This window comes from Salinibaculum sp. SYNS191, from assembly GCF_037338445.1.
Classification (GTDB): Archaea; Halobacteriota; Halobacteria; order Halobacteriales; family Haloarculaceae; genus Salinibaculum; species Salinibaculum marinum.
In genome coordinates this window covers 3,688,655-3,744,881 of the sequence record NZ_CP147838.1, presented here as the reverse complement: position 1 = coordinate 3,744,881, position 56,227 = coordinate 3,688,655, and the positions used below count along the sequence as shown (strand labels likewise).

Genomic DNA, 56,227 nt, shown 5'->3' with positions numbered 1-56,227 from the left:
TTCGGCAGGTCGTCGCCCTCCAGCAGGACGCCGCCCTCGACCGGTATCTCGCGGACGCCGCGGTCCTCGTGCTCGGGGTGGACCGGCACCTCCGCGGTGTCGGGCCCGCCCAGGACCTGGCGCTCGACGACTCCGCCGCCGTGGTCGGGGTCGTCGCGCACCAGGAACGCGCGGTCGGTCTCCTCGTCCACCAGGTCGCGGTTGTGCGAGTAGATAGACGAGAGCGCGAGGTCGACGTTCGACGTCGAGGTGCCGAGTTCGACCATCGACTGGACGATGGCCTCGCCGCGGATGCCCCGCCGGCGGAGGCTCGCGATGGTCGGTGCGCGCGGGTCGTCCCAGCCGTCGAGTTCGCCGGCCTCGATTTTCTCCAGTATCGTGGAGGTGCTCATCGCCACGTCGTACCCCTCGACCTGGACCTTCCCCCAGTGCATGACCTCGGGGTACTCCCAGTCGAAGTAGTCGTAGACGAACCGCTGGCGCTTCGCCGAGTCCTGCAGGTCGATGCCGCGGATGATGTGCGTGACGCCGGTGAGGTGGTCGTCGACCCCGCTCTGGAAGTCGAGCATCGGCCAGCAGCGGTACTCGCTGGCCGCCTCGCGCGGGTGGGGCGTGTCTATCATCCGGAACGCCACCCAGTCCCGCAGCGCGGGGTTCTTGTGCGTGATGTCGGTCTTGACGCGCAGCACCATCTCGCCGGCGTCGTACTCGCCGGCGACCATCGCGTCGAACTCCTCGTGGACCGTCTCGGCGTCCTTGTCGCGGTGGGGGCAGGCTTCGGCGTTGTTTTTCAGGTCGGAGAACTCGTCGCCGGGACAGGAGCAGGTGTAGGCCCCGCCAGCGTCGATGAGGTTCCGGGCGTGTTCGTAGTAGGTCTCCACGCGGTCGCTGGCCCGGATGACCTCGTCCGGTTCGAAGCCGAGGTAGTCGATGGCGTCGAGGATGGCGTCGTAGGCGTCCAGGTCCGGGCGCTTGGTCTCGGGGTCGGTGTCGTCGAACCGGCAGAGCATCCACCCGTCGTACCGCTCCTTGTAGGTCCCGATGACGGCCGGCATCCGCGCGTGACCGATGTGCCAGGGGCCGTTGGGGTTGGGCGCGACGCGCATGCGAATCTCGTCGTACTCGTCGGCGTTGGGCAGGTCGGGCAGGTCGTGTTCGTCCTCCTCGTCCTCCGCGTCGAGTTCCTCGACCTTCTCGGGAGCGAGTTCTCCCAGGCGCTCGCGTTTCTCGGCGGCGTCCATGCCGTTGACCCGTTCGACGACGGGGGCGATGACGCCCGCTATCTCGTCGCCGTACTCGCGGAACGCGGGGTTCTCGCCCATCAGCGGGCCCATGATGGCACCCACCTGGGCGTCGCTGTCGTGTTTCAGCGCGTTGAACAGCGCGTTCACCTCCGCGGCCTGTTCGGCCTGCTCGCGAATGTCGTCGTCCATTACCAGCGCATGCGGGACGGCGCGTGAAAACTGGGTCGGTCCCAACCTGGTTGCCCGCCTCGTTGAAGTGCGCCCCGGCCCACCTTCGAGTATGCGCCTCCACTGGCACCGCAGGGACCTCCGGGTCGCGGACAACCTCGCGCTGGCAGCCGTCGACGACGAGACGGTTCCGGTCTTCGTCTTCGACGGGGACGTCCTCGACAACGGGGCACCGCCCCGCGTCGCGTTCATGCTCGACGCGCTCCGGTCGCTCCGGGAGTCGTACCGCGAGCGCGGCAGCGACCTGGTAGTCGCTCACGGCGACCCCGTGTCCGTCATTCCCGACCTGGCCGACGATTTCGACGCCGACCTCGTGACCTGGGGCAAGGACTACTCGGGGCTGGCCCGCGAGCGCGACACAGCGGTCAGGCAAGCGCTCGCCGACGCCGGCGTCGACCGGGTGGCCGTCCACGACGCCGTCCACCACGAACCCGGGTCGATTACGACGAACGCCGGCGACCCGTACAAGGTGTTCACCTACTTCTCGAAGAAGTGGCACGACCGGCCGAAAGCGGACCCGACAGAGCCACCGGCCGCCGACGACCTGGCCGACGTCTCCGGCGACTCGCTGCCGACGCTGGCCGACCTGGGCTTCGACGACCCCGAAGCGGACGTTCCACCCGCGGGAACCGAGGTCGCACGCGGCCTGCTGACCGACTTCTGCGGCGGCGACATCTACCGCTACGGCGAGCGCCGGGACTACCCCGCCGACGATTGCACGAGCCACCTCTCGCCGCATCTGAAGTACGGGACAATCGGCATCCGCGAGGTCTACGAGGAGACCGAGGCCGCGAAACTCGACGCTGACGGCGAGGACGAGCGCGAGTCCGTCTTCGAGTTCCAGGACCAGCTCGCCTGGCGAGAGTTCTACACGCAGGTGCTGTGGGACAAGCCTGGGGTGGTCACGCAGAACTACAAGGAGTACGAGCACCCGATTCGGTGGAACGACGACCCCGAAGGGTTGCAGGCCTGGAAGGACGGCGAGACGGGTTATCCCATCGTCGACGCCGGGATGCGACAGCTCCGCGAGGAGGCGTACATGCACAACCGCGTCCGCATGATAGTCGCCTCGTTCCTGACGAAGGACCTGCTCGTCGACTGGCGGGCGGGCTACGACTGGTTCCGCGAGAAACTGGTCGACCACGACACCGCAAACGACAACGGCGGCTGGCAGTGGGCGGCGTCGACGGGGACCGACGCCCAGCCGTACTTCCGCATCTTCAACCCGATGACACAGGGCGAACGCTTCGACCCCGACGCCGAGTACATCAGGCGATACGTCCCGGAACTGGAGGGGGTGCCAGCCGAGACGATTCACTCGTGGCACGAACTCGACATCGGAACCCGCAACATGCACGCGCCGGACTATCCCGCCCCCATCGTCGATCACAGCGAGCGCCGCGAGGAGGCTATCGAAATGTTCGAGACAGCGAGGGGCGACGACTGAGCGACGCGAGGGAGTCGGCCCTCGTTGTGGAGCGGTGAGCGACGCGAGCCGCGGAACGTGCTGGCGACGACTGACAGCTAGCGGACCATTCGGGTGTGGGCTGGCTCACAGGTGTCCCCTTCCTCAACCTTTAACAGCGTGCCAGCCGTCATACAGGTCGGAGGGATATTCATATGCCTGAACATTCAGAACCCGAACTACCACCGCTCCCGTACGACTACGACGCCCTCGAACCGCACATCTCCGAGCAGGTCCTGACCTGGCACCACGACACGCACCACCAGGGCTACGTAAACGGCCTCGAAGCGGCCGAGGAGACACTGGCGGAGAACCGCGAGAGCGGCGACTTCGGCTCCAGCGCCGGCGCGATGGGCAACGTCACCCACAACGGCTGTGGGCACTATCTCCACACGCTGTTCTGGGAGAACATGGACCCCAACGGCGGCGGCGAACCCGAAGGTGACCTCCGCGACCGCATCGAGGAGGACTTCGGTTCCTACGAAGGCTGGAAGGGCGAGTTCGAGGCAGCAGCCTCGGCCGCCGGTGGCTGGGCGCTGCTCGTCTACGACCCGGTCGCCAAGCAGCTCCGCAACGTGCCGGTCGACAAGCACGACCAGGGCGCACTCTGGGGCTCGCACCCCGTCCTCGCGCTGGACGTCTGGGAACACTCCTACTACTACGACTACGGACCGGCCCGCGGCGACTTCATCGAGGCGTTCTTCGAGGTCGTCGACTGGGACAAGGCCGAAGCGGAGTACCAGAAGTCGGTCGAGCACTTCGAGTAAGCGACGAGTTCACGACCATCGACATTTTTTCGAGACTGGCCACGGAGCGACAGCGACAGAGCCCTGCCGCAAATCGCACTCGGGAGACAAGAAAGAGGGCTTTTAATCACCCGGCTCAGATTGCCACGCATGGGCATACAAGAAGGTGACACACCGATTCGACCGGCAGACCCACCGGGGACACCAGGAGACCACGCTCGCGACCCGGGCGCGACCGTCGCGGAGTACGTCGACCTCGCGTCGGACCTTCGGGGCGCAGTCGACGGCGACGTGCGCTTCGACGAGTACGCACAGATTCTCTACGCGACCGACGGGAGCATCTACCAGGCACGGCCGGCCGGCGTCGTGTATCCGAAAGACGTCGAGGACGTGCAGAACGCGGTGGAAGTGGCGACGGCCCACGAAGTCCCGCTCATGCCGCGGGGTGCCGGCTCCTCGCTGGGTGGACAGACCGTCGGTCCAGGCTGCGTCGTTCTGGACATGTCGCGGCACATGGACGGACTGCTCGACGTCGACCCGGACGCCCAGCGCGCCAGAATCCAGCCGGGTCTCGTCCAGGACGACCTCGACGACCGCCTGGCCGAGCACGGTCTGAAGTTCGCGCCGGACCCGGCATCGTCGAACCGCTCGACGGTCGGCGGCGGCATCGGGAACAACTCCACCGGCGCACACTCGGTGCGCTACGGTATCACCGACGCCTACACCGAGGAGGTCAAGGCGGTCCTCTCGGACGGGTCGATGCTGCACGCGCGGCCGGTCGTCCTCGACAGCGACGAGTACGAGGACATCGTCTCCAAGGACGACCGCGAGGCGGAAATCTACGAGACGGTCCGCGCACTCGTCGAGGAAAACGAGGAGGAAATCGAGGCGCGCTACCCCGAACTCAAACGCCGCGTCAGCGGCTACAACCTCGACCGCGTCGTCTACGAGAACGACGAGGGCGAGGAGGTCATCAACCTCGCGAAACTCTACGTCGGTTCGGAGGGTACTCTCGGCGTCATGGTCGAGGCCACCGTCGGCCTCGTGACCGTCCCCGAGAAGACGGCGCTCGCGCTGTACTGCTTCGACGACCTCGTGGACGCGATGGAGGCCGTTCCGGAGGCCCTGGAGTTCGACGTGAGTGCAGTCGAGTTGATGGACGACGAGGTGTTCCGCCTGGCGCTGGAGTCCGACGGCTACGCCGAGTACGCGGAACCGATTCCCGACGGCGCGGCTGCGGCGCTCATGCTGGAGTACGACTCCGAACTCCACGACGACTTCGAGGCGGCCATCGCCGAGACGAACGACTACTTCGTCGACAACGGCGACGCCTTCGACGTGCTCGAGGCCTACACCGAGGAGGATCAGGCCGACATGTGGAAGCTCCGGAAGGCCGCGATTCCGCTCCTGATGAGCCTGGAGGGCGACCCCAAGCCGTACCCGTTCATCGAGGACGCGACGGTGCCGCCGGAGGAACTGGCCGAGTACGTCATGGAGTTCGAGGAGGTCCTGGAGGACCACGACACCTCCGCCGCCTACTTCGCACACGCCGGCAGCGGAACGCTGCACATCCGACCCATCCTCAACCTCAAGACGGAGAACGACATCGAGAAGATGCACTCCATCACCGAGGACGTGACCGACCTCGTGCTGGACCACCACGGCGCGTTCTCCGGCGAGCACGGCGACGGGATGGCGCGGACGGAGTTCAACCCCAAGATGTACGGCGAGGACCTCTGGGGAGCGTTCAAGGAGATAAAGACGACCTTCGACCCCGAGTGGGACATGCACCCGGGTAACGTCGTCTATCGCGAGAGCCCCGAGGACATCGGGCCCGACAACGACCGCGGCGTCGGTGCCGACAACCGCGAGAACCTGCGCTACGGGGCCGACTACCAGTCGCTGGAGCCCCAGACGACGCTCGACTTCGACGACGAGGGCGGCTTCTCGCACCTCGTGGAACTGTGCAACGGCTGTGGCACCTGCCGGCAGCACGGTTCGGACACGATGTGTCCGACCTTCCGCGCCTCGCGTGAGGAGATTCAGGCCACCCGCGGCCGCGCGAACATGCTCCGGGCGGCCATCAGCGGCGAACTCCCCGAGGAGGAAATCTACTCCGACCGCTTCCAGGAGGAGGTGCTCGACCTGTGTGTCGGCTGCAAGGGCTGCAAGTCCGACTGCCCCACCGGCGTCGACATGGCGAAACTCAAGGCCGAGGTCAAGCACAAGTACCACCAGGAGGAGGGTACCAGCCTGCGCTCGCGGCTGTTCGCCAACATCGACCTGGTCTCGCGGGTCGGCAGCATGCTCGCACCCGTCTCCAACTGGGCGCAGGAACTCCCCGGCTCCGACGCCATCGCGGAGAAACTGGGCATCGCCCCCGAGCGCTCGCTGCCCCACTTCGCCAGCACGACGCTCGAAGACTGGTTCGACGACCGCCGCACGACGGTCTCGGCGGAGTCGGCCGAGGACAAGGTCGTCCTGTTCCCGGACACCTACACGAACTACAGCTACCCCGAGCCCGGGAAGGCGGCCGTCGAGGTGCTGGAAGCCGCCGGCATCCACGTCGAGATTCCCGAGGACGCGGTGCCGACCGGCCGCGCGGCGTTCTCGATGGGCAAACTCGACAGGGCCCACGACCGCGCGAAGCGCAACGTCCAGGTGCTGCTACCGTACATCGAGGACGGCTACTCGGTCGTGTTCGTCGAGCCATCCGACGCCGTGATGCTCCAGGACGAGTACCTCGACCTGCTCGACGGCAAGGCCGCAGAACGCGTCGGGGCCAACGCCTACGGCGTCAGCGAGTACCTGCACACCCACCGCGTGTACGACGAACTCACCTTCGCCGACACCGGCGAGTTCCTGACCTACCACGGCCACTGCAACCAGAAGGCCATCAACCGCGACCACCACGCCGCCGCACTGCTCCAGCAGGCGGGCTACCAGGTGGACGCGCTCGACTCCGGGTGCTGTGGCATGGCCGGCAGCTTCGGCTACGAGGAGGAACACTACGACCTCTCGAAGGCCATCGGCTCCATCCTCTTCGAACAGGTCGACGAGAGTCCGGGCGACCAGGTCGTCGCGCCCGGCGCGTCCTGTCGGACGCAACTCGGCGACCGCTACGAGAGCGGCGGTGAGCGGCCACCCCACCCAATCGAGAAGGTCCGCGACGCGCTCGCCTGAGCACGTCGTCGTTCTATTCTGCTTTTTCCCGTCCTGCGGTTTCGCTCAGTCCTGCGGTTCGACCAGTTCGACCACGTGCCCGTCCGGGTCCTCGATGAACGCGGTCCGCGCGCCCGCGGCCGGCTGGTCGGCCGGCTCCGAGACGACGCCGTGGTTGTCGATCTCCTCGAAGGCTGCGTCGACGTCGTCGACCTTCACGGCGAGGTGGTCCCATGCCGTGCCGTTCTCGAAGTCGTCCTCGCCCTCGGTGTCCGAGAGCTGGAGCTCGAAGCCGTTGCCGTCGGCGACGTAGACGTTGCGGGTCTCGCCGTCTTCGCTGGTGAACTCCCAGGAGTCCTCGAAGCCGAGTTCGTCCCTGTACCACTGTGCGATTTCGTCGGCGTCCGAGACGTTCAGACAGACGTGGATGACGTCCATACAGAGGGTCCGCCGCCCCGGCTCTTAAGCCGGACGGACTCCGGTCGTGGCCCGGACCGCCAGAGCGGGACCGTTCAATTCCGTTCGTAGGCGACTCTTACCCGCCGTCGCGACTGCTGAACGGTCAGAACGAACCTGCGGAGTTTATGCGATGGTCGCAGTAGCACGAGGTGCCGGGACCCCGGCGGTCCCGCATCCGCGCATTCGTGTGAGTGGAGTCGCGGTGTCGACCGGCGCGCGCCTACTGTTCGGGACGGGTGCCGTCGGTCGCGAGTTCCACGCCACGGAACTCGAACCTCGCACCGCCCGCCTCCGCTGTGGTGACCTCACTCTCCCAGCCGTGAGCGGCAGCGATGGACCGGACGATAGCGAGTCCCAGCCCCGTACCGCACCCGTCGCCGGAGACCCCGGCCTCGAAGACGCTGTTGGCGACGTCGTCCGGGACGCCCCTCCCGTCGTCCGCGACGTAGAACCCGTCGCCACCCGCCAGTTCGCCGACGGTCACCGTCACGCTCCCGGGTCGGTCTGGGTCCCCGTCGGGCTGTCCCCGACCGCTCGTGGCGGCGTGTTCCGCGCTGTTTCGAAACAGGTTCTCGAACACCTGTTCGAGCCGGGCCGGGTCGGCGCGGACGGTCGCATCCGCCCGGACAGACAGCGACGCGCCGGCGGTGTCGACGTGTGACCAGGCGGCTTCGGCGACGGCGGCGAGGTCGACAGCCGACGTCTCGTCGATGTTCCGGCCCTCCTGGGCCAGCGTGAGCACGTCGTGGATTATCTCCCGCATCCGCGTGTGGGCCGCTTCGAGTTCGGCAACGTGTTCCCGTGCCTCCTCGGAGTCGACGAGTTCGCCGAGCACCGTCGTCCGCCCGATGGCGACGTCGAGCGGGTTCCGGAGGTCGTGGGAGACGAGGCTGGCGAACCTGTCGAGCTGTTCGTTCTGGCGTTCGAGTTCGCGTCGCTGGCGCTGTTGCTCCGTGACGTCGTGACACAGAACGAGGTCCCCAAGGCGACGCCCCCGCTCGTCGCGAAGGTCCGACTTCTGGACGTCGAAGTGGCGCGTGCCGGCGCTGGTCTCGACGGTTACGAGGCCGGGGTCGCTCGCGGACACCTCCGCCAGGAGGTCGGGATAGTCCGCCAGCGCGTCCCCGAGGGAGGTCCCGGAGACGTCGTCGCCGGCCAGCGCGCGGCACTCCTCGTTGCAGACGAGGACGCGGTCACTCCCGTCCACGACGAAGGCCGGCTGGTCGATGGCGTCGACGACGGCTCTCCCGTCGATGTCCAGCGCCTCCATTGGGCTGTCTTCGCGCTTCGGACTCAAATATGTGCCCACGTGAAGCGAAACCGGAGTGTTTAGGCCGGTCTCCCCGCTACCGGGGGGCATGCCCGTTTCAAGAGACGAATTCGAGGACCTGCGGCCGCTCTCCTTTCGCGAACCCGACGAGGTGCTGGACGACGAGAAGCTCTACACCATCTACGAGGTCGCCCGCCTGCTCCAGGGGCTGGACCCCGACGTGGAACTGGACGTCGAGACGGAGAACGTCCTGCTGGACTGGGCGATACCGTGGATGATGACCCACACCGAGGAGTTCGTCTTCGCGGAGCCGGCCGCGGACGACGAACCCGGCTACTACGGACTCGCGAAATGAACGTGCTCGTCGCCGGCGCACAGCGCGTCGACGCGGGCAAGACCACGTTCTCGGCGGGGCTGGTCGCACAGACCGGAGCCGTCGGGTTCAAACCGCGGGCCGGCAACGACTACTGGTTCGACCACGACGATTTCCGCTACGCCACCGGCAAGGGCCGGCTGTTCGGCAAGGACGCCCGGACGCTCGCGAAGGCCAGCCCCGGCCAGCTCGCCCCGGAGGACATCAACCCGGTCCACCGGCTCTGGAAACCCTCGCCGGGCGGGGGGAGTGGGTTGCTCGGACAGGAAGACAGGGAGTTCGTCGTCGACCGTGCGGGCGAGCGCTACGTCGTCAACGGAACCGTCGACGTCCCGGACGCCGTCATGGAGGCCCTGCCGCTGTCGGACGCCATCACCGTGGAGTCGGTGCCGGAACTCAACGACGCGATGGAGCAGCACCACCTCCCGGCGCTGGAATCGCTGGCGGAGGACGTCGCCACGACGGGACACGCCGTCGTTGAGTCCTACAGCCACATCGCGCGCCCGCTGCAGACCATCGACCCCGACGCCGTCGCCGTCGTCGACCCGTTGCGCCTCCGCGTCTACCGTGGTGAGCGGTTCGTGCGCGCCTGCCAGGTGGCATCGCGCAGTCCCAACGAGGGCACGCTGGAGGAGCGCGTCGGTGACGTCGTGGACCTCGTCGACCCCGTCGAGGAGTGCGACCTCCCGCCCCTGCGGGGGAGCGAGCGCGACTCGCCGGCGGACGTCGCCGACGCCTACAGCGAGGCCTACGACCGGGTGCTCTCCGTCGCCGACGCCTGACCACCGACCCGTCTCAGGCCCGCATCCGGGCCGCCTGCAGCGCCAGTTCGATGTCGGTGTGGGGGTTGGCAGTCACGCTCGGCCCGTGTCCGGTGTGCATCGCCTGCAGTTCCTCGTCGACGGTGTCGAGGACGCGGCCGACGCTCTCGACGAGCAGCCCCCGGTCACCCTCCTCCAGGTCGGTCCGGCCGAATCCGCCGTTGGCGAAGACGAGGTCGCCGGCGAACAGCGTCTGGTTGCTCCGCGAGTAGAAGCAGAGGTGGTCGTCCTTGTGACCGGGCGTGTGCAGCGCCTCGTACTCGTCGTCGCCGAGCAGCACGGTCTCGCCGTCGGCGATGGCGTGGTCGACGCCGTCGGCATCGGTGTCGAACCCCCAGACGTCCACGTCGAACGCGTCGACGACGGCGGCGAGGTTCCCGACGTGGTCGGGGTGGGTGTGCGTCAGCACCACCGCGTCGATGTCGTCGACGTACTCGCGGGTGGCAGCCACGACGTCGAACTGGTTGCCGACGTCGACGAGGACGGTCCGCTCGCCGGCGACGAGGAAGACGTTGCTGGTGAACCCCTGTTGCCCAGCCGCCAGATTCTGTATCATGGCTCAGCTACAGGTCGGACCAGCCTTGTGGATGTCGGTCTCTCCCGGTGTGCGGTTTCCAGCGACCCACAGGGCTATGTGTGTTGAATGAGAAATGCCGGGGAGAGAGATGTCAGACGCGCAACCACCCGTCGTGCTCATCGTCGAGGACGAGCCCGACGTCGCCGACACGTACCGTCTCTGGCTGGCGGACGACTACGACGTCCGCGTGGCAGAAAACGGAGACGAGGGGCTGGAAGAACTGAACAGCGACGTCGACGTGGTGCTGCTCGACCGGATGATGCCCGGTCTCTCCGGGGACGAGGTGCTCGCACACATCCGGGACGAGGAACTCGACTGTCGCGTAGCGATGGTGACCGCCGTCGAGCCGGACTTCGACATCCTGGAGATGGGCTTCGACGCGTACCTCTCGAAGCCGATCAAGAGCGACCAGCTCGAAGACACCGTGACGAACCTCCTCGAACGCTCGGAGTACGACAGCCTCCTCCAGGAGTACTACTCGCTGGTCGAGAAGCAGGCGACCCTGGAGGCGACCAAGAGCCGTGCGGAACTCGCCGAGAGCGAGGAGTACGAGAAACTCACGTCGCGCATCGGGGACCTCCGCGGCGAGCTCTCGGAGACGCTCGGTGGCATCGAGGACGACGAGGACTTCATCGCCACGATTCGTGGCCTGAGCAACCAGGACGAGAACTGAGAGATCCATGTACGACCTCTCCAACGTCGTCGACGTCGACGCAATGTCGTCGGTCGCACCGGGGTCGAGTCTCCTCGTCACCGGCGCGGCGATGACCGGCAAGGATGCACTGCTGACCGACCTGCTGGCCGACGGCGTGGCGTCGTCCAACGGGGCAGTCGCTGTCACCACCGGGGGCCGCGCGGAGGACCTGGTGGCGGACATCGAGGACCGAACCGGGGGACTCGACAGCGCTGCAATCTGTGGCATCGACTGCCGGGCCGACTCCAACCGCGAGGAACTCGAACTCGACGGCGGTGCGTACGTCCACCGCGTCGCCTCGCCGTCGGACATGACCGGTATCGGCATCGGCATCACGAACTGCTTCGAGCGACTCCACGACGCGGGCCTCGACAGCGGTCGCCTCGGGCTGACCAACCTCTCGACGATGGTCACCTACACCGACCGCCAGACCGTCTTCAAGTTCTGTCACGTGCTCTCCTCGCGACTCGACTCGGCGGGCTTTCTGGGCGTGTTCACCATCGACTCCTCGGCTCACGACAAACAGACGCTCCAGGTACTCAAGCAGGCCTTCGACGGGCTCGTCGAACTCCGGGAGAACGACGGGACGCGGGAGGCCCGTGTGAGGGGGCTGCAGCCCGAACCCTCCCCGTGGGTCGAACTCTGACCGAGGACAGGTATTATTGCCCTCCGGTTCACCGGGGCTTGTATGCAGGTCCAACTGCTCGAAGCCACCGAGGACCCAGAACGTCTCATCTGCCAGGGCGCGCGCAACGACTACATGGGCGAGTTCGTCGGTGACCTCCCCTTCGAGGAGGTCATGGGGACGACCGACGGCGAGACCATCGAGGACAAGCAGGCGACGCTCATCCACCACCTGCTCGACCACGGGCACTTCGGCCCCTTCGAGCATCCCCACGCCACCTTCGCAATCGAGGGCGTCAGCCGCTCGTGTATGGCGCAACTGACCCGTCACCGCCACGTCTCCTTCGACGTCCAGTCGATGCGGTACGTCTCCTTCGACGACGTCGACCCCGCGGACGTCCGGGAGGGCGAGATGGTCGTCATCCCGCCCTCGGCCACGGACCCCGACTGGGTGGGGCGCAACCAGAAGCGCGGCAGCGTCGACGAGGCTGACGTCGAACGCCGCGAGGAGATATTCACGGACACCATCGCGAATGCCGTCGAGTCCTACCAGGAACTGCTCGACCTCGGCATGCCGCCCGAGGACGCCCGCTTCGTGCTCCCCATCGGGACGAAGGTCAACATCGTGATGACGATGAACGCGCGCATGCTGATGCACGTCGCGGACATGCGCGCTGCCGCGGACGCCCAGTGGGAAATCAGAGAGATGACCGAACGGGTCCTCGATATCGCGAAAGAGTGGTGTCCCATCACGTTCGAACACTACGAACAGGAGATGAGAAACCGGAAGAACCGCCTCGCTCCCTGACGGCTGCCGCCGACTGTCCGTCACCTTCTTGCTCGTCGGAACTGTGCTATCAATGCCCATGGCAAGTGCGACCTTCGAACTGTACGAGGACAGCGCCGGCGACTACCGCTGGCGGCTTCGGCACAGCAACGGCAACATCATCGCGGACTGCGGTGAGGGGTACGCCTCCAAGCAGAAGGCCAGGCAGGGCATCGAGAGCGTGCGGGACAACGCCCCGGACGCCGACGTCGAAGAGGTCTGAACGGGGCCGCGGTAGTCCCGGACAGCGTCGCCCCTGCCTCCCCGTCACAGACCGTTGCACACCGTCGTTTCACAGGAGGCGGGCATGTTCGCCCGCAGGCACAGTGTTTTTATTCTGTCCTCGGGAGGTATGCGGTAGATGCTCCGCCGGGTACTCGTCGCCCTCACCGTCGTCCTCCTGGTCACGACAGCCGTCAGTTCGGTGCCGGGAGGGCTCGCCTCCTCCCCGTCTGTCCCCGCCGACACCGACGCCAGTGCTCCCTTCCAGACGACGCCGGACGGGTTCACGAACACCGCCTTCGAGATACGGCTCTACGAGAACACCTCGGCGCGGTGGACAGTGCGCCATACGACCCCGCTGGACAACGAAACCGAAATCGAGCAGTTCGAGAGCTACGCCCGGCGCTTCGAGAACACCACCACGGAGACGTACACCGACTTCACGATTCGCGCCGAGCGACTGGTCGCCTTCGGCACGAACGGCACCGGCAGGCAGATGCGGGCGACGGGATTCAGCCGCGACGCCAGGGTCGAACAGCTCGGGGCGGACCGGGGCGTCGTCGAACTCTCCTTCCTCTGGACGAACTTCTCCCGGGAGAGAGACGGCGTCGTCGTCGCCGGCGACGTGTTCCAGGGCGGGATGTACATCAACCGCGGCCAGCGCCTCGTGATGGCCCCCGGCGGGAACCTCACCTTCGACCGGGTCGACCCACCGCCGGACTCCCTGGAAGTGGAGGGCAACCTCACCGCCAGCGAGACGGTGACGTGGTTCGGCGGCGACGACGGCACCCAGTTCGCAGATAGTAGACCGCTGGCGGTCCTGACAGTGCCCGACGCGGCGGGCGGTGGGACCGGCGGCACTGGCGGGACAGGTGGTGATGGTAGCTCGCCGACTGCCACCGCCGACGCTACCGAGACGGGGACGCCCGACTCGCCGTCGACCGGCGGGTTCGGACCGCTGGCGTTCGTCCTCGCGTTGCTCCTCCTGGTCGGTCTGGGAGGCGGTATCGCGTGGTACTCCGGAACGCTTCCGGACATCGTGAGCGGGTCCGACGACGGGGGTGCCGAGGCCGCACAGGCAGAGACGGACACTCCGGCGACCGAGGGGGCGGCCCCGGAGCCTGCCATCCCGGAAGAGGAACTGCTGTCGGACGAGGACCGCGTGCTGAAACTGCTGGAGGACAACGGCGGCCGGATGAAGCAGGTCAACATCGTCGAGGAGACCGAGTGGTCGAAATCCAAGGTCAGCATGCTGCTCTCGGAGATGGAGGAGGCGGGCGATATCAGCAAACTCCGGGTCGGCCGCGAGAACATCATCAGCATCAAAGGCGAGGAGCCGGACGCCGTCGGCTCGCCGTTCGACGACGAGTGAGAATCTATCCCACTCCGGAAGCGAAGCGCAATGGTTAAACGTAATTCCTCGCTACGGTCTGTTGCGCTCGAAGCGACGTGCGCTCCGATAGTGTAGTCCGGCCAATCATATTGCCCTCTCGAGGCAATGACCGGGGTTCAAATCCCCGTCGGAGCATCCTCATCCTCTTGCCGTCTGGTGGTTTTTCGCTCGTCACACGAAAGCGTTGACAGTGCTTGATGAGTGGCCGAATATCGTGATTTCGAGAGGGCATCCACCATCGCTCGCGCTATTCACTCGTTGTGTTCTCAGCGAGGGTTGCAACAAAGCCGCTGATAGGAAAATGTCTTTTCAGGCAGAGCGTTCGGCGAACTTCGGCGTGTACACACGGCTCGTTGCTAAGCCATAGTGTCAAGCTATGTATATATCTTAGCTACAGAGCGACAGTCGGCTGACGCTCACCCGTCGCTCGTCGCAACTGCCACGACTGACACGGTCCTCGGTCACGAAATCGTGGAAGTGCTCGGAATCGTTCGTTGCAACACGGTCAAAGCCCGAAACGTGGGTCGAGACACCACCCAGGGCACCAGGAACCTTGCTGGCGGAGAACTCAAAGCACACTCCACTGCTCTCACAGGCTCGCGACGAGGCACTCTCGTGTATTCCCTGGCGAGTCGTAGCGGAGATACCGCCGACTCCGCGGTTGTCGTCGGAGACGGCGAGAGACACAGGCCTGTATTGGATGGCCGAATTTCTCCATAGAACATTATATCATTCAAAAATTACTGCCTAGGTGTATACATATTTTTTATTTTCACTCATATATCCTAACAAAATGTATTTAGGCAGGTGCACGGTACGGTTAGTCGGCATGGAAGATCCCGAGAGCGGATTCGAGGGTTCGATGGGGGATACCTCGAAAGAGCGAACCCTTCAGATACTGTTCGAGGTAGAACTGCCCCACGGCTGTTCGTGTCCGCTCTTGACTCCCAGTTCGCAGGTCGAGAACGTCCACAACCAGGTTACCGATAGCGTCTGTCACGCAGAAATGACCGTCAGCGAAGACAGCGATACCACGCACGTGGTCCACGAGACGAACCACGTCGAGCAGTCCTGTCTCTGTCTCGCGTTCAGCGAGGTCGGATGCGTCCCGCGCATCCAGAGTGCCGACGGCGACACCGTCATGGTCGAGACGTACGTTTCGGACCGCGAAACCATCACCGAGTTGGTCGACCGCCTCAAGTCCGTTACCGAAGGCGTCAGTCTCCGACGACTCACTACCAGACAGCGAGAAGGGGGCGTCGAGTCCAACCGGACGACCGTCGACATCTCCGATCTCACTCCAAAGCAGCGAGAAGCGGCGATGGTCGCGGTGAGCGAAGGATATTATGAAACGCCTCGTCAGACCTCTTTCGACGAACTTGCCGCGACGCTAGACATCTCGAAATCGGCGCTCTCACAGCGACTGAGCGCCATCGAATCGAAGTTGGCGACAGCGGTCTTCGATCCCTGACCTCTGTCGAGTATCCTGTGACGAAATCGCAGCGGGTGTCGAGCGCAGACGCCGAGAGAATTGCAGCCGTTTCGTCGGTAGCGAGGGCGACCGTTTCTCCGGTACCACTTATAAAAGACTTCACTGTTCAGCGATCCCCCTACCGCATTCCGGGCCGTCGTTTGAACTGTAGCCATGGACGACCCACAGCAGCCGAAATTGACGCCACTTCCCGAATGGGAAGCCGAGACGGCGAGGATTCTGGATGGCGTCGACTACGACGCTGATCTGGGAATGCGAATGGCTCGGGACGCGATTCGTGTTTCGAACGGGGAGATGACTGACGCCGAGTTCCACGAAAAGTACCACGAGGAGGTGCTGGCCGAGTTCGGCGAGGACGAGCGGCCGACCAAACCGGAGGGATTCGAGGATGAGTGATTCGGACGGAGTCAATCGACGCGACGTATTGAAAGCCAGCGGTGCTGTCGCCGCACTCGGTCTCGGCGGTGGCGGGTACTTCCAGACACTCGTCGAAAGCGGCGACGACCAGGTGTCACAGCGTGACACCGGTTTCACGAGTTTCGTCGGGCAGAACGAGGTCACCCAGACCGTCTGCTCACCGAACTGCCGCGGGAAGTGCCCGATAGACGTCCACGTTCGAGACGGTCAGATTCGGAAGATAGAGCCCCATCCGCCGGAAGACGAACAGTACAAACGGGCCTGCGTGCTCGGGCTCTCACACACCCAGCGCGTGTACGACCCGACGCGGCTGAAATACCCGATGAAGCGCGCAGGCTGGTCCCCGGATGAACCCAATCCCGAGGGCCGGGGCCCCGACGCCGAGTTCGAGCGTGTCTCCTGGGACGAGGCACTGGACCTGGTCGCGGACAAGATGCAGGCACTGAAGTCGGAGCAGGGCGCGGAGAGCGTGCTCTTCCACGAGGGGTCGGGAAACTACGGACAGACCGGGAAGTCCTTCAAGCGACTGGCCTCGCTGTTCGGTGCGACCCAGTCTGCGTGGGGAATCGACGCCAACGTCGGCCGCGGGTTCAACCGCGTCACCGGCACCGGCTTTTTCCTCCCGCCGACGAACGAGGCCGAAGACTGGGAGAACGCGAACACCATCATCGTCTGGGGCTCGGACATCTTCTCGAGTCAGTTCCAGATGGACGCCTCGAAGATACTCGACGCGATCGAGAACGGGGCGAAACTCGTCGTCGTCGACCCGGTGTACACGACGACGGCGTCGAAGGCAGACCTGTGGCTCCCTGTCAAACCCGGCAAAGACGTCCACCTCGCGCTCGCGATGATGCACACCGTCTTCGAGGAGGAGACGTACGACGAGGACTTCCTCCGGAAACGGACGACCGGACCTGCGCTGGTCCGCAAGGACACCGGGGAGTTACTGAAGGCGAGCGAGGTCTTCGAGGACGGCGACGAGGATCAGGTCGTCGCAGTCGAACAGGGAACCGACAGCCCGGTCGCACTCGAACCCGAGACCGGCGGCCCGTACGCGCTCTTCGGAGAGTACACCGTCGACGGTATCGACTGCGAGACGGCACTGACGAGGCTTCGCGACCACGTATCGGACTACGCACCCGAAGCGGTCGCCGAGAAGACCGGCGTCAACGCCGAGAACATCCGCACTGCGATCCGGTGGCTTGCGACCCGCGGCCCCGGCGGCATCGCCTCGAGTTACGCACTCGGGCGCTACAAACACGGTCACATCTTCGGGCAGGCGTACGCGATGCTGATGGGACTGACCGGGGACTACGGTCGGCACGGAAACATCCACGCCCACCACTCCGGCGGTGCGACGCTCGCCGCCGGTGACTGGGCCGCGCCGGAAGACGCCGACCCGGGACCCTCGATGTTCTTCCCGGAGTACCCCGACGCGATGATCGACGGCGACCCGCACGAGATCAGAGCCGTCTACTCCATCGAGTCGAACATGATGGGCAACCAGTTCCCGGACCGCCAGCGGTTCAAAGAGGCCATCAGGAGTCTCGAGATGTACGTGGTCGCGGACATGCACCACACGGATACGGTCCAGCACGCCGACATCATCTTCCCGGTTCCCCACTGGTTCGAGCAGGAAGACATCAGCTCCGGTTGGGGGTCACATCCGCATCTCGGGTACCGGCACAAGGTGCAGGAACCCCTGTGGGAGACGAAAGACGACTACTACGCGATCCGTGGTCTCGCAGAGCGGCTGGGGTTCGGCGACCGGTTCCCGGAGACGAAACGCGACATGCTCCGGGAACTCACCAGCCGAGACGACGCCATCGACTTCGACACGCTGTTCGAGCAGGGGACGCAGAAAAAAGAGACCGTGCCGATCGTCAAGTACACCGACGAGTTCCCCACGGAAACGGGACGCATCAAGATGTACGACGACGACGCCCCGAGCGAGGAGGGAGTCACGTTCGACGTCCCGCGGCCGCTCGAAGACCGGACGGCCGACGACCACGAGAAGGCGGAGGAGTACCCGCTGCTGTTCATGCAGAAGCACAGTCGCTTCCGCATCCACTCGCAGTACGAGATGCTAAACTGGGTCCGGGAGATCAACCCCGAACCCCAGTTGGACATCCATCCGGCCGACGCGAAGGCACGCGGTATCGAGGACGGCGACTACGTCCGGGTGTACAACGACCGCGGCGAGATGGTCGTGAAAGCGAAGTACAACGAAGCGTTCCAGCCCGGCCTGGTCAACACCGACCAGGGGTGGTGGTCCCGCGACTACGTCAAGGGCCACCACAACGACCTCACCCACAACGAGGTCAGTGATATCGGACAGACGATGGCGTTCTACGACGTCCGTATCGAAGTCGAACCCGCGGACGACGTCGACGTCAGCAAGTACGCGGAGGGGAATCCGGCGGGGTCCGACGCCACGGCTTCCCACGCTGGAGGTGACTGAACATGACGAACTACGGCTTAGTAATCGACCAGGAGCGGTGTATCGGCTGTCAGGCCTGTGCCGTCTCCTGCAAGCAGGAGAACAACGTCCCCATGGGACAGTACTGGAACCGCGTCCTCACCGAAGGCGGGGACAAAATAGACACCCCGGCGGGCGGCTATCCCGAAGACGGCCAGGAGGGGTCGCTCGACATGAAGTACCAGCCGACGGCGTGTCAACACTGTGAGAACGCGCCCTGTGTGAAGGTCTGTCCGGTTAACGCGACCTACACCAGAGACGACGGAATCGTCGAAATCGACTACGACAAGTGTATCGGGTGCCGGTACTGCATGGCCGCCTGCCCGTACAACGCCCGGGTGTTCAACTGGGACGAGCCCGAGCACATGCCCGAGGAGGGGACGGGAGACGTTTCCGCCCGTCCACAGGGCGTCGTCGAGAAGTGTACGTTCTGTAGCCACCGCGTCGACGAGGGGCTCGACCCGGCCTGCGTGGTGAACTGCCCGGCCGACGCGCGCATCTTCGGCGACCTCGACGAGGAGACGAGCACCGTCTCGAAGTACATCGACAAGTACGAGACGAACCAGCTGCTCGAAGACCGCGGGACGAACCCCAAGACGCACTACATCCGCGGAGAGATGAGCCCGGGTCGCCCCCAGACCAGCGACAAACTGGAGAGCGAACTCGACGACGTCACGCCGTTTTCCGACGGCGCTGACGACGTCCCGTCCGACCCCGACGGTAGTGGTGGTGACGGAGCGAGCGGAGGGCATCACTCGATCGACGACGATGCAGTACCACACGTGCCGTCCGTGAAGTCTGGAGGTGCAGACTAATGACGACCAGAAGCGAACCGTCGGGGATTGCAGTCCCCTCGTACGGCGGAAAGGGGAAACTCTGGCTCGGCCTGCTCGGGGCGCTCATCGTCGCCGGACTGGCCGCCTGGGGCTACCAGCTCACGACCGGACTGGTCACCACGGGGATGCGGAACGTCTTCTCGTGGGGGCTGTACATCATGATGTTCGTCCTGTTCGTCGGGCTGTCGGCGGGCGGGCTCATCATTTCCAGCGCGCCGAAGTTCTTCCACTCGCACCGCTACGAGGGGTTCGCCCGACTCGGTGTGCTCGTGAGCCTCGCGTGTATCACTGTTGCCGGGCTGCTCATACTGCCGGACATCGGCCGGCCAGAGCGACTCTACCAGTTTTTCACCTCGCCGGACTTCCGCTCCCCGATGGTGTGGGACTTCGGCATCGTCATGCTGTATGGCCTGTTGAACCTCTGGTACCTGTGGCTCCTGACCCGTCGCGACCTGGCAGCACGCGGGTCAGCACTGGCCCTCGGCGTCGAAGACACCGATGCGGGCCGCGAGCGTGACCGCAGGCTCATGTTCTGGACGGCTGCACTCGCGTTGCCGACCGCCGTCGCGCTCCACTCGGTGACGGGGTGGATCTTCGCGACGCAGATCGGTCGCGGTGACTGGTTCAGCCCACTCGTCGCACCCGTCTTCATCGCGAAGGCGCTCGTCTCCGGCCTCGGCCTGTTACTCGTCGTGTCGGTCCTCGCAGACCGGTTCACCCGGTTCCGCGTGGACCGCGAGGAGCTGGCGAGTCTCGGCAAGGTGCTCGGCATCTTCCTCGCCTTCCACGTGGTCTACCTGCTCGCGGCCGAACGACTGCCACACGCGTGGGCCGACCACTTCGGGTTCTGGGCCATCACTGAGAGCTTCCTCATCGGCGAGTCGGCGTACTTCTGGCTGTGGACGGTCGTCGGCGGGGCGCTCCCGCTCGGCATGCTGGCCATTCCCTCGCTCCGAAAGCGCGTGTCGGTCATCTTCACCGCCGGCGCGCTGGCGGTATTCGGCACGATGTTCGAGGGTATCAGGCTCGTGTTCACGGGCTACGACGTCGCCAACATCGATGCCGCACCCGGTATCTCCCTCGGTGGGACGTACTCTGGTATCACGACCGACATCTGGGCGACCGCCGGGGCGTACACGCCGACGGTGGTCGAGATCCTGATCACGCTCGGCATCATCGCCTTCGGCGCCCTCGTCGTCACGCTCGGCCTGAAGTACGTGCCAGTTCAGGGGTCCGGGGGCCAGCAATCGTACGTGACCGACGGCGGCGAAACGGAGAACGAATGAGCGAACGCACTGACACGCCGACCGGACCTAGCCCCCGGGGGGAGTGCGACGTCGACCACGATGCAGACCAGTCCGACCGAGCGGCGACCTACGCGGTTCTCGCCGCCTGTTGGCGGGAGCCGTCCGAACGGCTGGTCGACGTCGCCAGGGAGGGGGAACTCGAGCCGGTCGTCGGCACCCTCGACAGCGTGGACGTCCACGACCTCCGGACCGAATACACCCGGTTGTTTATCGGACCGGCCGGACCGCCCTGTCCGCCCTACGAGAGCGTCTACCGCGACGGAGAGGACGGGGAGGCGTTCGGACCGGTCAACGGGCCGGCGACAGTTGCTGTTGGACGGTGGTACCGTGAGTTCGGCGTCCGCCCCGCGCCAGACCACTCCGACCTGCCCGACCACATCGCAACCGAACTGGAGTTCGCTGCCTACCTCGCCGAAGAGGAGGACCCCGAACGACTCGACCAGTTCCTCGACGAACATCTCCGCGCCTGGGTCGACGAGTTCCTGACGCAGGTAGAAACGGAGACGCGCGAGGAGTTCTACGCCGCGCTCGCGAGGACGACCCTCGGGGTGCTACTGCGATAGACCGCATCCGGATTGCTGGTCGTGGCCGTCAGCAATACCTCGGAAAGGTGGCAATCATGAAACCCTACGAACGGTACGTGTACGAAGTCGCGTACGACGTCCTCGAGGAACACAGTGAGGAGTACGAGGCGTGGCTTCCGACCGCGATAGAACAGTGGATCACGAGCGAGAAGCTAGACGGGTTCAGTAGCGAAGCGAACGTGATCGGAGAGAGCCAGGACGTTCGTCTCCGATTCGAGTTCGAAGCGCTCGCCGACTGGGCGGAGTTCGTCGAATCCGGCCCGCACAAGCGGAGCCTCGACCGGCTCGAAGCGATGACAGAGAGACTCAGAACGGACCTCTGGGAACCGACAGCCATATCACTCGACTCGCAACCGTCCAGCGGCGCGTCGACGACTGTCAGGGGCCTCCGGTGGAGCGGATGAACGAATCGGACGCGCTCGACACCCTTCGCACGGTGACGGATCCAGAATCGGGAACGGACGTCGTCTCGCTCGGCCTGGTCGAGGACGTGTCCATCGACGACGACGTGGTGGCGATACGGCTGTCGCCCGGTGCGCCGTATGCGCCACTGGAGACGGAGCTCGAAGGTCGTATCCAGAGCGCATTCGAGGAAGCAGACATCAGTGTCCGTCTCACCGAACGAGAGGGTACCAGCCCGGACGCCGAACAGCCGCTGAGCGGCGTGAAGAACGTCATCGCCGTCGCCTCGGGGAAAGGTGGGGTCGGAAAGAGTACTGTGGCAGTGAACCTCGCCGCCAGCATGGCACAGCGCGGTGCGAGCGTCGGCATCCTCGACGCGGACGTGTACGGACCGAACGTGCCCCGGATGCTGAACGCTCGCGACCGGCCGGACGTGACGGACGACGGCCAGCTCATTCCTGTCGAGCGGTACGGAATGCGCCTGATGAGCATGGCGTTTCTCACCGACGGCGACGGTCCAGTCATCTGGCGCGGGCCGATGGTCGACAAAGTCCTCGCACAACTGATCGAAGACGTCTCGTGGGGGGCGCTCGATTACCTGGTCGTCGACCTGCCGCCGGGAACCGGCGATACGCAGCTGACACTTCTCCAGCGGGTTCCAGTGACCGGTGCAATCGTCGTCACGACACCGCAGTCGGTCGCAGTGGACGACGCAGACAGAGGGATGCAGATGTTCAGCGAGTACGACACGACCGTCCTCGGCGTCGTCGAGAACATGAGTGGATTCGTCTGTCCCGGGTGCGGGTCCGAGCACGACATCTTCAGCAGCGAAGGCGGTCGAAACCTGGCCGAGAACTACGAGTTACCGTTCCTCGGGACGGTTCCGCTAGACCCCGAAATACGGACGCGAGGGGACGACGGCCGTCCGGTCACGCTCGACGGGACGACTGAGACGGGTCGGACGTTTCACGGACTCTCAGGAGCGGTGATGAACAAGATAAGCCTGATACACCGACAGACACAGTCAGGGGAGTCAGCGACCCACAGTTGAACAGTACTACGAGTCCTCGGCTGCGTGGATTCCTGTCACATTCTGGGCCGACTGTTATCCGCTGTGTTTCACATGCTACGAGCGGACGGCCCGGAGGCGTTCCGTGGCTCCGTCACGACGGCGGCGACCAACTCGCACCTCACCGGATCTGACAATCGAGACATGGATGATTGTGGCAACAAAACCGCCAAAAGGACTATCTCCTACCTGAATGATTAAATAATATGGCAGATAACGTTGAAAATCCCGAAGAACTTCCGTCGATAGCAAGTGAACTGGCCACAGAGCATCCCGACGTCTGGGACGCCTACGCGGATTTGGGCGAGGCCTGTTCGGACGCTGGACCGGTCGACGGCGAGACGAAGCGTCTGGTCAAGCTCGCGCTCGCGATCGGCGCTCAGTCGGAGGGTGCGGTGCACTCCCACGTGCGTCGAGCGCTCGATGAGGGAGTCGACCCCGACGCACTACGGCACGTGGCACTGCTCGGTATCCCGACCATCGGGTTCCCGAAGTCGATGGCCGCGGTCACCTGGATCGACGACCTCACCGAGTAACTCGTGAGCCCGTCGAGGCCGGCGAAGCGAGGCGCAATCGACTCACCTTCGTGAGGCGTCGTCCAGTAGATCCCGTAGTGCCTCGAGTTCGGCGACAGTGTTTATGTTTCGTGCCGAGCGAGCGAGCGCGCTCGGACTCTCTACATATGGGATGACTTCGACGTTGCTTACGTGGTCGAGCAATGCATGAAACCCATCGTCGGGGCCAACGTTGTCTCGTACCGAGGCGACTGCAGCAGGTCGATAGAGCGCATGCAGCGGCTCGATGCCGCCGCTGGTTTCGGGAATGATCGCGTTCGCGGACGACGTCTCAGTCCGCTCTATGAGCCACGCCATCACTTCCTTGTCCAGCAGCGGCATGTCACACCCCAGCAACAGCATCCACTGCCGGTCGACGCGGGGACAGGCACCGAAGACGCCCGCAAGTGGGCCGTTGAATGCAGGGTCGTCCCGCACGAACACGGGTGGGACGGATAGCCGATTGGCGAGTGCTCTTTCGATATCCTCCCGCTGGTCGTCGGTTTTCACGGCGATGATCGGAGCCGTGTCGGTAACCTCGACTGCAGCGACGAGGACGCGTTCGATAAGTGACTGCCCACCGACGTGAGCCAACGCCTTGTTTCCGTCGCCGAAGCGAGTGCTGCCGCCGCCAGCGAGCACGACTGGCTGAACGGATGGATACGGGGGAACCTCCGACATGGAATCCGTACAGAGGGCCATCACCTGCGGATGCCGGACAGCCCCCTCCTCAGCCCGATTCGATGGGCTGGTTGTATCTGTATCATTCGGTTTGCCGGGGCCGATTGTAGGGAAGTGATGGCGGTCAGCGGAGCCATCAGGAATACCGAGTGACTTACCGTGTCACCCGTTGAGAAGAGGACATGCACGTACTCGCTGTCGTGGGCCCGTCGGACTCCGGCAAGACCAGTACGGTTGCGGCACTGGCCGACTGGTTGAGAGGTCGCGGCTCAGTCGGCACCATCAAGCGCCTCACGCACGAACCGGACCTCGATACCGAGGGAAAGGACACCGCGCGACACCGGGCGGCGGGTGCTACGACAACAATCGGCATCACCGACGACGTCGGCTGGTTCGCCACTGGGTCTCATTTGACGCTAGGCGACGCGCTCGAGACGCTCGCCCGGAATCACGAGTATGCGCTGGTCGAAGGCTTCAGTGAGAGTTCGCTTCCGAAGCTAGCGCTCGCCGGGTCGGAACCGGCAGCACCCGTCGTCGCCAGGGCTCGCGATCACACGACAGTCGACATCGAGTCAGTGGTCGAACTCATCGAGGGCGGCGACCGATTCGTCACGCTGCCGTCTCTGGTCGAGGATGTGAAACGTTCGGAGTCCGCCGCGGAAGGCGACGCAGTCGCCACGATCACGGCTCGCGTCAGCCGATCCCGCCAGTCGAATGACGCGACGGGTGAACGGGCGACGTCCGAGCAAGGTGCCCGAGTCCGGACAGACCGGATCGCAGCCATCCGCGAGAGCCTGCGTGCGCGTGACGGAGTCGAGGCCGTTCGCCTGCACCGCCGAACGGGTGTCGGTCAAGCAGCGAAAGAGACAGTACTCGTCGCAATTCGTGCAGCACAGCGGGACGCGGCCCTCGCAGCCGCCTCCGACTGCCTCGGTCAGCTCGAAGACGACGTCGTGCTCGCCGAGACGGAGGTGACGATGACGGAAGGGTTCTAGACGAAGCTGGTGTGGGCACAGACGCGGAAGTGGCTGGCTGGAACCCCACCCGTGCCACCCTCGCGGTTGAACACTGTTGGTCGGCTTCATCTCCGCCCTGAACGTGGCTGTCACACCGAATGTTCCGTAAAGACTCGCACCTCGCCCTCGTTGGTAATCCCGACATCAATCGCTGTCTTCAGCTCGTTCTGTTTCGTACACTCTTCGAGCACACCGTAGAGATGTGTATAGAGCTCCGGACGACAGTACGCTATCTTGATGCCGGCCTCGTCTCCGTGTGAGTAGACGCGAGCGACCAGCTCGTCGAAACTCGTCCCCGGGGAAACGGAAAACTGGATCGGTGACCGAACTGTCCGGACGAGTTCTAGTGTCCGACGGGCCTTCTGGATGTTTTCCTCTGCCGCCCGTTCGATCGCACTGATATTCGAGTCCGTCGTTCCCAGTCGATCCGCCACTTCCTGTTGGGTCTGCCCCTGTTCTCGGAGTTCGAGTACCTCTACCTGTCGTTCGGTCAACGTCGTCGATTCGGCAGAGACCATACAGAGTTAAACAGATGTGTTTGAGATAAGCTTTTTTCTCAAACGCTTCTCCACTCTCATATAGTGAATGATAGCGCCAGTACTCGGCGACGGTTTCTCCTGACTGCTGGGACGGCGGCCGTCGCAGGTTCGGCGGGTTGCACCGGTCAGCGCAGTCAGGGTGGTAGTCAGCCGACGGCGATCACCATCCTCACGGCTGGCAGCCTCCAAAATGCGGTAGTGAACGGACTCGAGCCTGCCGTAGACGTGCCGGTCGAGAGCGAGGCGCACGGCTCGGCGACGGTCGCTCGTCTGATCGACGAGGGCCAGCGCGATCCCGACATCGTCTCGGTCGCCGACGTCGCGCTCTTCGACGACCCACTCTCACCGTCGTGGCACTCCGTGTTTGCCAGCAACTCGGTCGTCATTGCGTACAATCCGAACACAGACGGCGGGGAGCGCCTGGCCGCGGCGGGACCCGAGCGCTGGTACGAACCGATGGCCGACGGAGACGTGACCGTCGGTCGAACCGACCCCGACCAGGACCCGCTGGGATATCGGACCCTCTTCATGCTCGAACTCGCCTCACGGTACTACGACGACGCATCGAACCTCAGCGAACAGCTCCTCCAGCGGAACCAGATCTATCCCGAAACGTCGTTGCTCAGCCAGTTCGAGACCGGTTCCATCGATGCCGCTATCGCCTACCGCAACATGGCGGCCGAACGTGAGTACGAGTACATCGAGTTACCGGACCAGATCAATCTGAGTAATCCACAGTACGAAGAGGAGTGGTACTCGACGACCTCGTATACGCTGCCGACTGGCCAGGAAATCCAGGGCGGGGTCATCAGCTACGGATCTACGATTCGACACGTAAGCGACGCCGCTGTCTCCGTGTTCGACGCCCACACGACAGGGAACTACCTCCAAGAACACGGGTTTCTCGTCCGCGAACAGTTCCCTGCCTATACGGGCGAGGTGCCCCAGCGCGTCCGACAGGCAACTGACCGACCGACCGAAAACCGATCCCGCCTCGACAGAGGAACCGAAGCGGCATCCTCGACGGGCTCGGACAGCACTGTCCTGATCTAAATGGCGACGCGCTCAAACTCGACCCGGTCAGGAACGGTTCGGTTCGGACTCGACTGGTTCAGCATTACGCTCGTCCTTGGAGGCATGCTGCTCCTGTACTACGTCATCCCGATGATCTCGCTGTTTCTCTCGGTACCGCCCGGCGACATCCTCGCCCGGATGACAAATCCCACCGTGGTGGATTCGGCGACCACGTCGCTTCTGTCGGCGTCGATCAGCACAGTCGTCGCCACGCTATTTGGCTTGCCACTCGCGTACTGGCTCGCACGCAACGACGGAGCTGTGACGAAGCTCGTCCTCGCAGTCGTGGTCCTCCCCCTGATACTCCCCCCGACGGTCGGCGGCATCGTGTTACTGACCGTCTTCGGCCCCGGTTCACCGGTCGGTGAAGCCGCTGTCGCTGCTGGGTTCCCGCTCACACGCTCGCTCGCCGGAGTCGTACTCGCCCAGATTTTCGTTGCCTCACCGTTCGTGGTTGTGACGGCCAAAGCAGCCTTCGAGAGCGTCGACCAGACGCTCGAATACGCCTCTCACTCGCTGGGGAAAGGTCGCTGGACAACCGTTCGCCACGTGACGCTGCCCCTGGCCGGTCCGGGGATTCTCGCTGGTGTGACCCTCGCCTTCGCACGAGCGATCGGTGAGTTCGGCGCGACAATGATGATGGCGTACTATCCCCGGACGATGCCGGTCCAGATCTGGGCATCGTTTATCGAACTCGGTCTGGACAACGCCTATCCGGTAGCGATACTGTTGCTGCTGATCGCCGCTGTGGCGCTGTTGATTCTCCACATCGTCGCCTCGAACCCATGGGAATGACACTCGAACTCGCTCGATTGCGCAAAGCCTACGGCCAGTTTGACTTCGGCCCGGTCGACCTGACGGTCGACGACGAAGTGCTCGCCGTCCTGGGCCCGTCCGGAAGCGGCAAGACGACGCTGCTCTCGCTGATCGCCGGTATTGCCGACCCGGATTCGGGAGCAATTCGAGTCGACGGGCGAGACCTGGTCGGCCTGCCCCTGGAGGACCGGCGTGTCGGGATCGTGTTCCAGGAGGGGGCGCTCTTTCCACACATGACTGCCCGGGAAAACATCGCGTACGCGGCAACAGCTAGCCAGCGCGTCGACGAGCTCGCGACGCTTCTCGAAATAGAGGCGGTCCTCGATAGAAAGCCCCCGACGTTGTCTGGTGGGGAACGCCAGCGAGTTGCCCTCGCGCGGACGCTGGCGACCGACCCGGACGTACTCCTTCTCGACGAGCCGTTGTCGAGTCTCGACGCATCGATCCGGAAACGGCTCCGGGACGAACTGCACAGCCTGTTCGACTCGCTCGCAATCCCGATTCTCTACGTCACGCACGACCAGCGGACGGCGACGGCCCTCGGTGACCGACTCGCCATCGTTCGGGACGGTGACCTGGAGCAGGTTGCCTCGCCGTCGACGGTGCTCACCCGGCCAGCGAGTCGGTTCGTCGCCCGCTTTACCGGGAACGAGAACCTCTACGACGGGACGGTGACCGACCGAACAGCAGACGGCTCACACGTTCGGTTACGCGATCTCGAGTTCCAGACGACCGAGTCGGATATTCGTCCGTCGAGCGTAACGGTCTGTATCCATCCATCGCGGGTGGAGGTCGAAGCACCCTACGTTGCCGACGGTGACCGAACGGCGAATACAGTCACGGGGACGGTTGTTCGGTGGTTAAACGAGGGGAGTGAGTACCGGCTCGATATCGAAATCGACGCGGGGTCGCTCACGCTCACGGCAAACGTTCGGCCGCCGACGTTCGAACGGCTGGCGCTCGAGAACGGGTCAGACGTTCAGGTGCTGATCCCGCGAGAGTCGATTCACCTGATTCCGCACGGTGAGTAGTTTCGAGGCGGGCACTTCCCGATTCCTAGACGGTGTACCTGGGGGATAGAAACAGATGAGTTCCGGCAGGCGTTCCGCGGAACCGTGGCGAACCGCGTCCCCTACGACGGCGAGTTCCTCGAGGACGTTCGTCCGACCTACCAGTACGGGAACGAAGAATTATGACGTCCCAGACAGTGCTGACTTACCACTTCCTACAGTCAGATGATAGTACATGAGCGAGGAAAGTGAGACAGCATTGAGCGGAAAAGGCATGGGGGGTGGGATAGCGATTGGGATTGCAATCGGAGTCGCTATCGGTTCTGCTACGGATAACCTCGGACTGTGGCTCGCACTCGGAGTGGCACTCGGTGCTGCAATAGGTGCAGGATTGAGTAACCGGGAGTAGTGATGGACGATTCCCAATTGAGGAGTTTGCAACCTTACTGAACACTTGTCACAGCACGAGCATTCCCCGGAGGCAACGTCCCCCACTCGCGGCGGTGTTCGGCGGGACTGCCATCGCACTCGTCGTCACTCACGTGTGCGACGACTTCTGCAACACCGCCCGAAGGCTTTAGTTTATAGTTCGTGTATTATAGACTATGTCGGACGCGTCACCACCCACCAACCCACCGGATACCGGGCAGTCAGCCCGGCAGTTCTTCGTGTTCCAGAAACTGCTGGACACGCCTGAACTCGCGCGGTTCTACACGGATCTCCTGATTCATTCCCCAACGACAGTCACCGCCGCTCGTGACCGCCAGGGGTTCTCGAAAAGCACCGCGTACAAGTACGCAAACGCGCTGGCCGAGTTAGGCGTTGCAGCGGAACTCGACGAGTACGAAAACGGGTCAGCACTCTGGCGTGCCGAGCCTGTAAGCGGTCACTGGACTGGTGAAACGACGGTCGAACTCGGTCCCGTCATTATCGCTGTCTATGGAGCCACCAGCGTTGATGACGACCTCGAACTGTTCGTTGACCGGCACGGCAAGGCAGCACTCGCACCCGCCGTCACGGCAACGATAGAGTACTTGAAAGGGAACACGACACGGCGCAGTGCTGCGGACGCCCTTGATGTGCCTGCTGTCGAAGGGATTGCAGTCACGCAGGCAATCGAACGGATTATCGCTATCGTAGGCACGCACGATCCGACGCTCGACGATGTCACGTTCGATGTAGATGTCCACGACCGAGCGCTCGACCAGGCACCCTACCAGCGCAGCGATGAGTGAGGCCCACCCGTCGCCGTTCCCAACCGCACTCGTCCTCGATACGAGTTTCCTCAGAACGCTCGGTGGCACGGACAGCGACCCGTACCAGACGTTCATGCAGTACGTCAAAACGGAAGGTATAGAGCTGTACTTGAGTCGCGGTGTCGTCGAAGAACTCACTGAGCAACACGGCTACATCGGCGTCGATTGGGTTGACCGAGCGGACACGACGGACTGGATTACGCTCGCAGGAGAGGTCCAACCCGGCGTCCGCGTCCACGACGGGCCACGTGCTGGCGAGGTAATGGATCGAGTGCATGAGCGGTTAGCAGAGTTCGAGCAGATGGATCCGGATGAGTTGCGGAAGACGGATTCGGAACTCCCTGCAGTTGCGGTGATGCTCCTCGGCTCAACATCGCACGAGTCCGTCGGGATTCTGATGGACGACCGGAACGCCGAGGAAGCGATTACTGGTGTGATCGAAAATACGCACTACGAAGGTCGCGTCCGTATTATTGACATCTGGACCGCTATCGAACACATGGAATCTCGTTTGTAGGAACTGTCATTGATTCTCGGCCAACAATATCTTGTCCCCTACATGGAACGATGAACTCTTCGGTTAGATGCCAGAAACGGTGATTTTGAGACGGTCGAATTCGGGCACATTACGACATAGGTAGCTCCGTCCGTTTATCGAACCAAAACCTGTTCAGTTCGCAGGTCACTGAGCGGTCGATACAGGTTGACTACTGAGCGGTTGAGCATCCGCGCGAGCAGCACGAGCGCGGTCCACTGAAGCCGAACAAAGTGAGGCTTCAGCCTTTTTAGCGTAGATTTTTGCGCCGAGCGGTGGGCGAGTGAAGCGAGCGCACCCGAGGCGGAAAAAGGTACTTGCGCACGCTCGTTCTAACAGCTGATTAAAGGAATCGGTCTGAAACCAACGATGGCTGGCTGCTGACTGCATCCTCTCTATCGGTCACAGAGTTATTGACAGAGGTTGAGTAGTTGACGTAGGCGCTGCTGCATACAGAGCGCGACTCAGTCACCATATCAGGCCCGTCCGCATCCCCCTTCTCGGGCTCGTCATAGAAGTTTCTGGTTGCGAGGCCAGAGAGGTCCAGCAACGACACAGAGCCACTCCGTTCGACTGGCGACCAGACCGTCCGTTACTGTGGGGGGGGCTGTGTTGATAGAGCCGAACCGTCAGAAGCACCGTGTTACAAGCATTCTATGACAGACCCGTTCAGGTCAATTGCCGTCCGAATCCGTACCTCCCCGTTGTCACCGGTTCAGGCTCGCATTTGACTGGGCTTGGATGTCCGCAGGAACCTGGGGGACTTGTGGGAGTGCAACCGGCCGCTCGTCGAAACGATAGGTGAGACTGTACTGCCCGCTTCTGCCATCTCTCTGGACGGCGATACGCTCGGTTGCAGAGCGAACAAGCCCGTCGGTAGTAAGCTGGATTGTTGCATTGTACGCCACGACATTCTGTGGATTGTACAGTTGCCCGCCCGCATATCGGGCGGCACGAAGGGTCAGGAGGCTGGTGTCGCCTCGGTCGGTGACGTTAGTGACGGTGAAGTTCCCACGCCGAAGCGTTCCTTGTAGTGGACTCGTTGCTGTCGAGAGCCCGCGCAGCGCCCGGTCAAAGAGTTGGGTTCGCTCCCGTCGGTTGTCCAGCGTAACGTTCCCGGCGTTGACAGTGTATTGCCTCACCGATGTTTTGTTGGCGGCAATGACCGTCGTTCTGTTCTCCGTCTCGTTATCGATTGTATTCTGGGCCTGTGCCACGTACTGGACTCGTGTGAGATTCCTCGCTGCCGTCACGCGAACCGTTGCAACCACGGTCTGCCCACCGATTGTCGAGTCCGTTGTGTGAGTGACTACGCCCGGTGTCTCGACCGCGACCCTCTGGTGGGCGAGGATGGCCTTAGTTACATTTTGGACGCCGGACTCAGCTATCCCTGGAGCGAGTCGGTCACTCGATGGTGCGGTCGGTGTCGTTACCGGGGTCGAGATTGGTGTCTGGGTAACTGTTGGTGTCGCCGACGGACTCCCCTCTGTCGACGGGATTGATGTCTCTGTCGGAGCGGGTGAGGACGCCGGTGTCGGCGACGGTGTCGTAGCAGAGGTCTCAGCAGTCGATGGTTCAGTATCGGTCAGACCTGCACAACCGGACAAGGCCACGAGTATGACCAGTGCAACTGCTACTGCTGGTCTTGGCGGACATCTGCTGGAGGGCATGCGTCTATCGGTTTGCGAGGGTGGATAAAAATGCAATGTTTCACTGTATCGAACGATTCCAACACCAGCGCCTGGGAGAGGGGACGTGCGAGATACGCGCCCTGTATCCAGCACAGCTATTTCAATAGCTATGAGAGCTTGGAGGAAACTCCACGACCAGTGCGCATGCTTACTGACCAGCGGGTTCATCGGCATCGGTGTGGAACCAACAATGCCTGACTGCTGAATCCATCCTCTGAGTCGGTCAAGTTCTCCTTGGCAGCACTCGAGTAGATGGAGAAATTCCTGTTGCCGAGAGATGCTGAAGTAAGAGGCTACTCGTTGACGTTTGCTTCGGCATTGTCCTCAACGGCGCGAGCTGCTTCAATTACGTCGTCGACGGTCTCGTTGGAAACGCCTTGTTTCACAAGCACGGTTTCGACAGCGTTGATTGGGACGTAGTTTTCTTGCAGTTCTTCGACATCTTTTTCGACCTGTTCGAACCGCTCCTGACACTCGACTCGTTTCTCGCGTTCCGCCTCAAGTTCCGTTTGAAGACGCTCCATCTCCGCTTCTTTCTGTTCGAGCATTTCGACCGCCTGCGCTTTGACCTGCTCAAGTTGGGTTACTAGCGCATCAGCAGTGAGCGCCTCTTCGCCAGTCTCGTCATCTGATGTGTCTGGCCTCATACCGTCTCACCTTTTTTATCGATATGAGGCCTCAAGATACATCCGATGCGCTTGGTGCTCAGCTCTTGGAACAGTTCGTCGGAGCGAGAGATATCAAAGGCCTCGATATACCGCGCGTATCTTGCAGAGAGTGTCGCAGATCGCACCGTATTGGATAAATGAGCCCGAGGCAGAGAGCTATGGCTTGGAGCGCTGGTCGGCCGATTTGTATGGTCTGCGCTGGTCGGGCTTCGTCTCAGACGAGGAGTGCTCGGTGATGGCCGTGGAGAGATCGCTCGCTAACGCGCACACCGCTTCCTTGTGCTTGGTCTTCGACTGATTGAACGAGCTGGGGCGAACCTCAAGCCGTTCATACTCGGCACAGTCGATACTGTGCCCCAACTGTCGTTCGTACTCGGTACGGACTACGGAGAATAACTCGTGAAGGTAGACGAATTCTTTCTTTCGCATGTGTTGGAACGGATTCCCTGCGCAGGCCGGGCGTCGTCACCGACGCATCTCTCAGTGTTCGGATATCCTTACCTGACACTTTGTTATACAGCGACCATCGAACGTGGTGGCTCGCTTACTCCCTGTTCCTGAGTGTGTATCGGATTCGCGTAAGCGCCTGCAGACCGCTTCTATGTCCCAGCTGTGAAACAAGCAAGGCGTACTCGCTGTGTAGTTGGTTCAGCGTTGAGGTACTGGAGGATATGGCGTGGGGGTGCTGAGTGCACATCTCTGTATCGAACGGTTCCAACACCAACGCTTGGGGGAGGGGACGTGCGAGATACGCGCTCTGTATGCAGCACAGCTATTTCAATAGCTATGAGAGCTTGGAGGAAACTCCACGACCAGTGCGCATGCTTATCTTGCAATTAACGAATCTCGGTTCGCGCCGGAACACGTCCGACAGGGTGACCGACATAGGATACTATTTGAGGAGGGTGGAGCGGAGAGCAATTATTCACTGCGACAGGCGTTGCACCGTTTAGAGCCCGGAAAGACAGGTTCTCCACACTCGGTACACTGATCGAGACGCCGGCGGCTGCCAAAGAGTTTCTCGAGGAGGGAGGGCACAATCCTGTTACGGGCTTGATGCGGGTAAGTGTCTCGCCGATGCTACCGATTCAACCGATACGTCGTTTCGACGCGAGCCATCTCTGTACAAGGAGGGTGAATCTCGCTAACGTAAACAGAGCGGCAGTGATCAGTTGGAACAAGCTATCATCGTCTATCGCAAGCCTGTAGAGGGTACTGGCCAACAGGGCGACCCACAGAGCGGCGACTACCCACTCGCTGGTGGCGGACTGTTCCCGCTCAATAATGGTACTTCCGCTCAAGCCAGTTTCACATTTTCCCCGCAGGGGTGTGGATGCATTCGTCCCCTCTCAGCACACTCTACAATGATGCCCACGCGCTTGTAGAGGTCAAACAGGCTTTCTAGATCCACTCTCAAAACACTAAGTCTGCCCTCTGTATCAGCAGATAAAGGGGCAAAAATGGGTATGAGAACTGTTGTAGGACACCTTGGGAGAACGGCAACGAGTCTCCATGATGCCAGGAACGCGCTACAAGACCCATGTACGGTGGGACAGAGAAGCCGTTTGCCTTCCTCTGAAGTCAGGTCTGGCTCTGATAGAGGAGAATCAAGATTGCAAGTCCAATGAAGAAGTCCGGGAGAAACACGAACGCGCCAATATTTGGACGGGGACGGAAGCCCAAGACGTTGTGGACTAATGGATTCGACGTACCCGCGTATAGAAGCAGCGCAAGGCTTAGCACGAGCAGGCTTGCTGTGTACTTGTTCGGAAGATCGCGATACAGTTGGACGTAGATGGCTGCGAGTGTCAGCAGCAACACGAGGTTCAGGGTTGTAAAGAACACCTCCATCTGAATGAGCAGTTCAACCTGTGAGGACAGTGACCTCGACGGAGGACCATGAGATGGAAGTGATGAGGACAGTGTGACAACAAGTGCGATACCTCCCGCGATGATGGCACTCGCCACTGTCGTTCCAAGGGGGCTCTCGGTCCAGTTACGAATCATCCTCAACTCCAGCCTGTTCCGCCACGTCTTCCATGATATCGAGGTTGTTCATCATTCTGTCTGAGAGGAAGTACATCTGCCCGTAATTGTCACCCTTTGTCGTCACGATATTGTTCTCTTCGAGGATTTCGAGGTGGTGCTCCACTGTTTTGTAGTTCAAACCTAGGTCATTCGACAATTGATTGGTGTTTCGTGGCTGGTCGTCGAGTGCGCGGAGGATACGAAGCCGATTGCGGCCTCCACGAGACCCACCAATGAGCCACCAGAGCAACTGCCGCATCTATCGAGTATTCATTTGTTCGGTGCAAATACATTCTGTCTCAGCCCGAGCGACGCTACTCTCACGAATTAGTCGCCAATCCAGGCGATAATTCGGTCAGCGATTTCGCCGTTATTGTCGTCCTGCATCAGGAGATGCGTATTTCCGGAGATACTTTCGTCCGGAAGGCTGAGTAGCGTCGATGCCGGATTCGTCTCTCTCGCGAGATTTGCAGTCGTCTGTGTCGCCTTCTTGCGACCTGTGTGCCCACGCTCGTCGACATAATCGCCATAGACACCCATGAAGGGCGCATCACCACCCATCTCCGCCACAGTTTGCGGGTCGGTCGGAGCGCCGACCGGCTCAACTGCGACGATCCGTTGAACGAGGTCAGGCACAGTCTGTGCGACCGCGAATCCGGAACTACCGCCCGCTGAATGGACGAGCAGCACTGCCGGACCAACACGGTCGAGAAGTGCCTCTAGAGCAGCAGTCTCACGTGGTGATGCGAACCGACTTCCCCCACCACCTCCGGTCGCTGCCCCAGTCTGGTTCCCGGCTGTTGTCTCAGTCGAATTCCCAGAGGCAGCGTTTTGATTCCCACTACGCCTTCCGTTCTGCCCTCCGCCTTGCCTACCGCCACCACCGCCACCGGTGCTGACGTACGCGGGGAATGACGCAACGAGTTGGTCTACCGATTCGACTGGGTATCGAACGTCCTCGTACGGAGTTCCGGACTCGGGGCCGAATCCCCACGTCGGCCATGCTCGATCGAGAGACCATCGAGAGAGTGACGCAGAGTCTGAGTTCTGGAGGGCAACAGTATCTAAACCGCCTGAATCAACGTTTCGTGGGGGATTGAATACATGCACTGGATGGCCAGCTTCAGCGAAGTACTCCATCCAGCCACGTCGTCCGTCCGGCGTGGTGCGGTAGATGTATGGCGACAACCCGAGGCCAGGCACCATTACGACCGGAGATTTTTCAGCAGTCGTAGTGGGCTGGCTGTACACGATTTCCGCACGCCCATCGATGACTGTGCTATCGTCTGTGTCTGGATTACCGACGTAGAAATTCCCGAACGTCGGGGTGCTCTCGTCCTGCTGTTCAGCTTGTGGAGAGTTCTCGATAGTCGTCTGTGTATCTGTCTTCGGTCCGCTAGTACCAGTCAAGGTGTTACACCCGGCGATAGCCGCAGTGAGTGCGACACCAGTTGCACGAAGGAACGCTTTCCGAGAGATGTCTGAGGGCATGCAAAACACATTCGCCGGTGAATTGACTTAGTCGATTGCCGAGATCAGGCACAGGTCAGGCACAAATTCACCCCAGTTCACGCAAAATCCACTGTTAAAACAGAGAACATCATCTCCCAGGTATTTCGAGCGCGTCAGAGAACCATCCGCACGAGGCCTGTGTCATCGGGGGCCGATTAGCTCACCTGGTCAGGAAGCGTGCACATTCAAGGCTCTCAATCCGGCGTCGTCTGGGGATGGAATAGCAGTCGCTCGTCGTTGTGAGAGAGACGGGGTAGGTCAGCCAGCGGAAACTACACGTGGAAACCACGCGAGTTGAAAGGCGAGTGGCTGACCGTGCCGTCCGTCTATCATCATGTGCCATCGCTACAAAACCCCTCCGGTACTCGGATATGGCGTACGTCGAATTGCGTGAGAACGACCGGGTGTGGGCTATAGTGTCCACACCGAAGGAGTCCTCGTCAGTCCCGACCCTCGGCTACGCGCCCCGAGGGAGGCGTCACCGGGAGCGGTCCAGAGCGTCGGCCACGAGCCGCGACTCCGCACGCCGGAGGAGGTCCGAAGCTGTCGAGATGGCACAGTCGAGCTCCGCCGCGACGGCCTCGATGCCGGCCTCGCGGGGCACCTCGTAATAGCCGACGTCCCAGGCCGCGTCGACGGCCTCGCGCTGGCGCTCTGACAGCCGGTCACCGACGCTCGCAGTGAAGTCCCCGACGAAAGTGACGTCGGGTGTGACACCCTCGGGGAGCGCGTCGAGAGCTGCCTGGAGGTCCCCCGACCCGCCGACGAGGGACAGCCGGATCGTGCGGTCGCTTCGGAACTCCACCGGCGGCACGACGATGAGATTCTCGCGCTGGAAGGCCACGACCAACGGGTCGTCGGCGTCCAGGCGCTCCTGAAGGAAGACGAAAAAGCCCGCCTCGTCACCGGGGCTCAGCGTGTAGGATTCGAGATGGGGCACAGACGCCAGCCAGTCCTCGTATGCGTCTGCGTCGCCTTCCACGTACAACACCATCGTCCCGGTGTCGGCGGGGCCGTGACCCTGGAGGATGGCCTCCCGCTCCACGTACGGTGCCTCACAGACGTGGGCGTGCATCGGGTGGAGTGCGTCCTCGTCGAAGTGGAGGACGACGCGGATGGACCTCACGGCGAGGACTTTGGCGGGTCCGCACTTAAAACCAGGAAGTGCATCGGGAAAGCGCGGTTCACGCCGGGCGCGACTGAATCCATATGGCGGTGGCTTCGATTCGGTGGCAGACAGTAAGCGGCATCGCTTTCCCGGGTGCGTTGCTCGGCACGGTCATCGCGGCGACGGTCGCCTCGCCGACCTACAGGTGGCCCGCGGAACCATTCTCGACCATCGGGCAGGCCAGTGACCCGGCGGCGTTGCTGCTGAACGGCGGGCTCGTGGCGTCGGGTCTCCTGGGGGTTCCCTTCGCCTGGCTCCTGGCTCGAGGTCGACACCCCGTCGTTGGCGCAGGCTACGCAGCGATTGCTCTCGGATTCGCCGCGGCTGGGGTCTTCCGGGCTCCCGGTGCGGCCCACGAGGTGGCCGCTGGAATCGCCCTGTTCGGAGTCTGGCTGGTCCCCTGGCTCCTCGCGGCTCTGGACTGGCGGGCCGGCGACCGGCGCGCGGCCGGTATCGGCGTCGGGTTCGGAACCCTCGCTGTCGTGGGCTGGCTCCCGTACGACCTCGGACCGGCGTGGGCCCGGCCGGGCTACGGCGGCGTGGAGTTACTGGTCCTGCTGACGCTCGCGGGCTGGAGTTGCTGGCTCGCCCGCCGGGTCTGGCGCGTTCCCGAGGCCAACCCCCGGACCGGGGGTGCTGGCTGATGCCGACCGCCTACCTGGTCGGCCTCCCGGTCCACGCCGGCGAAGCCGACGAACTGCGGGAGGGTGTCGTCTCACGGGCCCAGGCGGACGCAGACCGCGGTATGCAGGCACTCCTCCCCCACGATGGCGTTCTGACGGTCACGGTCTGCCTGGGACGGGGACGTGACGGCCCGAGACTGTGGTGGTTCGTAGAGATCGCCGACGACGTAACGTCTACTTTCCAGGACCCAGCCGGAGCCATCCGGGAGAGTCCCCTGCTGGCGGGCAACGCGAGCAAGTTGCTCGAGGCGGCCACTCCGCTGGTGTTCGGTCCCGGCGGGCAGGACGGACCGCTGATGGTTCACGCGACGAATCCGGATCGACCGCGTGGCTACGTCCGGAGCGCCGATACCCGGGAGGGGGATGGAGAAGGTCGCGATTCGGAACAGGCAGCCGACCGCCGGGCGAAGGGGACCCCGCAGGTTCTCGTCGCCGACGAGGGCCCCGCCGCCGTCCCGGAGGTATATCTGGTGACCTGGGGCCTTCGTGGTGGGCCCGCGACGTGGTTCATGCGGGCGCTGACGCGGCTGATGCGGTTGACGCGGGACACCAGAATCGAGCGACAGTTCGAGGAGTGGTCCCGGCCGGTGATCGAGGACGAGCAGATGTGGACGGAGACGGGATTTTACGACCGGGCCGAACGGGCGAGTGACGACCGCGATCGAATCCGTTACTGGATGGAATGCGACAGCCTGGAGGGAGTTTGGCAGGGGTTCGACGAGAGCACGAATCTGGTCGCGCGCGTCTCCGAGGTGGTCCTGGGCTGGGTCATCGACCGTCCCGAGCGAGCCCTCTCCGTCGAGGGGTTCACGACGGATTGCGAGACGCTCGTCCACGCGGTCGCGCCGGAGCGGTGATCCCGGTGTTCGGGGTGTCGAGTCGCCTCGCGGCCTTCCCGACTCTGTCGTTCGCTCGCCCTGTCCCTCCTGCTCGCAAGATTGTGCCACAGCGTGGACCAGTCGGGCAAACTCGAAGCCGGCACCGGCACCGTCGCTCTGGGTGAGATAACGAATCGTCGCCACGGTTCCGAGCAAGCCGGAGAACGACGACGAGGACGACGACCTCGACAGGCTCCGTCAGAATACGGACAGAGAGTGGTTTGCGTCCCGATGCGCGTGGTCCTCAGCGCGCGAGGACTCGTTCCCGAAGGACGAGCAGCCCGGGGAGCATCGTCACGACGGCGACGAACGCGAACAGAATCGCCAGGCCGGTCACGATACCGAATCGCTGGAGCGGGGGCGAAAGTGCGAACGCGAGGACGCCGAAGGCGGCGGCTGTCGTGGCAGCACTAGCAAGCAGCGTCCCGCCAGTCCCGGTAATCATGGCGCGGACTGCTGTATCGAGGGTATCGCGCTTGTTGCGCTCGGCGACGAACCGTTCGCCAGCATGGATGCTGTAGTCGACGCCGAGACCGATTGCGAGACTTGTGATGACAGCGGTTTCGCTGTTGAACGCAATGCCCAACAGCGACATCGAGCCGAGCAGCCACGCCAGCGAGACGACAACCGGCACGAGTACCACCACCCCGAGAGAGAGCGACCGGTAGCGTGCCCAAAACAGCGCTGTCAGAAAGACGAGGATGACGACGAGCGTCACCGCAAACGCTTCGACCAGCGTTTCGAGCAGTGCGTCCTGAAGGACCGCAGTCGTGACTGTGCCACCCGTCGCGACCGCACTGACACCGGACGCATTGCGTTCTATCCGGTCGGCATACGCGCGGGTATCGGCTGCAATCGTCTGTGCTGACTGGCTACTCCTGACCGAGAGCAACGCCCGCGCCGAGGTGACCGTTCCGTTCTCAGCGCGAGTGAGAACCTGGGCAGCGGCTTGCTGGTCGGCGGCGAACAGCGCGCTGTACACCCCCGATACGTTCGTATCGGGCAGTCCGTCACCGTCCGCGTCGTTGTCTGCGACTAGCCTTGCGAACGTCTCGTTGTCGGCCGAGGCATCTCGAATCGCCGTGTGTGGCCCATCGATAGCCGCCCGTCCGTCGGGCCGGCGCTGGATGGAACTCCCCGCCTCGATACCGTCACCCCCGTCGTCGAGCGCGCGGAGGGTTGCGGGGTCTGTGACCGCGCCGCGTAACAGGACCTGTGACTGGCCGCCACCCCCGCGTAGCTGAAAGTTATTGCTGAGATAGTCAAAGTCCTCGGCAATCGTGTAGGTGTCCGGTGCCAGTCCGCCCGGCAGGTACTGTGCCCAGCCAGGGGCGTCCTCCGGAAGGAAGTCGGCCTGGTTGAACTCCGTGTCGATGGTGGACGCGCCATAGGCACCCGTCGAGGCCAGCAGCAGTGCAACGACAACGATGGCGACCGGGGCGCGGGTTGTGAGCCCGGCGAGGCGCTTGAGCACCGTGTTTGCACGGCCGCTGTCGACACCGAAGGCGGGCTTCCGACGACTCCAGCCAAGCCGGTTCTCGATGACTCCGTCCACCTCGATTTTCAGTGCCGGGAGGAAGACACCGAAAGCGACGAACGTGGCGACAATACCACCCGCACTGAGCACTGCAAAGTCTTGAATCGCCGGGAGTGGACTCACGACGTTCGAGAGGAATCCAACGGCGGTCGAGACGGTTGCGGCGACGAGCGCCAGCACGACGCTTCCAAAGCCAAGCGCCATTGCGGTGCGGATCGAGCGATTCGGAGTCGCATCATCGCCCTCGCCCTCTCCGAGATTTCCATTGCGTGCCTCGCGGTATCGCATCACGACGTGGAGCGCGTAGTCGATGCTCAGGCCGATCAACAAGAACGGGACGGAAATGAGGATGACGTTCATCGGGATTGCGAGCCATCCCATGAGACCCGCGAGCCACAGCAGCACGATGGCGATGCCGGAGAATGCGAGCAGGATGTCCAGCAGATCACGGTACGTGACGCCGAGAACCAGTACGATAAGGACGAGCGCGAACGGTGTGATAATCGCGAAACTGTCGCCCGTCGCGCGTGAGGAAGCGTCGTCTTGGATTCCCTGCCCGAACACGAATGCATCGTCGAACCGCTCCTGAACCAGCCGGTCAATGGCCACCTGTGCGTTGTAGGCTGCCTGTGGATTCTCGTCCTCTCCGCTGGTATCGACCTGTGCGACGAGCGTCAGCCGTGCCGACGCAGTCGTCGCTCCGGGCTGGTAGCCCCGCGGGAGGAACTCGTAGGGGTCTTGTTGGCCCAGTGCCTGGCTGTCGGGAGCGAGAACGTCCGCGAGTAGTTGTTCGACTTCCTCGCTGTCCCGTGATTCGAGGGCCTCGATCTGTGTCGATAGCGAGGGTTGGCCAGTCGGTGGCCGTTGTGCGTCCTCGTAGACGGCCGCTGTCGCAACGATATTTTCGATGCCGACGAAGCCTGAACCGTCCAGTGTCGCGTTGAGCGTCTCGTTTTCGCGCACCTGTTCCTGGAGGTACAGGCCCGCAAGCAGTGAGTCACGGGTGAGGACGTCGCCGGTTTCGTTGCGGACGACGAGTTGGGCAACGACACCGTCGTCGGGCCGGTAGTTCTGCTGGACGAAGTCCTGTGCAGCAGTCTCTTCGGACTCGACTGCGAAACCGCCGATGTCCGCCTGGCCCGCGCCGCCGAGTGTCGTCCCTGCCGCGACGACCGCCGTGAGCACCACGACAGCGACGATGACGAGTTTGCTATGTGTCGAAATCTGTCGTGCGTACCATCGCGAAAGCTTCCCGGTCATCTCTCAGCACCGCCTCTCCCGCGCAGTGGCGATTGGCCGGCGAGACAGCGCTCTCCAGTATCGTTCTCATGCACCTGTGAACCCTCGTTGTACAGTCCTCTTTACCAGCACAACTTAAGTGTTTGTAGATTTCTACTATATCTATCTCGGCCCCGATATCAGCCGTTCCGGAATCGCAGAGGATAATGAGACGAAGTCCAAAGCAACGAGGGATAGACGATGAGTGAGCGCGAGGTGGTCCAAGCACTGCGGACGCTCGGGCTGTCGAACTACGAGGCGCAGGTGTTCGTCGCCCTCCAGCAACTCGGCAGCGGCACCTCCCAGGAGATAAGTGAACTCTCGGAGGTCCCCCGGTCGCAGGTGTACGGCGCGGCCGACAGTCTGGCAGACAGTGGCCTCGTCGAAGTCGTCCAGTCCTCACCGAAGGCGTACCGACCGGTCGAGCTATCGACGGCTCGTGCTCTCCTGACAAAGCGCCTCGAACGGGAAACCTCACGCGCCTTCGACCGCCTCGAATCGATCCGCGCAACGGAGACTGATTACGCCGAGGGACAGGACGTCTCGACGCTCCGTGGTCGACGGCCCATCGACGACCGGATCACGACGCTGGTTCGGTCGGCAGAACACACCGTTGTCTTCGTCTCACCGACGGCCAGAGCGACGACCGCAGATATCGCGGACGCACTCCGGGATGTGAGCACCAGCGGTGCTGACGTCACCGTCGTGACTGCCGACCGTTCGCTTGACGACCTGTTCGCTGACGACCCAGTGACTGTCTTCGTCATGTCTGAAGACAATCCCGCAGACTTCGCCGGACGGGCGTTGATGGTCGACGACCGAACCGTGCTCCTCGCCGCCGAAACGGACGACGCACCCGTCGAGGAAGAAGCGCTCTGGACTGGCGACTCGAGCATCGGTCGCATCCTGGCGGCGTTTATGCGCTCGGGGATGGAATCCGGCCGCGACCGACACACGTGAGAAGTTGGTGAGCGCTATCGGTTCACTGTTTTCGAAAGGCACGAGTCGGGATGTGACGGGTGTGCTGCCGATGTCGGTGGCGTGTTTCTGAACGCGAAACACTGGACGTCTAGTTACAAGCTCGGCGGTAGCGGAGTTCGGTTTTGCCCCCCTTTGCGGTCGCAAAGATTGTTTTTGAGGAAAGTCCACTCATCCGTGTCGCGTACTTGGAGTGCCCATCTGGACAGCCTGCTCGGACCGTCCGGCGGACACACAGCTACTGTCAACCGATAATGCGCTGGTAGACTGTCGTCTGGACCCGATATACAAGGTAACTGGCCACTCCGAGCGAGAGGACGAGCGAGACGAGCAGCAGGAAAAACGATGACGTCACTCCGAAGGGAGACACCTCGACTGCCCCCAGTGCTGCCGTGCTGAGGGCCACGAGGAGACTGGAAGCGAGAAGCGACAGCACCAGAAGGAGGACAAACTCTGCAGACCGGTCACCCTCACGTTCTGTCTCGGTCACCAGGTACCCGGCGAGCGCCCCGAGACAGACGGCCCCGAGGATTCCCGGGCCGCCATCGAGGCTGTACTCGGTCTGTGTTGCCGCGAGATACCCACCATACCCGATAAATCCGATGAACCCCAGCAGCAGGCCAACGAACGCGCCTTTGACTGCGCCCAGGAGTCGGTTGCGACGATGACGATACCACGTCGCGTCGACTCGATACGCGAGCAGATACGAGCCGAGCAAGACGAGGACCGCTACGAGCGTCGGGAGGAGGAAATACGGCACCGTAAACAGCCCATCGCCGAGCACCCATTGGAACGCCAGTGTCGGCACAATAGCGAGTGTCCAGCCAGCAAGGAGCGAGCCAAGGAAGACGACGCGGTTGCGGTGAGCCGAGACGGACGTCGTTCCTCGCCCGCTGGTCACCCAGCGGTAGCCCCCGATTCCGCCGATAACGAGGCCCAGTGGAGCGGCGAACTGAATCGAGGTCACCCAGTCGGGCGGAAAGAACGCATCTGTCGTTGCCCGGTAATAGTTTCGCAAGAACCGACCGAGTGTATCGAGAACGAACGCCTGGACGAATCCCCACTGAAGGGCCGCTATGACAGCCTGTTTCTGTGCAGGAGGTCCCTCCGGGGAAGACATATCCGGTGTTTCTCCGGCTGCCGATTAGAACCTGTTGGTGAACTGTCTCGCTCTCGCCCCACAGTGTCCTTAGGCAGTCCACACACCCCCCTCGCCCGCAGGGTATGAAACGAGAGACACTGACTGTCTCTGGAACGGCCGCGTCACGGAGAGTTCCGCCTGACGGTGGTCGTCTGCTTTTCTCCACCGGCGGGGAGTTCTGTGACAGTCACACTCCGGGGAAGCGTCGACTCCATCCTAACGGTGACCGTGAAGTCGGCGACTCCCAGTGAGTCGGGACAGCCGAAAATCCGTTTGAGAACGTCTCCTGTTCGTTTCGTACCGATAGTCAGTGTCAGGTGGTCCGCTGCTGGCTGGAAACTCACCGATTGTAGCGTCGCAACGGTACAGAGATTCCCCGCGTACATCGCTCCCCTCACAGTCACCCGATTGGCCCTGGACTGGAACGTGACTCTCGGGTCAGCCTCGACCGACATCTGGTCGTCACCACGTACCTCGAAGTCGGTTGCGGCCACACCGTCGCTGGTCGCTGTTGTAGTAGCATCTAGACAGCCAGCGGTACCGACAACGGCAAAGCCGGCGACGCTGAGAAAACACCGACGATTCATGTTTCATCGACCTTCTGCTGTACCAATAAACGATGCGTCGACAGATACTTGCTCGAACCAGTGGGAACTATCAGCGATAGCTCCCGAGCGTGAACACAGTTGCTCTCCGCTCAACGAAAGATAGTGGTTGGAGGGCCTCTCTTGGATGCGTCAGCGGGGGGTGCGACACCCGCGAGAAACTATCCCCGGGAAGCGCCAAGGAACATATGGTTGAATAATTAACTACTCTCGTGGCACGGCGAGTATCCCGCGGAGACAGACACACTGCCCCGGTCCGAGTATCACCACGAGCGGGAGCCTTCCGAATACGTCCCATCACCAACAGGTAGCGTCCCACCGAACGCGCGGAACCACCGCAAATTGGTTGTCCAGTGCATTGGAGCCCACTCAGGAATCGAGGCTTCTGTAGAAGAACACCCCGCAAGCAAATATCGCGATGATGCCTGCGACTGCCACTCGGTGTCGGCCATATCCCGCAGTAACGTCGTTAGTTTGGGCCGGTCGAAACGCACCGGTCACGAGAAACAGGAGGGCGAAGGCAACGAGGAAGAACAATTCTACGGAGCGCCAGCGCATGATGTAGACAGATACGACCTGAGGGAATACCTTCGGTCGAGAAGACACTCACTCCTGTTCCCGTTGGCGTGCGATTCGTTGCAAAGCATCGGCAATGGCTTCGACCGCCGAAAGGAACCGCCAGAGGAGATACAAAGAGACGAGGATAAATGCAGGGAACAGCCCAACTACGACGACTTCTTGGACGACGACCAGAGAATATGCGAGAAGCGGGACGTACAGCACGCCGATAATCACGAGCCACTGCCGGGGAATCGAGGGGGGAGACCACCCAGACATGACAATTATCTCACGCGAAGTGGCTAAGAAACTTGTGACTGTCGAGACTTCCGATGTGGAGGACAACTGCAGAATTGTTGTTGAGGCAGAATTTATACGAAATTAGCTCGAGTAGACACATATGGATCAAGCAACACTATTCGAGTTCAAGCTCCTGATTGCAGGTGTCGGGCTGATGATCACCGGGGCGGAGCTGCTCACATTTATGACCCGAGTAAATACTCTCTTGCCGCTCTTGATCGGCGGCGGCAGTTTGTTTGCCGGGTTCGTCCTCACGCTGTGGGCGTTCAACTATTCGGACTCCAGTTCCGATACCAATCCAGCGCCAGAGTAGGTCAGCTGGTACGTTCCCATTATAAATCATGCCCTGCGGTGCCGTTGCTCTGGCTGGGGCCGTCTCCTCGCTCGTGCTGTAATCTGGCCAGTATGTCGCGTCGAGCGTAAGTTTCAATTGTCTTTCTGAATGATATTTATTCAATGGTCGGCTGGTCGCGTCGCCAAGCACTCCGTGCAATTGCCGCTGGGGTGGCCGTTGCAGTCGCCGGCTGTCGCGAAGAGAACCGCTTCGCGGAAGAAACTCCGAACGTGGAAGACCTTCGTCCAGTTGAAGAATACGAAAGCGAGAAAGTACGCGACAGAGATGCACGTCCCATCTTCTGGACCGAAGAGCAGACCCCGCAAACCGGTTCTGGCGAGCAATCCCGGCAGACACCCTACAGCAAGGCGGAAGTCATCTCTAACGCCCACACGTACGTCACAACGACTGACGAGCTTGCGAGCGTGACGTTCGCACCCGGAAACAGCGCCGGTGACCGACTCCAGGCATTCATCGAGGCGACTGACTTTGCAGAGCGCTCTGTCGCCCTCCTGATGGCCACTGTTGCCCAGTGTCGCGAGTTCCGTCTGTACGATGTCGCGCGTGGACCGGATAGCTACGAGCTGTCGTTTTGTCGGCCGTTTCGCTCCCCCGAGACCACCTGTGAGACCGAGGCCTACGATACCGTCGCGGTGGCTGTCCGCTTGCCCTTCTCGGGGGACGGCATCAGTGGTCGCGGGACATCGTGGCACGACGAGTGTCGCGCCCCACCGTATCCGATTTTCCCGGAGACGCCCACGGAGGGAGAGGATGAATAGGCTCACGCGCCGGCAATTTCTCGCCGGGAGCGCAGCGAGTCTGACGACCCTGGCTGGGTGTTCCTCGCTGCCGATTGTCGGTGAGCGTGACCCAGAACTCGGCTTCGACCCGGCGACGTTGTCGCGGTCAGTAGTGCAGGACATGCCAGACCCGCCGGAGACGTATTCTGCACCCGTGCCGGAGACGCTGGCGACACGTCACCGACGTCGCGCCAGGGAACTCCTGAATGGTGTGCCTCGCGAGCCTGGATTCGCGAACGAAGGACTCAGTACCGAACTCGGCGAGATGCGGACGGACACCCTCTCCGAGATCGAGAACGGACCAGACGAGCCAGGTTCCCTACAGCGTCTTGACGAGTGGCGGTCGATCCGCTCCGATGCTGCGGAGGTCCGGGCCGCCTACGATGCGGCAACTGGGACTCTGGACACGGCCACACTCACACGCCGTCATGACCGACTCCGGCAGGACCTGCGTGCCTTCGAGAGCGCCTGGCAGTCCCCCGGTCGCAACACACTGGATGCGCTTGCCACGGCGTATCATCTCGAGGACATGCGGACCGACTGTTGGCACTCGGTCGACCTGGGTGAGCCAGTTCCGAGCAACGCCCGGATGAACCCTCTGGACACTGGACGCCTGGCTGGCGGACTCGAAGAGGGACGAGCGCTGCTCGACGACCTCACGGGGCTGCGCGAGGCCCACCGCGAGGCGGCTTCGACACTCACGAGCTATCAGGATACGCTCTCGGTGATGGCCGATCAGTTTCGGTATCTAATCCCGGTAACCCGTCGGCAAGTCGAATTGTACCTTGGCGATGACGCCGGAGCCGATGACTTCGAGCGCAAGATAGATGGCCTGCCCGCCGAACAAGTGTTCTACGACGTTCAGGCCTGGACAGAGAGGCGCATCAGGGAGGCTCGAGAAGCTCGGATACGTCGCAACTACGCGCGGGCGACCGTCCGTGGCGGTCACGCACTGGTGATGATACTCGCGCTCTCACAGGTCGTCGACGCTATTCAGTCAGGCAAGTACGGAATGCCAGAAACGATCGAAGAGGTGCGAGAGTACCGTGACCAGGCCATCGCAGCCGTCGAAGAGGCCCAGTCAGTCGAACCGACGCGTCTGGCAGCACTGCTTTCGCTGCCTGCCTGGAATCGACTCCAGTGGGAAGTTCGGGATTTTCAGGCCCCGAAACGGCGCGACCCTCCCAACGAGCGCGAGGTGGTGCGCCTCGTCGCTGCATTCGTGGGTGCCTACCACTTCGCGAACGCGGTGAAACCAGTGGTGGACCGCCTACGGGAGGACCTCCTCGACGGGACATCCGTGATGGAGTGAGCGTGGCCGCCCCAATTCTGTACTCGGCTGACGGTTCGATGCGGCGGAGCGAATAGCGAGTTCAGCTGGCGACACCCCATATTGAATACTATTGATAGATAACACTACCTATGGCCGTGCCGCGTCGGACGGTGGTGTCGCGCATCCTTGGAATCGTTTCAGCGACTGTCTCGCAGGCTGTTCGGGCGCACTCGCGAACGGAGAGGGGTTCAGACTTGGCATCGTCAACCATTCGCAGACAACTCGACGCGTTCGCGTCGAACTCTCGTCTGAGGAGAGCGTCTTCTTCTCACAGAAACTGTACGTCGCCGGTGCCGAGGACTCGGCCCCGACGACCACCTACACGACGGTCGAGCGTCCAGCAGTCCCACCCCAGGCGACGATTCTCGTCCGAGCGGCTGTCGGGGACCGCGACTGGACAGTCGGAGGTACCGAAATCGATTGTAGAGCGGGAGAGAGCCCGCTCCTGAGACTCGATATCGAGGCGGAAAGCGGCGCGCTCTCAATTCGGGAGCGAGCAGCCTGTTCAGACACGCTCCCGGGGCCGCGAGAATAACTCACGGGAAAGCGTAGACCTCCAGTCGCGGGTCCGGAGTCCGTTCTCACGCGTTCTCGGTAGACCGGAGCGCAACCAGTCCCGTGGCGCCGACAATGAACGCGCGACCGGCTGCGATGACTGGTGAGGAAAGCGTCGCTCCCTGGACTGACGATACCCGCCAGCGCTCGCGCTCCGGCCCCAGCAGACCATTAGCCTCTCTACGGAAGGCGCGGAGGTCTTCACACTCGACGAGGACGTTCTCGTCGGTCACAACCGGTGCTGCCGTGTTCTCAGTCGGGACGTGAGCCTGCCAGTTCGTCTCGCCGGTCTCGGCGTCGAGTTCGTGGAGGTCACCTGCGACGACGTAGACGTCGCCGTCGGCGGCGACCGCTGCGGCTGCACGACTAGAGAGGTCGCGCCGCCAGCGGACGTCGCCAGAGGGTTCGACAGCGACGGTCTCTTGCCAGCCGGTCTGCACAATGCTGTCACCGACAACCGATGCGGCATACGGTGTATCGACGGGGACACGCCAGCGTTCCTCCCCGCTCGCGGGGTCGAGTTTCACCAGCGAGTCGTAGTCGGGGACGTACACGCCGTCGTCGGTGACAGCGGGCGCGACCTGCGTCGCGGTATCGTCACCGAGTCTGTACTCCTCGTAGCTGAGCGCTTCGAGCGGCTGTCGCCACCGTTCAGTTCCGTCGGGTCCGAGTCTGACACACGCCGTGGCGCTGCGGGCGTACACGTCCCCCGAAACCACAGTCGCGCCGTACGTCCGGCGGTCGCCAACGCGGTACGTGTCGACAACTTCGCCGTCAGAGAGTGCGAGGATAGTCATGGCTGCGGACCCCTGCGCCGGCTCGCTCGACGGTCGACGGATTCGCGTCGGGACGTACAGACGACCCCTGGTGGGGTCCAAAGCCGGCGCTCCGGAGACCGGTGTTTCGAGTCGTCGTGACCACTGTTCAGCGCCGTCGGGCGTAACAGCAGTGACCTGCCGGTCAGCGGCGAAATAGACGATATCCTCGTAGACGACGGGTGGCGCGTACTGCCACTGTGCGGGGAGGATTTGTGTGTGCTCGTCCGGCGCTGGGACGCCGCCTTCGACGTGGCTCGCGTTCTGCGGACTATTGCCGTACGAGTGCCAGTCCCCGTCGTGAAACGGCTCTGGGTCTGAGCTGTCCTCCAACGCGTTGCAGCCGGCGACGGCACCTGTGGCTGCGGTTCCGAGAACTGCAAGCACGTCGCGCCGCGAGGAACGAGACTCGTAATCTTCGGACTGGACAGGCGGCTGAGCCGAAGAAAGGGGGTCAGCGGGGAGCATGTTCCGTTGCACTAACACAGCGCACGAAGTGTATTCAAACTAACCACTCTCATTCGACGGTCGAGTCGATGCCTGCAGTTGCGAGTCGATTACGGTTCCTCCTCCGGGTGTAACCCGTGGGCGTCTTCGATGAGTTCCACCAGCCGTCGAACGAAGCGGGTCGCGGGCGCACCGTCGACGACGTCGTGGTCAAACGTGACTGTCAGAGCGAGCAGTTCCCGGGACCTGACCTCCCCGTCGACGAATCGCGGTTTTGTGCTGATACCGCCGACGGTCAACTGCAGGGTGTAGTTCGTGGGGCTGACCGCCCATCCCCCGCCATCGCCAAACATCCCCACAGAAGTGATAGCGACAGTTCCCGCCATGGATTTCCAGCGCTGTGGAAACCACTGCGGGAGTCGCCAGACGAGACGCCGAGCGAATCCGGGGAGTCGGAGGGCCGTCCGTCCCCACCGCGAGAGTTCCGTCGGGTCCGGAGACTCCTGGGCCGCTCGAATCTCGTCGTGAAGCGAGCGCAGTGACCGTTCGTTGGCCCCGCGGAGAACGTGAGGGACGCCAATTCGTTCGTTCCGGACCGTCGTCTCGACGAGGACGTTCACGTCGACGTCGTCGAAGACGTGCACGCGACCACGCCAATCCCGGTAGGCGTTGATGTCGGGGTGGTCGTCGATGGCGTGGGCGAGACAGAAGGCGAGAAATGCCGTAAACGAGAGTCGCTCCCCGGTCCTCTCGTCGATGGTTCGGAGACGCCGTCGCGCCTCGGTGACGTCGACCTCGACGAGTCCGTGGACGTTGCTTCGCTGGCCCGCCGTCCGCATGTAATCGACCGTCCCCCGTCGGCGAGGTGAGAGGCGCTCGATGCGCTCGCCACTGTCGTTCATACGTGTTACTACGTCAGCAGGACCATACCTCTTGACTCCCGGTACCGTCGGTCGGAGACAACGGGGGACCAGGTGTGACGAAAATCACAAGCGGGGAGGTGAGGTGAGAGCTACCGGGAGAGAAGACACTGCCCGAACCGAGTGACGAAGCCACTCGTGCAGTCACAATCGAGGCGCCCAGGAAGGAGGTCTGGTCGTGGGTCGTCCAGTTCGGCCAGGGATGTGGCGGGTTCCACGGGGTCCCGACCGTCGCTGCAGCCTCGGCAACCAGCATGTATCCTGTGGTAACCGTAGCGCAAGTAGCTATCACAGGGATTCTGTCGGCCGGACCAGTCGATAACTAGTCCAGTATCCGACAGAACTGTCCGGGTACGTTCGGCTTTCTGACCGCAACAGGGCGTGGCTGCGGCGAGCGTCACGCCGTCCGTCCCGAGAGCCGAACTCACAGAATCGTTCGGACTACTTCCGTGAAAGATTGGGTTACTTTTTCTCCAAGTTCGCGCTACTTTCGCGGCGAACGTGATTGTTGCGAATAACAATGGCTGTCGTTCACCGTTTGAACAACTGCAATGCATCGCAAAACTAGAACGAATCTTGCAAGGCTCGTGATTGCCCTCACAGTCGTCACGGGCTTCGCGCTGGTGGGAACGACGTTCGCAGGGGCAGTCGCGGTCGATGACGGTTCGATAGTCGCCCAGCAGGCACCGCCGGGAGTTGACGGCAATCCCGACCAGAATCAGGCGTATCTCCGTGTCCTGCACGCCGTCGCGGACGCGGGCCCCGTCGACGTCTCCGTCAACGGTGAGACCGTTGCGACGGGTGTCGAGTTCAGCAACGCCACCGACTACGTGGCAGTCGACAGCGGTCCGGTTCAACTAGAGATTACTGATTCCGGGTCCGGAGAGACCGTCTTGAGCCAGGAGGCCAGTCTGAATCCCCGTATAGCGGCGACGTTCACCGCCAGCGGGACGCTTGGCGAGAATGGCGACGCCGGCCTTCAGGTGACGTCCACGCTCGACAACGCACTGGAATCGGGTGGAAATTTCTCGGTTCTGAGGTTTGCGCACCTGTCGCCTGACGTGCCCGCGGTCGATATCGTGCGCGTGGACCTGTCCGCCGATAACCTCACCGAGGTTATCTACGAAGACGTTGCGTACGGTGAAGTGGGCGATTACCTGACGGTTCCGGAAGGCGACCAGACGCTGCAGGTTCGCCGGGCGGACGACGGCACGACGCTGTTCAGCACGACGTTCGACCTCGACGACGAATCGGCCTACACCGCGTACGCAATCGGTCTCGGGAACGCGTCCGGCGATGAAGCCCCCGTCCAGGTGACGCCGATTCAGGACGCTATCTGGGAGTGGCAATTCCCCGGAGTGACCGGAACGGTCACCGAAGAGGAGACTGCAACGCCGTTCGAAGAGGAGGAGACCGAAACCCCGTCTGAAGACGAGGAGACTGCAACGCCGTTCGAAGAAGAAGACACTGAAACGCCGTTCGGTGAAGAGGAGACTGCAACGCCGTTCGAGGAAGAGGAGGAGACCGAAACCCCGTTCGACGAGGAAGAAACTGAAACGCCGTTCGACGAGGAAGAAACTGAAACGCCGTTCGACGAAGAGGAGGAGACCGAAGACGAAGAAGAGGAGGAGGAGACTGAAACGCCGACTGACGACGAGGACAGCGAAGAGGAAGAAGAGGAGTAACGTCGGACTATTCGGCAGTCCTCACCGCTCGGTGTGCTCCCGAGTCGCACCGGCTCCCGACTCGACTTTTTTGACCCGACCGACGAACAGCGACGAGTGCTCCAGAGGGGGGCTGACGCTCACGCCAGTCGGTGTTCGTGTCGCTCGCTGACGACCTCGACCGTCGCATGTGTGATGCCGAACTCGGATTCGAGGACCTCGTGTACCCGGCCGACGAGAGCGTCCCGCTCGTCGAGCGACGTCGTCGCGTCCGTCACGAACACGGATGCGACGGATATCTGGCTGGAGAGCGACCAGACGTGGAGGTCCTCCACCGAGTCGACGGCGTCGAGGTCCGCGAGCGCGGTCCGTACAGCCGCCGGGTCGACGGGGCTTTGCTGGAAGAATATCGCGCCGCTCTCCCGCAGGAGGACCAGCGCCGACCAGACGATAAGGCCCGCGATGACCACTGCCGTCGCCGGGTCGACTGCGACGACGCCGGTGAACCTGATGACCAGCGTCGAGACGATGACGGCGACCGACGCGCCGGCGTCGCCCAGCAGGTGGTAGAACGCGCCCCGCTCGTTCAGGCTCATCTCGCCGCCCTGCAGGACCAGGACGGACCCGACGTTGACGAGGAGGCCGCCAGTCGCCAGCACGAGCGTCATCGTGGTGTCGACCTCGACCGGCGAGAGGTACCGCCGGTAGGACTCGAACAGGAGGTAGCCGACCATCGGAACGAGGAGGAGGCCGTTGAGAAAGGCGGCGAACGGTTCGACGCGATACAGGCCGTAGGACCACCGGCCGCCCGGATTCGAGCGCCGTGCGACGAGGGTCGCCCCGAGCGCGATGACGTAGGCGAGCGCGTCGAAGAGCATGTGGAAGGCGTCCCCGATGAGTGCCACGGAGCCAAAGAGCAGGCCCCCGACCAGTTCGACGACGAACCCGAACAGATTGATGACGGCGACCAGTCCGAGTTTCCGGACGCTCCGGTCACCCGCCCCGGGTTCGGGTCCGTGGTCGTGGGACGTCATCTGCGTCTCTCTACACGTTCGAGCGTCAAAGTGACTCGGCCTCACCCAACCCTCTCACTCGTTCCAGTACACCGGAGTGGGGAGGTGGCGAGACCGCCGGAAACGTCAGTAGTCGATGCTCTCCTGGAAGCCGCGTGCCAGCCCGGTGTGCCGGATGCCGTCGCGGGCCTGTATCTCCAGTTCGTAGACTTTGACGTTGCCGCCGGTTCCGGCGTTCTTGAACAGCTCCGGCCGCCAGGCGTTCGTCAGGACGTCTTCGAGATCCGACCACTCCTCCTCCGGAACCTCGGAGAGCGGGCCGGCCAGGAGCACGCTGCGCCAGTTGAACATCGTCTCGACGCTGTAGACGAGAAATCGGGCGCGGTCTCCCTGCTGACTGAGCGCCTCCTTGTTGCTCGATGGCCCCAGCAGGTAGGTGAAATAGATACTGGAGTCCCCGTCGGCTGCGTAGGACATCGGAATCATGTAGGGCACCTCCTCCGCCGGCAGGCCGAGCACGCCCGTCGATTGCGAGCCGAGGAACTCCCGAATCTGCTCGTCGTTCATCCGCTCCAGACCGTACTCCTGCAGTTCGTCAACGGACATGGGTTGATTTCGCACTGTCTGCTACAAATTGATTGTGTTACTCCGTACCGTGTGACAGAGGGGCGAACCACACACTTTCCGTCCGTTCCATGCCGGACCCGGACGCCCGCCGCCTCGGCGGGACGCGACCAGAGCCATTGTCGGCTCGGCAGCGGTCCTGCGGCTGTGCTACCGGAGACTGGGGTGAGGAGACGCCTCGACGACGGCACCGTCGCCCTCGCGTTCGAGTGACAGGTCGCTGTCGAAGGCCGACAGGACGGCGAGGTTCGTCTCGACGTGGTCGGTGACGGCCGGAATCCGGACGCGGCCACCGGCGAGCGCGAGATACACCAGCACCTGGTCGGCCATGTGCTCGTCCACCGCCGCGTCGCCGTCGTGGAAGTCGAGGAAGCGGTCGACTGCGCTGTCCGCGACCGCCTCGGAGGTGCGGCCGGGTTCGCCAAGCGCGTCCCCACCGGCCACCGTGTCCTCGTAGACCCCCGCCACCAGCAGCGCCGACCCCGGCGAGTGCGCGGGGACGTACTCGACGGTCGGTTCGCCCACGGAGAAGCCTGCCGCCGTCAGCCGGTCCGTCGCCTGGTCGGCCTGTCTGTCGGCCACGTCACGCTCTTCGAGGCTCTCGGAGGCTTTCGAGTAGACGTCGACGCGGTCGAGGGTCCCGCGCGAATCGAGGGCGAGCGGTGACAGCGACGACGGTCCGGCCGTCAGCGTCGCCTCGCCGCCGCCGGCCGGATAGAACCCCGTCCGGTCGAGCGTGACCGCGGCGTCCAGCCCGAACCGGGCCAGGAGCGGGAGCTTCACCCGCCGGAAGTACGCCATCGTCGGCGACCACTTCACGTCGGTTCCACCGGTCGCAGTCACCCGGAGCGGGTCGTCGATGACCGCTGCGACGGGGAGCACCGCATCGAACAGAAGCGTCAGGCTCCCCGCAGTTCCGACCGCGACCGACAGCGACGTCTGTCGCTCCTCGCCGGGTTCGAACGTGAGCGACTCCGCCCCGCGTTCCGCTCCCTCGACAGTCGCGTCACAGAGGTCCGCAGCGAGGTCGACCGCGGCGAGGTGCTGTGCGCCCAGCCCCGGCTCCGGCCGTTCCCCCCGGATGTTCTCGATGCGAAACGGCGTGTCTGTGACCGCCGCGAGAGTGAGCGCTGTCCGGAGAATCTGTCCGCCCCCGGTTGCGCCGTCGATGGAGAGCATCTGTTCGTCCTCGGTGCCCGCTACGTCCGGGGGAAACGTCAAAGTAGCTCACTGCCCGGCCCGTCGAACCCGCTCACCACGGAGCCGGACCGTCCCGACCCCAGCCCTGCAGAGTGTTCGATCCGACGAGAACGGACCCCGGCGGACGGAGCAAGGCGAACTTACAGTGAGGGGATACTAATGGATTGTATAGTATTATCTGATTCCAATATTTCGTACCATACAACTCGTCATTCCCGCCTCCGAACAGCTCGAATCTCGTCGATAGTAAAACCGATTCCTACGGACACGTCGAAATCTCCCAACTCAGCGAATCCTTCGAGATGAGCCAGTAGAATGTATATGTGGCAAAGAGAAGATAATCTGCCATAGTTTGGTGTACAAGTATAGTTTGACAGAGCAGATCGTATTCGCTCACTCGACGGAGGATATCTCGCAGGTGCTCCTCCTTGACCGATGATAGAGAGGCTACGTCTTTCAGGACTGTGGATAGATTGGATAGTTGTCTATCCTCCCAAGCAGTAGGATTAATTAGTAATTTCCCGGATTTCCAGCCATACCAGTATTTCTCACGAAGGAGAGAATGGGCGAAAGACCACACTGCACGGGAATTCGCCAGTTCTGGCCAGTTCAGAAGGGTCCCACGTCGGAGTGTCCGCCGGGGGACTCGTCAAGGTCGGAATCGTGCCTGTCAAAATCAGGGCAAGAATTATGAGAGCAGACAATAGCCGTTATTGTGAGGTCTACAAAGATGTCCCTAGAGAACAGGACGTGCCTGGTAACCGGTGCGTCCAAAGGTATCGGGCGTGGCATCGCCGAAGAACTCGGCGAACACGGCGCAGACGTCGCCGTGAACTATCGCAGTTCGGAGGAAGAGGCGTACGAAGTCGTCGATTACATCGAAGACGCGGGCGGCACCGCCGTCCCCGTCCAGGCGGACGTGGCGAAGATAGACGAAGTCGAGGGGATGTACGAGGAGGTGCACGACGCCTTCGGTAACATCGACGTACTCGTCAACAACGCGGGTATCACCGTCGACAAGAAGTTCGAGAACATGACCCGCGAGGACTGGGACCGCGTCATGCAGGTCAACCTCGGCGGCGTCTTCAACTGCACGAAAGTGTGCTTCGAAGACATTCGGCAAGCCCACGAGGGCCGACTCATCAACATCTCCAGCGTCGTCGGCCAGCAGGGCAACTACGGCCAGGCCAACTACGCCACCACCAAGTCCGGTCTGTTCGGCTTCACCCGGACTATCGCGCTCGAACTCGCACACGAGGGTTCGACGGCGAACTGCGTGGCACCGGGCTTCGTGAAGACCGACATGCTCGCCGATGTCCCCGACCG

The 56,227-nt window shown here is 62.8% G+C and carries 54 protein-coding genes, 1 tRNA gene and 2 pseudogenes (2 of these 57 cut by a window edge); 35 read left to right on the top strand and 22 right to left on the bottom strand.

Translation table 11 applies throughout. From position 1 onward, the window contains the following. A protein-coding gene (locus WDJ57_RS19365; protein ID WP_338902631.1) for a glutamate--tRNA ligase crosses the window boundary here: on the bottom strand, positions 1–1,433 show its 5' portion. Its footprint begins 304 nt before the window's first position; only the first 1,433 of its 1,737 coding nucleotides appear in the window; its start codon is at positions 1,431–1,433; its stop codon lies off the left edge, out of view. A 91-nt stretch (positions 1,434–1,524) separates the two neighbouring features. Between WDJ57_RS19365 and WDJ57_RS19360 the strand changes: the two genes are divergently transcribed. The 3 genes from WDJ57_RS19360 (at position 1,525) to WDJ57_RS19350 (ending at position 6,866) form a co-directional block, all read left to right on the top strand. Beyond that, positions 1,525–2,919 carry a cryptochrome/photolyase family protein gene (locus WDJ57_RS19360; protein WP_338902630.1) on the top strand — a complete coding sequence of 465 codons (1,395 nt, stop codon included), beginning with the start codon at positions 1,525–1,527 and terminating at the stop codon, positions 2,917–2,919. Positions 2,920–3,092: 173 nt separating this feature from the next. After that, positions 3,093–3,704 carry a superoxide dismutase gene (gene sod, locus WDJ57_RS19355; RefSeq protein WP_338902629.1) on the top strand — a complete coding sequence of 204 codons (612 nt, stop codon included), beginning with the start codon at positions 3,093–3,095 and terminating at the stop codon, positions 3,702–3,704. A gap of 129 nt (positions 3,705–3,833) precedes the next feature. Next, positions 3,834–6,866, top strand: a complete 3,033-nt coding sequence (locus WDJ57_RS19350; protein WP_338902628.1) for an FAD-binding and (Fe-S)-binding domain-containing protein — start codon at positions 3,834–3,836, stop codon at positions 6,864–6,866. A 45-nt stretch (positions 6,867–6,911) separates the two neighbouring features. Here the strand turns inward: WDJ57_RS19350 and WDJ57_RS19345 are convergent, their stop codons facing one another. Both WDJ57_RS19345 and WDJ57_RS19340 read right to left on the bottom strand, forming a co-directional pair. Then, complete coding sequence (locus WDJ57_RS19345; RefSeq protein WP_338902627.1) at positions 6,912–7,283, bottom strand: VOC family protein; 372 nt, start codon at positions 7,281–7,283, stop codon at positions 6,912–6,914. Between the two features lie 241 nt (positions 7,284–7,524). Then, the gene (locus WDJ57_RS19340) at positions 7,525–8,574 is read right to left on the bottom strand and encodes a PAS domain-containing sensor histidine kinase (protein ID WP_338902626.1); all 1,050 of its coding nucleotides are present in this window, start codon (positions 8,572–8,574) and stop codon (positions 7,525–7,527) included. 88 nt (positions 8,575–8,662) lie between these two features. Here WDJ57_RS19340 and WDJ57_RS19335 point away from each other — a divergent pair, with 88 nt between their 5' ends. Together WDJ57_RS19335 and WDJ57_RS19330 are read left to right on the top strand one after the other, a co-directional pair. Then, entirely contained in the window at positions 8,663–8,929 is a 267-nt protein-coding gene (locus tag WDJ57_RS19335; RefSeq protein ID WP_338902624.1) for a DUF5827 family protein, read from the top strand. After that, positions 8,926–9,729 (top strand): ATPase, encoded by an 804-nt coding sequence (locus WDJ57_RS19330; RefSeq protein ID WP_338902623.1) that lies wholly within the window; start codon positions 8,926–8,928, stop codon positions 9,727–9,729. The genes WDJ57_RS19335 and WDJ57_RS19330 overlap by 4 nt, the downstream gene beginning before the upstream one ends. Before the next feature lie 13 nt (positions 9,730–9,742). Here the strand turns inward: WDJ57_RS19330 and WDJ57_RS19325 are convergent, their stop codons facing one another. Further along, complete coding sequence (locus WDJ57_RS19325) at positions 9,743–10,324, bottom strand: MBL fold metallo-hydrolase (RefSeq protein WP_338902622.1); 582 nt, start codon at positions 10,322–10,324, stop codon at positions 9,743–9,745. 109 nt (positions 10,325–10,433) lie between these two features. Between WDJ57_RS19325 and WDJ57_RS19320 the strand changes: the two genes are divergently transcribed. The 16 genes and pseudogenes from WDJ57_RS19320 to WDJ57_RS19245 all read left to right on the top strand — a co-directional run bounded on the left by WDJ57_RS19320 (position 10,434) and on the right by WDJ57_RS19245 (position 23,226). Then, positions 10,434–11,018 carry a response regulator transcription factor gene (locus WDJ57_RS19320; RefSeq protein WP_338902621.1) on the top strand — a complete coding sequence of 195 codons (585 nt, stop codon included), beginning with the start codon at positions 10,434–10,436 and terminating at the stop codon, positions 11,016–11,018. Positions 11,019–11,025: 7 nt separating this feature from the next. After that, positions 11,026–11,685, top strand: a complete 660-nt coding sequence (locus WDJ57_RS19315) for a DUF7504 family protein (RefSeq protein ID WP_338902620.1) — start codon at positions 11,026–11,028, stop codon at positions 11,683–11,685. 42 nt (positions 11,686–11,727) lie between these two features. After that, positions 11,728–12,471: an FAD-dependent thymidylate synthase gene (thyX, locus tag WDJ57_RS19310; protein ID WP_338902619.1), complete on the top strand. Its 744-nt coding sequence runs from the start codon at positions 11,728–11,730 to the stop codon at positions 12,469–12,471. A 61-nt stretch (positions 12,472–12,532) separates the two neighbouring features. Further along, a pseudogene (locus tag WDJ57_RS19305) lies at positions 12,533–12,712 on the top strand (HVO_2922 family protein); the annotation flags it as partial. Between the two features lie 138 nt (positions 12,713–12,850). Beyond that, positions 12,851–14,083 (top strand): helix-turn-helix transcriptional regulator, encoded by a 1,233-nt coding sequence (locus WDJ57_RS19300; RefSeq protein ID WP_338902617.1) that lies wholly within the window; start codon positions 12,851–12,853, stop codon positions 14,081–14,083. Positions 14,084–14,164: 81 nt separating this feature from the next. Then, positions 14,165–14,239 (top strand) — tRNA-Glu (locus tag WDJ57_RS19295). Between the two features lie 249 nt (positions 14,240–14,488). Continuing rightward, positions 14,489–14,707 (top strand): annotated as a pseudogene (locus tag WDJ57_RS19290) (heavy metal-binding domain-containing protein); the annotation flags it as partial. A 226-nt stretch (positions 14,708–14,933) separates the two neighbouring features. Then, on the top strand, positions 14,934–15,575 hold the full coding sequence (locus WDJ57_RS19285; protein ID WP_338902616.1) for a helix-turn-helix domain-containing protein: 642 nt from the start codon (positions 14,934–14,936) through the stop codon (positions 15,573–15,575). Between the two features lie 174 nt (positions 15,576–15,749). After that, the gene (locus tag WDJ57_RS19280) at positions 15,750–15,992 is read left to right on the top strand and encodes a 4Fe-4S ferredoxin N-terminal domain-containing protein (protein WP_338902615.1); all 243 of its coding nucleotides are present in this window, start codon (positions 15,750–15,752) and stop codon (positions 15,990–15,992) included. Further along, the gene (locus WDJ57_RS19275; RefSeq protein ID WP_338902614.1) at positions 15,985–18,474 is read left to right on the top strand and encodes a molybdopterin-dependent oxidoreductase; all 2,490 of its coding nucleotides are present in this window, start codon (positions 15,985–15,987) and stop codon (positions 18,472–18,474) included. The genes WDJ57_RS19280 and WDJ57_RS19275 overlap by 8 nt, the downstream gene beginning before the upstream one ends. A 2-nt stretch (positions 18,475–18,476) precedes the next feature. Further along, positions 18,477–19,307: a sulfate reduction electron transfer complex DsrMKJOP subunit DsrO gene (dsrO, locus tag WDJ57_RS19270; RefSeq protein ID WP_338902613.1), complete on the top strand. Its 831-nt coding sequence runs from the start codon at positions 18,477–18,479 to the stop codon at positions 19,305–19,307. Beyond that, positions 19,307–20,614: an NrfD/PsrC family molybdoenzyme membrane anchor subunit gene (gene nrfD, locus WDJ57_RS19265; RefSeq protein ID WP_338902612.1), complete on the top strand. Its 1,308-nt coding sequence runs from the start codon at positions 19,307–19,309 to the stop codon at positions 20,612–20,614. The genes dsrO and nrfD overlap by 1 nt, the downstream gene beginning before the upstream one ends. Continuing rightward, positions 20,611–21,198, top strand: a complete 588-nt coding sequence (locus WDJ57_RS19260; protein WP_338902611.1) for a TorD/DmsD family molecular chaperone — start codon at positions 20,611–20,613, stop codon at positions 21,196–21,198. Before nrfD ends, WDJ57_RS19260 begins: the two co-directional genes overlap by 4 nt. Before the next feature lie 56 nt (positions 21,199–21,254). Further along, positions 21,255–21,623, top strand: a complete 369-nt coding sequence (locus WDJ57_RS19255) for a hypothetical protein (RefSeq protein ID WP_338902609.1) — start codon at positions 21,255–21,257, stop codon at positions 21,621–21,623. After that, positions 21,620–22,672, top strand: coding sequence for an Mrp/NBP35 family ATP-binding protein (locus WDJ57_RS19250; protein WP_338902608.1), 1,053 nt, complete (start codon positions 21,620–21,622; stop codon positions 22,670–22,672). Before WDJ57_RS19255 ends, WDJ57_RS19250 begins: the two co-directional genes overlap by 4 nt. Positions 22,673–22,896: 224 nt before the next feature. Next, positions 22,897–23,226, top strand: a complete 330-nt coding sequence (locus tag WDJ57_RS19245; RefSeq protein WP_338902607.1) for a carboxymuconolactone decarboxylase family protein — start codon at positions 22,897–22,899, stop codon at positions 23,224–23,226. Positions 23,227–23,268: 42 nt separating this feature from the next. Here WDJ57_RS19245 and mobA read toward each other — a convergent pair whose 3' ends face one another. Continuing rightward, entirely contained in the window at positions 23,269–23,925 is a 657-nt protein-coding gene (gene mobA / locus WDJ57_RS19240; protein ID WP_338902606.1) for a molybdenum cofactor guanylyltransferase, read from the bottom strand. A 182-nt stretch (positions 23,926–24,107) separates the two neighbouring features. Between mobA and mobB the strand changes: the two genes are divergently transcribed. Continuing rightward, a complete protein-coding gene (mobB, locus tag WDJ57_RS19235) occupies positions 24,108–24,920 on the top strand; it encodes a molybdopterin-guanine dinucleotide biosynthesis protein B (protein ID WP_338902605.1) in 813 nt (270 codons plus the stop codon). Between the two features lie 110 nt (positions 24,921–25,030). Here mobB and WDJ57_RS19230 read toward each other — a convergent pair whose 3' ends face one another. After that, positions 25,031–25,459 carry a Tfx family DNA-binding protein gene (locus WDJ57_RS19230; protein WP_338902604.1) on the bottom strand — a complete coding sequence of 143 codons (429 nt, stop codon included), beginning with the start codon at positions 25,457–25,459 and terminating at the stop codon, positions 25,031–25,033. Positions 25,460–25,678: 219 nt separating this feature from the next. On the opposite strand from WDJ57_RS19230, the gene WDJ57_RS19225 reads away from it, so the two are divergent. The 5 genes from WDJ57_RS19225 (at position 25,679) to WDJ57_RS19205 (ending at position 30,153) form a co-directional block, all read left to right on the top strand. Next, positions 25,679–26,533 carry an extracellular solute-binding protein gene (locus tag WDJ57_RS19225; protein WP_338902602.1) on the top strand — a complete coding sequence of 285 codons (855 nt, stop codon included), beginning with the start codon at positions 25,679–25,681 and terminating at the stop codon, positions 26,531–26,533. Beyond that, positions 26,534–27,349, top strand: a complete 816-nt coding sequence (locus WDJ57_RS19220; protein ID WP_338902601.1) for an ABC transporter permease — start codon at positions 26,534–26,536, stop codon at positions 27,347–27,349. After that, on the top strand, positions 27,346–28,401 hold the full coding sequence (locus tag WDJ57_RS19215; protein ID WP_380630234.1) for an ABC transporter ATP-binding protein: 1,056 nt from the start codon (positions 27,346–27,348) through the stop codon (positions 28,399–28,401). The genes WDJ57_RS19220 and WDJ57_RS19215 overlap by 4 nt, the downstream gene beginning before the upstream one ends. A gap of 584 nt (positions 28,402–28,985) precedes the next feature. Then, on the top strand, positions 28,986–29,615 hold the full coding sequence (locus tag WDJ57_RS19210) for a DUF7437 domain-containing protein (RefSeq protein WP_338902598.1): 630 nt from the start codon (positions 28,986–28,988) through the stop codon (positions 29,613–29,615). Beyond that, positions 29,608–30,153: a hypothetical protein gene (locus WDJ57_RS19205; RefSeq protein ID WP_338902596.1), complete on the top strand. Its 546-nt coding sequence runs from the start codon at positions 29,608–29,610 to the stop codon at positions 30,151–30,153. The genes WDJ57_RS19210 and WDJ57_RS19205 overlap by 8 nt, the downstream gene beginning before the upstream one ends. Positions 30,154–30,878: 725 nt before the next feature. Here WDJ57_RS19205 and WDJ57_RS19200 read toward each other — a convergent pair. From WDJ57_RS19200 to WDJ57_RS19175, 7 genes are all read right to left on the bottom strand, one after another. Beyond that, positions 30,879–31,388: a hypothetical protein gene (locus WDJ57_RS19200; RefSeq protein ID WP_338902595.1), complete on the bottom strand. Its 510-nt coding sequence runs from the start codon at positions 31,386–31,388 to the stop codon at positions 30,879–30,881. 767 nt (positions 31,389–32,155) lie between these two features. Continuing rightward, the gene (locus WDJ57_RS19195; protein WP_338902594.1) at positions 32,156–32,509 is read right to left on the bottom strand and encodes a hypothetical protein; all 354 of its coding nucleotides are present in this window, start codon (positions 32,507–32,509) and stop codon (positions 32,156–32,158) included. Positions 32,510–32,686: 177 nt separating this feature from the next. Next, positions 32,687–32,959, bottom strand: coding sequence for a UPF0058 family protein (locus WDJ57_RS21695; RefSeq protein WP_380630225.1), 273 nt, complete (start codon positions 32,957–32,959; stop codon positions 32,687–32,689). Between the two features lie 1,152 nt (positions 32,960–34,111). After that, positions 34,112–34,537, bottom strand: coding sequence for a hypothetical protein (locus WDJ57_RS19190; RefSeq protein ID WP_338902593.1), 426 nt, complete (start codon positions 34,535–34,537; stop codon positions 34,112–34,114). After that, positions 34,527–34,817 (bottom strand): ArsR/SmtB family transcription factor, encoded by a 291-nt coding sequence (locus WDJ57_RS19185; protein WP_338902592.1) that lies wholly within the window; start codon positions 34,815–34,817, stop codon positions 34,527–34,529. The genes WDJ57_RS19190 and WDJ57_RS19185 overlap by 11 nt, the downstream gene beginning before the upstream one ends. 68 nt (positions 34,818–34,885) lie before the next feature. Further along, complete coding sequence (locus WDJ57_RS19180) at positions 34,886–35,194, bottom strand: hypothetical protein (RefSeq protein WP_338902590.1); 309 nt, start codon at positions 35,192–35,194, stop codon at positions 34,886–34,888. A gap of 1,354 nt (positions 35,195–36,548) precedes the next feature. Next, positions 36,549–37,196 (bottom strand): helix-turn-helix domain-containing protein, encoded by a 648-nt coding sequence (locus WDJ57_RS19175; protein ID WP_338902589.1) that lies wholly within the window; start codon positions 37,194–37,196, stop codon positions 36,549–36,551. Positions 37,197–37,279: 83 nt separating this feature from the next. Between WDJ57_RS19175 and WDJ57_RS19170 the strand changes: the two genes are divergently transcribed. Continuing rightward, the gene (locus tag WDJ57_RS19170; protein ID WP_338902587.1) at positions 37,280–37,882 is read left to right on the top strand and encodes a DUF998 domain-containing protein; all 603 of its coding nucleotides are present in this window, start codon (positions 37,280–37,282) and stop codon (positions 37,880–37,882) included. Beyond that, positions 37,882–38,778 carry a hypothetical protein gene (locus WDJ57_RS19165; RefSeq protein ID WP_338902585.1) on the top strand — a complete coding sequence of 299 codons (897 nt, stop codon included), beginning with the start codon at positions 37,882–37,884 and terminating at the stop codon, positions 38,776–38,778. The genes WDJ57_RS19170 and WDJ57_RS19165 overlap by 1 nt, the downstream gene beginning before the upstream one ends. A gap of 265 nt (positions 38,779–39,043) precedes the next feature. Here WDJ57_RS19165 and WDJ57_RS19160 read toward each other — a convergent pair whose 3' ends face one another. Beyond that, complete coding sequence (locus WDJ57_RS19160) at positions 39,044–41,596, bottom strand: efflux RND transporter permease subunit (protein ID WP_338902584.1); 2,553 nt, start codon at positions 41,594–41,596, stop codon at positions 39,044–39,046. Positions 41,597–41,815: 219 nt separating this feature from the next. On the opposite strand from WDJ57_RS19160, the gene WDJ57_RS19155 reads away from it, so the two are divergent. Further along, on the top strand, positions 41,816–42,574 hold the full coding sequence (locus WDJ57_RS19155) for a TrmB family transcriptional regulator (RefSeq protein ID WP_338902583.1): 759 nt from the start codon (positions 41,816–41,818) through the stop codon (positions 42,572–42,574). Between the two features lie 262 nt (positions 42,575–42,836). Here WDJ57_RS19155 and WDJ57_RS19150 read toward each other — a convergent pair whose 3' ends face one another. The 3 genes from WDJ57_RS19150 to WDJ57_RS19140 form a co-directional block, all read right to left on the bottom strand. Beyond that, positions 42,837–43,712, bottom strand: coding sequence for a hypothetical protein (locus WDJ57_RS19150; RefSeq protein ID WP_338902582.1), 876 nt, complete (start codon positions 43,710–43,712; stop codon positions 42,837–42,839). 143 nt (positions 43,713–43,855) lie between these two features. Then, positions 43,856–44,227, bottom strand: a complete 372-nt coding sequence (locus WDJ57_RS19145) for a hypothetical protein (protein ID WP_338902581.1) — start codon at positions 44,225–44,227, stop codon at positions 43,856–43,858. A gap of 717 nt (positions 44,228–44,944) precedes the next feature. After that, complete coding sequence (locus WDJ57_RS19140) at positions 44,945–45,175, bottom strand: hypothetical protein (protein WP_338902580.1); 231 nt, start codon at positions 45,173–45,175, stop codon at positions 44,945–44,947. A gap of 121 nt (positions 45,176–45,296) precedes the next feature. Here WDJ57_RS19140 and WDJ57_RS19135 point away from each other — a divergent pair, with 121 nt between their 5' ends. From WDJ57_RS19135 to WDJ57_RS19125, 3 genes are all read left to right on the top strand, one after another. Continuing rightward, positions 45,297–45,509, top strand: a complete 213-nt coding sequence (locus WDJ57_RS19135; RefSeq protein WP_338902579.1) for a hypothetical protein — start codon at positions 45,297–45,299, stop codon at positions 45,507–45,509. Positions 45,510–45,652: 143 nt separating this feature from the next. Further along, a complete protein-coding gene (locus WDJ57_RS19130; RefSeq protein ID WP_338902578.1) occupies positions 45,653–46,309 on the top strand; it encodes a hypothetical protein in 657 nt (218 codons plus the stop codon). After that, positions 46,302–47,642: a hypothetical protein gene (locus tag WDJ57_RS19125; RefSeq protein WP_338902577.1), complete on the top strand. Its 1,341-nt coding sequence runs from the start codon at positions 46,302–46,304 to the stop codon at positions 47,640–47,642. The genes WDJ57_RS19130 and WDJ57_RS19125 overlap by 8 nt, the downstream gene beginning before the upstream one ends. 602 nt (positions 47,643–48,244) lie before the next feature. Here the strand turns inward: WDJ57_RS19125 and WDJ57_RS19120 are convergent. After that, entirely contained in the window at positions 48,245–49,420 is a 1,176-nt protein-coding gene (locus WDJ57_RS19120) for a PQQ-binding-like beta-propeller repeat protein (protein WP_338902575.1), read from the bottom strand. A gap of 170 nt (positions 49,421–49,590) precedes the next feature. Beyond that, on the bottom strand, positions 49,591–50,382 hold the full coding sequence (locus tag WDJ57_RS19115) for a 2-oxo acid dehydrogenase subunit E2 (protein WP_338902574.1): 792 nt from the start codon (positions 50,380–50,382) through the stop codon (positions 49,591–49,593). A 605-nt stretch (positions 50,383–50,987) separates the two neighbouring features. On the opposite strand from WDJ57_RS19115, the gene WDJ57_RS19110 reads away from it, so the two are divergent. Continuing rightward, positions 50,988–52,085 carry a DUF4397 domain-containing protein gene (locus WDJ57_RS19110; RefSeq protein ID WP_338902573.1) on the top strand — a complete coding sequence of 366 codons (1,098 nt, stop codon included), beginning with the start codon at positions 50,988–50,990 and terminating at the stop codon, positions 52,083–52,085. A 119-nt stretch (positions 52,086–52,204) separates the two neighbouring features. Here the strand turns inward: WDJ57_RS19110 and WDJ57_RS19105 are convergent, their stop codons facing one another. The 3 genes from WDJ57_RS19105 to rtcA all read right to left on the bottom strand — a co-directional run bounded on the left by WDJ57_RS19105 (position 52,205) and on the right by rtcA (position 54,880). Continuing rightward, complete coding sequence (locus WDJ57_RS19105) at positions 52,205–53,098, bottom strand: cation diffusion facilitator family transporter (protein ID WP_338902571.1); 894 nt, start codon at positions 53,096–53,098, stop codon at positions 52,205–52,207. A gap of 105 nt (positions 53,099–53,203) precedes the next feature. Next, complete coding sequence (locus tag WDJ57_RS19100) at positions 53,204–53,683, bottom strand: pyridoxamine 5'-phosphate oxidase family protein (RefSeq protein ID WP_338902570.1); 480 nt, start codon at positions 53,681–53,683, stop codon at positions 53,204–53,206. Between the two features lie 168 nt (positions 53,684–53,851). Then, complete coding sequence (gene rtcA, locus WDJ57_RS19095; RefSeq protein ID WP_338902569.1) at positions 53,852–54,880, bottom strand: RNA 3'-terminal phosphate cyclase; 1,029 nt, start codon at positions 54,878–54,880, stop codon at positions 53,852–53,854. A gap of 751 nt (positions 54,881–55,631) precedes the next feature. Here rtcA and WDJ57_RS19090 point away from each other — a divergent pair. Then, a protein-coding gene (locus WDJ57_RS19090) for a beta-ketoacyl-ACP reductase (RefSeq protein ID WP_338902568.1) crosses the window boundary here: on the top strand, positions 55,632–56,227 show its 5' portion. It continues 148 nt past the right edge of the window; the window shows 596 of its 744 coding nt (coding positions 1–596); its start codon is at positions 55,632–55,634; the stop codon falls past the right edge of the window.

Excerpts from the sequence above, each read along its gene's own strand:
- WDJ57_RS19190 (WP_338902593.1), bottom strand. The coding sequence starts at position 34,537 with ATGATTCGTAACTGGACCGAGAGCCCCCTTGGAACGACAGTGGCGAGT.
- WDJ57_RS19125 (WP_338902577.1), top strand. The coding sequence starts at position 46,302 with ATGAATAGGCTCACGCGCCGGCAATTTCTCGCCGGGAGCGCAGCGAGT.
- WDJ57_RS19245 (WP_338902607.1), top strand. The coding sequence starts at position 22,897 with ATGGCAGATAACGTTGAAAATCCCGAAGAACTTCCGTCGATAGCAAGT.
- WDJ57_RS19345 (WP_338902627.1), bottom strand. The coding sequence starts at position 7,283 with ATGGACGTCATCCACGTCTGTCTGAACGTCTCGGACGCCGACGAAATC.
- WDJ57_RS19285 (WP_338902616.1), top strand. The coding sequence starts at position 14,934 with ATGGAAGATCCCGAGAGCGGATTCGAGGGTTCGATGGGGGATACCTCG.
- WDJ57_RS19140 (WP_338902580.1), bottom strand. The coding sequence starts at position 45,175 with ATGTCTGGGTGGTCTCCCCCCTCGATTCCCCGGCAGTGGCTCGTGATT.
- WDJ57_RS19300 (WP_338902617.1), top strand. The coding sequence starts at position 12,851 with ATGCTCCGCCGGGTACTCGTCGCCCTCACCGTCGTCCTCCTGGTCACG.
- WDJ57_RS19230 (WP_338902604.1), bottom strand. The coding sequence starts at position 25,459 with ATGGTCTCTGCCGAATCGACGACGTTGACCGAACGACAGGTAGAGGTA.
- WDJ57_RS19205 (WP_338902596.1), top strand. The coding sequence starts at position 29,608 with ATGAGTGAGGCCCACCCGTCGCCGTTCCCAACCGCACTCGTCCTCGAT.
- mobB (WP_338902605.1), top strand. The coding sequence starts at position 24,108 with ATGCACGTACTCGCTGTCGTGGGCCCGTCGGACTCCGGCAAGACCAGT.
- WDJ57_RS19280 (WP_338902615.1), top strand. The coding sequence starts at position 15,750 with ATGGACGACCCACAGCAGCCGAAATTGACGCCACTTCCCGAATGGGAA.
- WDJ57_RS19215 (WP_380630234.1), top strand. The coding sequence starts at position 27,346 with ATGACACTCGAACTCGCTCGATTGCGCAAAGCCTACGGCCAGTTTGAC.
- WDJ57_RS19185 (WP_338902592.1), bottom strand. The coding sequence starts at position 34,817 with ATGCGGCAGTTGCTCTGGTGGCTCATTGGTGGGTCTCGTGGAGGCCGC.
- WDJ57_RS19115 (WP_338902574.1), bottom strand. The coding sequence starts at position 50,382 with ATGAACGACAGTGGCGAGCGCATCGAGCGCCTCTCACCTCGCCGACGG.
- nrfD (WP_338902612.1), top strand. The coding sequence starts at position 19,307 with ATGACGACCAGAAGCGAACCGTCGGGGATTGCAGTCCCCTCGTACGGC.
- WDJ57_RS19195 (WP_338902594.1), bottom strand. The coding sequence starts at position 32,509 with ATGAGGCCAGACACATCAGATGACGAGACTGGCGAAGAGGCGCTCACT.
- WDJ57_RS19255 (WP_338902609.1), top strand. The coding sequence starts at position 21,255 with ATGAAACCCTACGAACGGTACGTGTACGAAGTCGCGTACGACGTCCTC.
- WDJ57_RS19275 (WP_338902614.1), top strand. The coding sequence starts at position 15,985 with ATGAGTGATTCGGACGGAGTCAATCGACGCGACGTATTGAAAGCCAGC.
- WDJ57_RS19340 (WP_338902626.1), bottom strand. The coding sequence starts at position 8,574 with ATGGAGGCGCTGGACATCGACGGGAGAGCCGTCGTCGACGCCATCGAC.
- WDJ57_RS19320 (WP_338902621.1), top strand. The coding sequence starts at position 10,434 with ATGTCAGACGCGCAACCACCCGTCGTGCTCATCGTCGAGGACGAGCCC.
- WDJ57_RS19330 (WP_338902623.1), top strand. The coding sequence starts at position 8,926 with ATGAACGTGCTCGTCGCCGGCGCACAGCGCGTCGACGCGGGCAAGACC.
- dsrO (WP_338902613.1), top strand. The coding sequence starts at position 18,477 with ATGACGAACTACGGCTTAGTAATCGACCAGGAGCGGTGTATCGGCTGT.
- WDJ57_RS19150 (WP_338902582.1), bottom strand. The coding sequence starts at position 43,712 with ATGTCTTCCCCGGAGGGACCTCCTGCACAGAAACAGGCTGTCATAGCG.
- WDJ57_RS19105 (WP_338902571.1), bottom strand. The coding sequence starts at position 53,098 with ATGACGTCCCACGACCACGGACCCGAACCCGGGGCGGGTGACCGGAGC.
- WDJ57_RS19160 (WP_338902584.1), bottom strand. The coding sequence starts at position 41,596 with ATGACCGGGAAGCTTTCGCGATGGTACGCACGACAGATTTCGACACAT.
- WDJ57_RS19260 (WP_338902611.1), top strand. The coding sequence starts at position 20,611 with ATGAGCGAACGCACTGACACGCCGACCGGACCTAGCCCCCGGGGGGAG.
- WDJ57_RS19315 (WP_338902620.1), top strand. The coding sequence starts at position 11,026 with ATGTACGACCTCTCCAACGTCGTCGACGTCGACGCAATGTCGTCGGTC.
- sod (WP_338902629.1), top strand. The coding sequence starts at position 3,093 with ATGCCTGAACATTCAGAACCCGAACTACCACCGCTCCCGTACGACTAC.
- WDJ57_RS21695 (WP_380630225.1), bottom strand. The coding sequence starts at position 32,959 with ATGCGAAAGAAAGAATTCGTCTACCTTCACGAGTTATTCTCCGTAGTC.
- WDJ57_RS19250 (WP_338902608.1), top strand. The coding sequence starts at position 21,620 with ATGAACGAATCGGACGCGCTCGACACCCTTCGCACGGTGACGGATCCA.
- WDJ57_RS19100 (WP_338902570.1), bottom strand. The coding sequence starts at position 53,683 with ATGTCCGTTGACGAACTGCAGGAGTACGGTCTGGAGCGGATGAACGAC.
- WDJ57_RS19325 (WP_338902622.1), bottom strand. The coding sequence starts at position 10,324 with ATGATACAGAATCTGGCGGCTGGGCAACAGGGGTTCACCAGCAACGTC.
- mobA (WP_338902606.1), bottom strand. The coding sequence starts at position 23,925 with ATGTCGGAGGTTCCCCCGTATCCATCCGTTCAGCCAGTCGTGCTCGCT.
- WDJ57_RS19155 (WP_338902583.1), top strand. The coding sequence starts at position 41,816 with ATGAGTGAGCGCGAGGTGGTCCAAGCACTGCGGACGCTCGGGCTGTCG.
- thyX (WP_338902619.1), top strand. The coding sequence starts at position 11,728 with ATGCAGGTCCAACTGCTCGAAGCCACCGAGGACCCAGAACGTCTCATC.
- WDJ57_RS19360 (WP_338902630.1), top strand. The coding sequence starts at position 1,525 with ATGCGCCTCCACTGGCACCGCAGGGACCTCCGGGTCGCGGACAACCTC.
- WDJ57_RS19350 (WP_338902628.1), top strand. The coding sequence starts at position 3,834 with ATGGGCATACAAGAAGGTGACACACCGATTCGACCGGCAGACCCACCG.
- WDJ57_RS19210 (WP_338902598.1), top strand. The coding sequence starts at position 28,986 with ATGTCGGACGCGTCACCACCCACCAACCCACCGGATACCGGGCAGTCA.
- WDJ57_RS19135 (WP_338902579.1), top strand. The coding sequence starts at position 45,297 with ATGGATCAAGCAACACTATTCGAGTTCAAGCTCCTGATTGCAGGTGTC.
- rtcA (WP_338902569.1), bottom strand. The coding sequence starts at position 54,880 with ATGCTCTCCATCGACGGCGCAACCGGGGGCGGACAGATTCTCCGGACA.
- WDJ57_RS19170 (WP_338902587.1), top strand. The coding sequence starts at position 37,280 with ATGGCGGTGGCTTCGATTCGGTGGCAGACAGTAAGCGGCATCGCTTTC.
- WDJ57_RS19220 (WP_338902601.1), top strand. The coding sequence starts at position 26,534 with ATGGCGACGCGCTCAAACTCGACCCGGTCAGGAACGGTTCGGTTCGGA.
- WDJ57_RS19165 (WP_338902585.1), top strand. The coding sequence starts at position 37,882 with ATGCCGACCGCCTACCTGGTCGGCCTCCCGGTCCACGCCGGCGAAGCC.
- WDJ57_RS19335 (WP_338902624.1), top strand. The coding sequence starts at position 8,663 with ATGCCCGTTTCAAGAGACGAATTCGAGGACCTGCGGCCGCTCTCCTTT.
- WDJ57_RS19130 (WP_338902578.1), top strand. The coding sequence starts at position 45,653 with ATGGTCGGCTGGTCGCGTCGCCAAGCACTCCGTGCAATTGCCGCTGGG.